Raw genomic sequence first — 56,253 nt, forward strand, 5'->3', positions numbered from 1 at the left:
CACGGCTTCGGTGCGCAGCGGATTGATCTCCGAGACGGCACCGACAAACGTGGTCTTACCCACGCCGAAGCCCCCTGCCACCACGATCTTCGCCGAGGTGGTGGAGCGGGCCGTACCGCCGCTAGAGCTTGCGAAGTCCACTGAGCACCCTTTCGAGCAGTGTCACATCCGGCGCGCCGCCGGCCTCTCCGTTGCCCGGCTGGTGGATGGCCACCATGCCGGCTTCCGCCAGGTCTGCCACGAGGATCCGTGCCACACCCAGGGGCATGGACAGCAGGGCCGAGACCTCCGCCACCGACTTGACCTCGCGGCACAGGTGGCAGATCCGCTGGTGCTCGGGGAGCAGCGTCCCGAGGTGGGCGGGGTCCGCTGTGGTGCTGACCAGCGCCTCTATCGCGAGCTGATAGCGCGGACGGGTCCGGCCGCCGGTCATGGCGTAGGGACGGACCAGCGGCTGGTCGCCTTCACCGTCGTACGACGCGTGGTGCAGGGCGCCGTACGGATCAGGTGAGGCGGGTGGCGGGGTCATAAATCCTCCGGGCGTGACAGCAGGGTGTCGGCTTGCCGTCTGAAGGTGGCCGGTGGGGGGCTGTGTCGGCCGGACGGGTGAGGGTTTTGAGTAGTACCTGGGGGGATCATGTCGGATCTCTGCCGCATGGCCGTCTAGTGGAGCAGACTGCCTTGTAGTTCGGCACGGAGGTCAGGGGTGAGGACGGTCCCCGCGCGGTCGACGAGGAGTGCCATCTCGTACCCGACCAGACCGATGTCGGCGTCCGGATGGGCGAGGACGGCGAGCGACGATCCGTCAGAGATGGACATGAGGAAGAGGAAGCCCCTCTCCATCTCCACGACCGTCTGGCTCACGGCGCCGCCTTCGAAGATCCGGGAGGCACCCGCGGTGAGCGACGTCAGGCCGGAGGCGACAGCCGCCAGCTGATCGGCGCGGTCGCGCGGGAAACCTTCGGACATCGCCAGCAGCAGGCCATCCGCGGAGACCACCACCGTGTGGGACACCCCTGGGGTGTTGTCCACGAAGTTGGTGATCAGCCAGTTCAGATTCTGCGCGGCCTGACTCATGGGGCTCAACTAACGCTCCTGCTGGTGAGTGGGGCCGAGTTGGAAACTGCCGGTAGACGGGCCGGTGTTGGCCTGTCGTCCCTGCTGGATGCCCCGGCGGAGATTGGTCAGACGGCCGCGTACGTCATCGGGCGCACGCGAGACCTGAGGTCCGGACTGATGATTCTGCTGCTGAGCAGTGCCCGGTACCAAATTGGCACGAGGGACACGGCGGGGCAGTCCGGAGGTGGTGATCCCGCCGGCGGCGGGCTTCTTGACCCGTTCGGCCTGTCGCACGAGCTCGTCGTTGGGCGACGCGCGCCAGGAACTCGTGGCGCCGGTGTCGGCCGCACCACGCCGTGGCATGGGCGGAGGCGGCGTGCCGGCGGGCTGAGAGGCGGCCGGTGCCTGCGGTTCCGCCTCGGGCGGCTGCTGGCCACCCTGCTGCGGTCCGTGGAACCAGTTCGTCTCCAGCGTGTCGTACAGCGGCGTGCGCCCGTCTCCGGGACCGGCCGGCGGCAGCACCTCGGGCTGCTGCGGCAGGGCCGGGCGGCGCGGCGGCTCACCCGCGGACGGGGCGGGCGGACGCGGTGCGCCGAAGTCGGCGTTGTCCTGCCGTCGCGGCGCGGGCGCCTGCGGACGCTGCGGTAGCTGGCCGCCGAAGCCCTGGTCCTGCGGGAACGGGGCGTTGAAGTCGGGGCGGGCGAACTGCGCGGTGCTCGCCGGGTCCGGAGCCTGCGGCGCCTGGTAACCCTGCGGTGCCGAGAAGTCCGGGCGGGCGAACTCCTCGGTGGCGCCCGGGCCCTGACGGTCGTTCATCGGCGGACGCTGGTTCGGCGGGCTGAACGGCTGGTTCGGGCCCGAGGTGCCGGGACGTGCGAACCGCCCGGTGTCGTGCTCCTCGTGACCACGCGGCGAGTCGGGCTGCGTACGCCGGGGAGCGCCCTGCTCCTCGACGCCCCAGCTCGTGCCCTGGGGACGCTGGGGCTGAGGGTTGCCCCCGGGCAGCTCGGCCCGCGGTCCACCGGAAGGCGGAAGCTGGAGGCCGGGTCCGCCGGGCTGCTGGGGACCGCCCCCGTCGCCCTGGCCGGCCGGGGCCTGCTGCTGCGGAGCCTGCCGCGCGGGCGGGCCGCTCTGCCGGCCGGAGTGGCCGAAGAGGTTGGGCCGGCCCGAGTCCGCTCCCGCCGAGGGGTCCTGCGGGGGACGGGCTCCCGGCCGGGCGCCGCCGGAGAAGGCACCGGCGAGGCCGCCGCCCTGACGCGGACCCTCCGGCCGGCCCTGGCCCGGCAGGCCCGGGCTCTGCTGGCCGTTGCCCTGCTGCGGCTGACGCGGTCCGCCGTCGCGTGACGGCAGTGCGGCCCGGGGGCCCGAGCCGGCACCGACCTGCCCGCGCGGGGCGGACGGTCCCAGTCCCTTGGCGGGAGCCGGCGCGGGGCCGGCGAGTCCGGGACGCTGGCCGTCGGCGGGAGCGCCACCGCCGGCGAGGAGCCCGCCGGGGGCGCCGCCCTGCGGGCCCTTGCCCTGCTGGCCAGGCTTCGGCGGCTGCTTGCCGCCGTGCGCGACCTCCATGGGCAGCATGACCAGCGCGGTCGTACCGCCGGAGTCGGAGGGCCGCAGCTGGATGCGGATGCCGTGACGCAGGGACAGCCGGCCGACCACGAACAGACCCATGCGGCGGGACACCGAGACGTCCACGGTGGGCGGCGAGGCGAGCCGCTCGTTGATCGCGGCCAGGTCCTCGGGGGAGAGGCCGATACCGGTGTCGTGGATCTCGACGAGCACACGGCCGTCGGGCAGCGCGTGACCGGTGACCCGGACCTTCGTCTGCGGCGACGAGAACGACGTGGCGTTCTCCAGCAGCTCGGCGAGGAGGTGCACGAGGTCGTTGACGACGCGGCCGGCGACCTCGGTGGCGGGCACCGCGGCCAGTTCGATGCGCTCGTACTGCTCCACCTCGGAGGCGGCGGCACGGAGCACGTCGACCAGCGGCACGGGCCGGGTCCACCGGCGGCCGGGCTCCTCACCCGCGAGGACGAGGAGGTTCTCGCCGTTACGGCGCATGCGGGTCGCGAGGTGGTCGAGCTTGAAGAGCGAGGACAGCTGGTCCGGGTCGGCCTCGCGGGACTCCAGTTCGGAGATGAGCGAGAGCTGGCGCTGGATGAGGCCCTGGCTGCGGCGCGAGAGGTTGGTGAACATCGCGTTGACGTTGCCTCGCAGCAGCGCCTGCTCGGCGGCCAGACGGACCGCCTCGCGGTGCACGTCGTCGAAGGCCGCGGCCACCTTGCCGATCTCGTCGCGGGAGTGGACACCGACCGACTCGACGGAGGTGTCGACGTCCTGCGGGTCCGTCTCGGAGAGCTGCTTGACGAGCTCGGGCAGCCGGTCCTGGGCGACCCGGGTCGCGGTGTCCTGCAGCCGCCGCAGCGAGCGGATCATGGACCGCGCCACGACGAAGGCGCCGACCAGGGAGACGCCGAGGACGAGGAGGATGATCGCACCGTTGAGGATCGCGTCGCGCTGCGACTCCTCACGCAGCTCGCGGGCCTTGCTCTCCATCTCACCGAGGAGCGACGCCTCGATGGTCTTCATGGCGTTGATCTTGGTGGAGCTCTGGTCGTACCAGTCCATGTACGTGCGGACCTTGTTGCCGCTGCCCTCCATGCCCAGGGGGCTGTCGAGCACCTTCTTCGCGTACATGTCGGCGGCGGTGATCTCGGGATTCCCGCTGTCCAGGGGCGCCAGCAGCTCGGCGGAGCTCTTCCCGGTGGACTCGTAGGTCGTCTCGAACGTCTTGAGGGTCGAGCTCGCCTTGCCGAGCGCGTTGCGCCCGTACGCCTGGTCGTTGTCGTTCAGGTGCGTCTTGGTGCTGTTGCCGTCCGGCAGCGCCGCGGCGATGATCGCACGCTCGACGGAGGCGTACTCCTTGGAGGACGAGAAGGCGGCCAGGGCACGCGTCCGCTTGATCATCTCCGGGTTGCTGGTGGCCTGCGCCATGTCCTGCGAAAGGCTCAGCAGTGACGTGATCAGCTGGCTGTACTGGTCGATCGTGTTGAGGCTCGGGCTGTCGGCGGCGTACGCGTCCTTGCGGATGCTGGTGATGTTGCCCAGCTGCGTGCCGATCTGGCTGACGCTCGCGTGGATGCTGTCCAGCGCCGCGTCACCCGGGGTGTTGCCGATCTCGTCCGTGGCCTCGAAGAAGGCGGCCTTGGCGCGGTCGGTGCGCTCACGGGGCTGCGTGACCTTGTAGTCGGTGGCCTTCAGGCCGTTCGACAGCGGGCCGGCCGACCTGTCGCGCTCCTCCTGGAGCGCGTTGGCGAGTGCGGTCGCCTTCCGGGTCATCTGGGTGAGCAGCTGCATGTGCTCCAGCTGGTCCATGTCGTTCATGGACTCGTTGATGCGCAGTCCGCCCAGGGTGGTCGCCGCCACCACGGGGAGCGCGAGCAGGGAGACCAGACGCGTGCTGATGCGCCAGTTGCGCAGGGCCAGGCGTGAGCCGGTGGAGGGGACACCGACCGGCTTCGAAGGCGCCGCCTCCGTGCTGCCGGTGCTCGTCGTGCCGGAGTGCTGCGCCCGGTCACCGCCGTCGCCGGCCGCACCGGGAATCTGGGCGTGCTGGGGCGAGGAACCGCGGTCGTTCCCGCCGCGCGGCTCCTGCTCCGCCGGGGTTTCCCCTCGGCCCTGGCGGGGCTGAGGCGACCCCATGCCATCCCTCTTGAAACGTCCCTGCACTAGCGTCGCAACCTCTGGACCAGGCGTCCCGTCCGCGCGTGGCGCGGCAGGACGGTGTCGGCGTCTTGGGGCGCTGGACGCGCCCCATGGTGGTCGTGAGTGACCGGCGTACTTCCCCCTCCCGCCGCCACTCGGCGCTGCGTTGCGCCCCTGCGCGCTGGGCCTGAAACCCGCGGCGGTGCGTGGAATTCCAGCACAGTGGAGGATCTCCAACAAGGCCCGCGTACCGGGCTGTGACCTGGATGACACCGTGTGATTGCCGAGTGACAAGGCGTGGAACGCGTTCAGGGGCAAAGCGGGCGATTAGGTGTGGACTCCCAGGGCGTGGCGGGTGTCCCAGACGCCATGATCGGGAGCGGAATGACAGATTCAGAGACGTATTGTCTGGTTTGCAACCCGCGATCAAGTGCCTCTAATGGGCGTTTTGTCGGCAACCTCGTGAGCAAACTCACATGAAGATCGCCGTCTCATCCCGGCCATGGCGGGGAATCGGATGTTTAGCCTGGCGCTTTACAGGGATAGCGAATCCGACAACCGGCGCGCCTCCGGGCGGCGCCCCAGCGACAAGGGTCCACACGGCAGATGAAGACGACGATGACGTTCCGCAACATTGCCAACCCGCGGCGCACGACGCTGGCGCACATCGAGGGCGCCGAGGCACCGCAGACGCCGGAACTGCGGGAGCACGCCGTCGACCTGCCCACCCAGACGGCCAACCCGCGCCGCACCATCCTCATGGTCGCCCCGGTCACGGCTGCGAAGTAGCGGCCCGTCCGGCCCCGGCCGTCACCCGCACGGCGCGGGCCCCTCACCCGCGCCAGCGCCTCTCCCGCCGAGGCCGACGCGCTAGCCTGGAGCGTCAGTCTTCAGCCAGCCAGCAAGTGAGGGGCGACAGCATCCCGTGCGCATCGCCAGGTTCTCCATCGACGGCAATGTCGCCTTCGGCGCGGTCGAGGGCGACAGCCCCGACAGCCTCGTCCTCGACATCATCAAGGGCATCCCGTACGCCGACTTCGAACTCTCCGGGACCAAGGTCCCGCTGAACAAGGTCCGGCTGCTGCCGCCCGTGCTCCCCAACAAGGTCGTGGCCATCGGCCGCAACTACGCGGAACACGCCGCCGAAATGGGCAACGAGGTCCCGGATGTGCCCGTCGCCTTCTTCAAGCCCACCACCTCGGTGATCGGCGCGGGCGACTCCATCGAATACCCCTCCTTCTCCGAGGAGCTGCACCACGAGGCCGAGCTGGCCGTGGTGATCGGCCGTATGTGCCGCGAGGTCCCGCGCGAGCGCGTCAAGGACGTGATCTTCGGCTACACCTGCGCCAACGACGTCACCGCCCGTGACGTCCAGCGCCGCGAGAGCCAGTGGGCGCGGGCGAAGGGCTTCGACACCTCCTGCCCGCTCGGCCCCTGGGTGGAGACCGGGATCGACCCGGGCAACCTGGCCATCCAGGCCACGGTCAACGGCGAGCAGCGTCAGCTCGGCCGTACGAGCGACATGATCCGCTCCGTCGAGGACCTGGTCGTCCACATCACGGAAGCCATGACGCTGCTCCCGGGCGACGTGATCCTCACCGGGACCCCCGCAGGGGTCGGGCCCCTGCACGTCGGCGACGAGGTCGCCGTCACCATCGAAGGCATCGGCACTCTCACCAACAAGGTGATCAAGCGTGGTTAACGCACCGTCCCCCAAGCTCTCGGCTCCGCTCGAGCAGGGGGTACCCCCTCGCGTCCGTTTCTGTCCCTCCCCGACCGGTAACCCCCACGTCGGCCTGGTCCGGACGGCTCTCTTCAACTGGGCCTTCGCCCGGCACCACCAGGGCACCCTGGTCTTCCGTATCGAGGACACCGACGCGGCCCGCGACTCCGAGGAGTCCTACGGCCAGCTGCTCGACTCGATGCGCTGGCTCGGCCTCGACTGGGACGAGGGCCCCGAGACCGGCGGCCCCCACGCCCCGTACCGCCAGTCGCAGCGGATGGACCTCTACAAGGACGTCGCGGAGAAGCTCCTGGCCGCCGGGTACGCGTACCCGTGCTACTGCACCACCGAGGAGCTCGACGCCCGCCGCGACGCCGCGCGCGCGGCCGGCAAGCCCTCGGGCTACGACGGCCACTGCCGCGACCTGGGCGACGAGCAGAAGGCCGCGTACGAGGCCGAGGGCCGCACCTCGATCGTGCGCTTCCGGATGCCCGACGAGGCGATCACCTTCACCGACCTGGTCCGCGGCGACATCACGGTCCAGCCGGAGAACGTCCCGGACTACGGCATCGTGCGCGCCAACGGTGCCCCGCTCTACACGCTCGTCAACCCCGTCGACGACGCGCTGATGGAGATCACCCACGTCCTGCGCGGCGAGGACCTGCTCTCCTCCACCCCGCGCCAGATCGCCCTCTACCGGGCGCTCATCGAGCTGGGGATCGCCAAGGACACCCCCGCCTTCGGCCACCTCCCGTACGTCATGGGGGAGGGCAACAAGAAGCTCTCCAAGCGCGACCCGCAGGCCTCGCTCAACCTCTACCGTGAGCGCGGCTTCCTGCCCGAGGGGCTGATCAACTATCTCTCGCTGCTCGGCTGGTCGATCGCCGAGGACCGTGACATCTTCGGCCGCGACGAGCTGGTCGCCGCGTTCGACATCGCCGACGTCAACGCCAACCCGGCGCGCTTCGACCTGAAGAAGGCCGAGCACATCAACGCCGAGCACCTGCGCATGCTCGACGTGAAGACCTTCACCGAGGCCTGTGGGCCCTGGCTGAAGGCCCCCTTCGCCCCGTGGGCGCCGGAGGCGTTCGACGCGGAGCAGTTCGCCGAGATCGCCCCGCACGCCCAGACCCGTGTGACGGTGCTCTCGGACATCACGGCCAACGTCGACTTCCTCTTCCTGGACGAGCCCGTCCACGACGAGGCGTCCTGGACGAAGGCCATGAAGGAGGGCTCCGACGCCCTGCTCGTCACGGCCCGCGCCGAGCTGACCGCGGCCGAGTGGAACGCCGAGGCGCTCAAGACGGCCGTCCTCACCGCCGGCGAGAAGCACGGTCTGAAGCTCGGCAAGGCGCAGGCCCCGGTGCGCGTGGCCGTCACCGGCCGTACGGTCGGGCTGCCGCTCTTCGAGTCCCTGGAGATCCTGGGCCGCGAGAAGACGATCGCGCGCATCGACGCCGCGCTGGCGAAGCTCGCCGCGTAGCTGTTCCCGTGCGGACCGGAGGCCGGGCTCCCCGAGGGGGGGCCCGGCCTCCGGCCGTTCGTGTGGGGGGCCTGCCCGTCGGCATCGGGCGGCGGTGGGACGGGTATGCAGACCGCATGACCATCCGAGCGGTCCTCTGGGACATCGACGACACGATCTTCGACTACTCCGGAGCCGACCGCATCGGCATGCGCAAGCACCTGGAGCACGAGGGCTACCCCGAGGGGTACGACGGCCTGGAGCGTGCTCTCGACGCCTGGAAGGCCATCACGGATGTGCAGTGGGCGCGCTTCGCCGCAGGGGAGCTCGACTTCCAGGGGCAACGCCGTGAGCGCGTGCGCGCGTTCCTCGGGCGGCGGCTGAGCGATACCGAGGCCGACGACTGGTTCGGCCGGCACGCCGCCCACTACGAGGCCGCGTGGGCGCTCTTTCCCGACACCCTGCCGGTCCTGGACCGGCTGGCGGGAAGCTTCCGCCACGCCGTCCTGTCCAACTCCAGCATCCACAACCAGGACCGCAAGCTGCGCGCCCTCGGCGTGCGCGACCGCTTCGAGGCGGTGGTGTGCGCCGTCGAGCTGGGCATTTCCAAGCCGGAGGCGGGGGCCTTCCACGCGGCCTGCGAGGTCATGGAGCTCGACCCGCACGAGGTGGCGTACGTGGGGAACGAACCCGACATCGACGCGGGCGGCGCGGTGGCCGCCGGACTGACGGGTATCTGGCTCGACCGTGACGGGCAGGGCGGGCGCCCCGAGCTCGTGCGGATCACGGGGCTGGACGAGCTTCCCGGTCTGCTGGCGGGCAATACCCGTTTTGGAGCGCCGGACACCTTCAGGTAATGTTCTTCCTGCGCCGCCCGAGCGGGCCGAAAGATCCGGCCGGGAAGCGCAGACAGAAACAGAACCCCCAGGGGTTGCGTTTCAGTGGGCTATGGTGTAATTGGCAACACTACGGTTTCTGGTACCGTCATTCTAGGTTCGAGTCCTGGTAGCCCAGCGCAAGACCGAAGTAACAAGCCCCCGTCCCCGTTGTGTAGCGGCCTAGCACGCTGCCCTCTCACGGCAGTAGCGCCGGTTCGAATCCGGTCGGGGGTACTTGTCACACCATGGGCTATGGTGTAATTGGCAACACTACGGTTTCTGGTACCGTCATTCTAGGTTCGAGTCCTGGTAGCCCAGCGCAAGACCGAAGTAACAAGCCCCCGTGGAAAGGCTCTTCACCCCGGTGAAGGGCCTTTTTCGTGTACGGGGCGGGCGTTGCCGGGCTTCGCGGACAGGGCGGGCCCTGTCGGGCGAGGTACGTCACACCGCGGAGACGGCCGGGGCGGCGGACGGGTTGAGCTGTGTACGGGGGGAGTTGGCCGGTCTGTGGAACCGTCGCCGGTCAAGTCCCGTGAGCGGCCGGACGACTTCGGCGCGTCCGGTGGCGTACCGGCCGGAAGCAGGAGCCGGGATCAAGGGGCCGCCACGGCGCTGGGGCGGCCTCGGGGGAGAAGCGGGAGGGGCGGACCGGCTGGGTACGGCGCGGAGCTCAGCCCGTGCGGCGCAGGGCCTCGCTCAGCCGCGCCGCCGAGTCGATGATGGCCTGCGCGTGCATACGGCCGGGGTGGCGGGTCAGCCGCTCGATCGGCCCGGAGACGGACACCGCGGCGACCACCCGGTTCGACGGCCCGCGGACCGGGGCCGAGACCGAGGCCACGCCCGGTTCGCGCTCGCCGATCGACTGGGCCCAGCCGCGCCGCCGTACGCCCGAAAGCGCCGTCGCCGTGAAGCGGGCCCCTTGCAGGCCCCGGTGCAGGCGCTCCGGCTCCTCCCAGGCCATCAGGATCTGGGCGGAGGAACCCGCCTTCATCGTGAGCGTGGAGCCGACCGGCACGGTGTCCCGCAGTCCGGACAGGCGCTCCGCCGCGGCCACGCAGATCCGCATGTCGCCCTGCCGGCGGTAGAGCTGTGCGCTCTCGCCGGTGATGTCGCGCAGGTGTGTGAGTACGGGTCCGGCCGTCGCCAGGAGGCGGTCCTCGCCGGCCGCGGCCGCGAGCTCCGCGAGCCGGGGGCCGAGAATGAAACGGCCCTGCATGTCCCTCGCCACCATGCGGTGGTGTTCGAGTGCCACGGCCAGTCGGTGTGCCGTGGGCCGTGCGAGCCCTGTCGCCGCGACCAGCCCGGCGAGGGTGGCCGGACCGGACTCCAGGGCGCTCAATACCAGAGCTGCCTTGTCGAGAACGCCGACGCCGCTAGAGTTGTCCATACGACGATACTCCCGTCTCACTCTGTGAAACGCAAGTTCAATTTTCTCCGGAAGTTGCGAACCTGTAGGAGCGGCCGTACAACGGCCCGCAGTCACCGCCCCGCTCGGGGGCCCGGGCGGTGGCAAACCCGAATCTCTAGTTGGGCCGGCGAAGACGCCGGCCGGAGGGAAAGCGATGGGTAGGACACTCGCGGAGAAGGTCTGGGACGACCACGTCGTCCGGCGCGCCGATGGCGAGCCCGACCTCCTCTTCATCGATCTGCACCTGCTGCACGAGGTGACCAGCCCGCAGGCGTTCGACGGTCTGCGTCAGGCCGGCCGGCCGGTGCGGCGCCTCGACCTCACCATCGCCACCGAGGACCACAACACCCCGACCCTCGACATCGACAAGCCGATCGCCGACCCGGTCTCCCGTGCCCAGCTGGAGACCCTGCGCAAGAACTGCGCGGACTTCGGCGTCCGGCTGCACCCGCTGGGTGACGTCGAGCAGGGCGTCGTGCACGTGGTCGGTCCGCAGCTCGGCCTGACCCAGCCCGGCACCACCGTCGTCTGCGGCGACTCGCACACCTCCACCCACGGTGCGTTCGGAGCGCTGGCCTTCGGTATCGGCACCAGCCAGGTCGAGCACGTCCTCGCCACCCAGACGCTGCCGCTGGCGCGCCCCCGGACCATGGCGATCACCGTCGAGGGCGAACTCCCCGACAGCGTCACCGCCAAGGACCTCATCCTGGCCATCATCGCCCGGATCGGCACCGGTGGCGGCCAGGGCTACATCCTCGAATACCGCGGCTCCGCCATCGAGAAGCTCTCGATGGAGGCACGGATGACCATCTGCAACATGTCGATCGAGGCCGGTGCCCGCGCGGGCATGATCGCCCCCGACGAGACCACCTTCGCCTACCTGCGGGGCCGCGACCACGCGCCCGAGGGCGAGGAGTGGGACGCCGCGGTGGAGTACTGGAAGACGCTGCGCACCGACGACGACGCCGTCTTCGACGCCGAGGTCGTCATCGACGGTGCCGCACTCGCGCCGTTCGTCACCTGGGGCACCAACCCGGGCCAGGGCGCGCCGCTGTCGGCCCACGTGCCCGACCCTGCTTCGTACGAGGACGCTTCGGAGCGTTACGCCGCCGAAAAGGCCCTGGAGTACATGGGGTTGACCGCCGGCCAGCCGCTGCGCGAGATCAATGTCGACACGGTGTTCGTAGGTTCCTGCACCAACGGACGCATCGAGGACCTGCGCAACGCCGCCTCGATCCTGGAGGGCCGCAAAGTCGCCGACGGCGTACGGATGCTGGTCGTCCCGGGCTCCGTCCGGGTCGCCCTCCAGGCCGTCGAGGAAGGCCTGGACAAGGTCTTCACCGCCGCCGGCGCCGAATGGCGGCACGCCGGCTGCTCGATGTGCCTCGGCATGAACCCCGACCAGCTGGCCCCCGGTGAGCGCTCCGCCTCCACCTCGAACCGGAACTTCGAGGGCCGGCAGGGCAAGGGCGGCCGCACCCACCTGGTCTCCCCGCAGGTCGCCGCCGCCACCGCCGTGCTGGGCCATCTGGCCTCGCCCGCCGATCTGTCCGACGTCCGTACGCCCGCCGGAGTCCGATAACCATGGAAGCATTCACCGCACACACCGGCCGGGCCGTCCCGCTGCGCCGCAGCAACGTCGACACCGACCAGATCATCCCCGCGCACTGGCTGAAGAAGGTCACCCGCGACGGTTTCGAGGACGGTCTCTTCGAGGCCTGGCGCAAGGACGAGAACTTCGTCCTCAACCGCCCCGAGCGCAAGGGCGCCTCCGTCCTGGTCGCCGGTCCCGACTTCGGCACGGGCTCCTCGCGTGAGCATGCTGTGTGGGCCCTGCAGAACTTCGGTTTCAAGGCCGTCATCTCCTCCCGCTTCGCCGACATCTTCCGTGGCAACTCCCTGAAGAACGGTCTGTTGACCGTCGTCCTGGACCAAGAGGTGGTCGACAGGCTCTGGGAGCTGACGGAGGGGGACCCGGAGGCCGAGGTCACCGTCGATCTGGAGAAGCGCCAGGTCCTCGCCGAGGGGATCACGGCCGACTTCGAGCTCGACGAGAACGCCCGCTGGCGACTGCTGAACGGGCTGGACGACATCAGCCTCACTCTTCAGAACGAAGCGGACATTGCGACTTATGAGGCGGCCCGGCCGTCCCACAAGCCGCGTACGATTGACGCCTGAGCAGCGCTTTTCCCGAACTGCGCCCCCTGCCGGAAGGCAGGGGGCGCAGTCGCTTGTTGAGACCCCCTCGGGCGACAACTCGCCCCAGATGGCACAATCGGTGCATGGAACGCGACAGCCAACTCGAGCTCTATGGCCAAGTCGCCGACCGATTGAAGGAAGCGCACGCAAAGGTGCGCGAACTGCAAGTCCCGGAGGGCGTACGGATGGCGCTGTCCCGGAAGCTGCTGGTCGTCACGGCCGCGGCTAAGCACGATCTCCCAGGCGCGGCAAGGCGTCTGGACCGGTTGATGAAGGACCTCGATGAGGGCCGATTCCCCGAAGGTGACTGACTCTGCGGACAGCGCAGCGGTCGACTTCGTTGCGGCACTAGGGTGATTAGCCCGTTTCGTGTTTGATTTGCGGTATATATCTGCCTAACGTGCGAAAAAGCCTGAACAGTTTCGTTCCGGCAATGTCTCCGAAGGGGAAGACGTGAACAAGGCGCAGCTCGTAGAAGCGATTGCCGACAAGGTCGGTGGCCGCCAGCAGGCCGCAGACGCTGTCGACGTGGTACTCGACGCCATCGTCCGTGCGGTCGTCGCGGGGGACCGGGTCTCGGTCACCGGCTTCGGCTCGTTCGAGAAGGTCGACCGTCCCGCCCGGTACGCCCGCAACCCGCAGACGGGAGAGCGCGTACGGGTCAAGAAGACCTCCGTCCCCCGTTTCCGTGCGGGACAGGGCTTCAAGGACCTGGTGAGCGGCTCCAAGAAGCTCCCCAAGAACGACGTGGCCGTGAAGAAGGCCCCCAAGGGCAGCCTCTCGGGCGGTTCTTCCACCCGCACGACGGCGAAGGCGGCCGCGAAGAAGGCCACCGCCAAGAAGGCCACGGCGCGCAAGTCCACGGCGGCCGCCAAGACGACGGCCCCGGCGAAGAAGACCACCGCCAAGAAGACCACCGCGACGGCCAAGAAGACCGCGCCGGCGGCGAAGAAGGCGACCCCGGCGAAGAAGACGACGGCCACGAAGAAGACCGCCGCCGCCACGACCGCGCCCGCCAAGAAGACCACGGCGAAGAAGGCGCCCGCGAAGAAGACCACGGCACGCAAGACCACAGCCAAGAAGGTCACCGCACGCAAGAAGTGAGACCGGGCACCGCTCGTTCCTCACACGCGCCGGGCCGGGCTCCCCTCGGGGAGCCCGGCCCGCGGGCTGTTCGGAGGCTCTTTCAGAGCGTCTGCAGCGTCACCAGGGTGATCCGCAGCGAGGCACCCTCACCCTCGGTCTCGATCCGCACCCGCTGGCCCGGACGCAGGAGCCGCAGACCTCCCGCGTCGAACGCCGCCGCGTCGAAGTCGACCGGGGTGCCGTCGTCGAGAAGCACGCTGCCGGTGCGGGTCTCGGAGTCGTACGTGAACGAGGTCGCCTGCATGAGCGGCAGCCTATCGGTCCGCGGCAGGCACCGCCGGGGACGCCAGCCCCGCGGTGAACCGCCCCACTCCCAGGGACAGCGCCGCCCCCAGGTCGTCGCCCGTGTCCACGTCCCTGCGGACCGAATCGAGACCCGGCAGTGCGACCTCCACCGCCCCCGACGCCAGATGCCGCGCGCGTGATTCCCCGCCGAAGGAAGGCCTCAATTCCACCCCGGATGTCGCGGAAAGAAATGTGGTGCCGATTCCCTGTGCATCCCCGACGAATGCGCGGGGAAATTCTTCGGAGAATTCGAGGACCCGAGCCAATTCCTCCGGACGCAGTGCGGGAAGATCCGCGTTGAGCACGGCCACCGCCGCACCCGCCCGCCGCGCGCGCACCCACCGCGCGCCGTGCTCCAGCGCCGCGTTGAGCCCGGCCGCCGGGGTGTCGGCCACCGTGCGCGCTCCGAGCGCGGCCAGCGCCTCCCCGGCCACCGGATCGTCCGTGACTACCACCACATCCCCCACCGCCCGGCACGACAGCGCGGCCGACACGGTGTCCTGTGCGAACGCCAGGGCCAGGCGCGGACGCAGATCCCCGCCCACCGCCCGGCCGAGCCTGCTCTTCGCCCGTGCGAGCGGTTTCAGCGGGACGACCAGGGACCAGGAGCCGGTCGGGTCGGTGTTCGTGGCGATCTCCCCCTCCGTAGCATCGGCCCACATTCTCGCCTGCCGGTACGACAACCCGGAGGTCCGCCCCCACGGGTGAGGCGTACGGTGTTGTCCACAGCAGGGGCCCGGGGCAGAACAGCAACGCCGCGAGCCGCGTAGCAGCCCAGTCCTAGAGGAAGGCGTCCGAGTGTCCCGCCGCAGAATCGGCTTCTGGTACCGCCTGGCGGCGGTCATCGCGAAACCGCCCCTGGTGGTTCTGTTCAAGCGGGACTGGCGGGGAATGGATCACATTCCGGCCGATGGCGGATTCATCACCGCGGTCAATCACAACTCCTATCTGGACCCGCTGTCGTACGGGCATTTCCAGTACAACACCGGGCGTGTGCCGCGGCTCCTCGCCAAGGCCGGACTGTTCAGGACGCCTTTCGTCGGAATGATCCTGCGCGGCACCGGGCAGATCCCCGTCTACCGCGAGACGACCAACGCGCTCGACGCGTTCCGCGCCGCCGTCGACGCCATCGAGCGCGGCGAGTGCGTCGCCTTCTATCCGGAGGGCACGCTCACCCGCGATCCCGACATGTGGCCGATGGCCGGCAAGACCGGTGCCGCCCGTGTGGCGCTGATGACCAAGGCCCCGGTCATCCCCGTCGCCCAGTGGGGCGCCAACCTCGCGATGCCGCCCTACGCCAAGGAGAACAAGCTCCAGCTGTTCCCCCGCAAGACACTCCGGGTGCAGGCCGGACCGCCGGTCGACCTCTCCCGCTACTACGGCCTCGAGCCGACCCCCGACGTCCTGCGCGAGGCGACCGAGGCCATCATGGCCGCGATCACCGCCCAGCTCGAGGACGTACGTGGCGAGAAGGCGCCCGCCGAGCTCTACGATCACCGCAAGGCCCGTGCTGAACAGCGGCGCAAGGCAGAGGGAAAGGGAACGACGTGACGCACCCCGCAAAGGCGGCCGTCTTCGGAACCGGCTCATGGGGTACGGCCTTCGCCATGGTCCTCGCCGACGCCGGCTGCGACGTCACCCTCTGGGGCCGTCGCTCCGAGGTCGCCGAAGCCGTCAACACGACCCGTACCAACCCCGGCTATCTGCCGGGCGTCGAACTGCCGGCCTCGGTCCGGGCGACGACCGACCCCGCCGAGGCACTGCGCGGCGCCGACTTCGCCGTCCTCGTCGTGCCTTCGCAGACGCTGCGCGCCAACCTCGCCGACTGGGCACGGCACCTGGAGCCCGGCACGGTGCTCGTCTCCCTGATGAAGGGCGTCGAACTCGGCACCGCCAAGCGCATGAGCGAGGTCATCGAGGACGTCACCGAGGTCACTCCGGACCGGATCGCCGTCATCACCGGCCCCAACCTCGCCAAGGAGATCGCCGAACGCCGCCCCGCCGCGGCCGTCGTCGCCTGCTCCGACGAGGAGGTCGCCCGGCGCCTCCAGGCCGCCTGCCACACCCCGTACTTCCGGCCTTACACCAACACCGACGTGGTCGGCTGCGAGCTCGGCGGCGCCGTGAAGAACGTCATCGGCCTCGCGGTGGGCATCGCCGACGGTATGGGCCTCGGTGACAACGCCAAGGGCTCGCTCATCACCCGCGGCCTCGCCGAGACCACCCGGCTGGGGCTCGCCATGGGCGCCGACCCGCTCACCTTCTCAGGGCTCGCCGGACTCGGCGACCTGGTGGCGACGTGCTCCTCGCCGCTCTCGCGGAACCACACCTTCGGTACCAACCTCGGGCGCGGCATGACGCTCCAGGAGACCGTCGCCGTCACGAGCCAGACCGCCGAAGGCGTCAAGTCCTGCGAATCGGTGCTCGATCTGGCGCGCCGGCACGACGTCGACATGCCGATCACCGAGACGGTTGTCGGCATCGTCCACGAGGGCAAGCCGCCGGTGGTCGCGCTCAAGGAGCTGATGTCTCGCAGCGCCAAGCCCGAGCGACGCTGACTCGAGCCCTACCAGCAGGTACGCTCGTCGCGATATGAGCAGCCAGAACCTCCCCCAGAGCACCGAGAGCCCCCTGAGCTCCGAGCAGAGCTCCGAGCCGTGCCGCAAGCCGCGCGTGGCCGTCGTGTTCGGCGGCCGGAGCTCCGAACACGGCATCTCGGTCGTCACGGCCGGTGCCATCATGAGCGCCGTCGACCGGACGAAGTACGACGTCCTGCCGATCGGTATCACCAGGGACGGACGTTGGGCCCTCACGTCCGACGACCCGGCCCGCATGGCCATCACGGACCGGCAGGTGCCGGACGTGGACCAGCTGACCGACTCGGCGCAGGGCGCCGTGACGCTCTCCGTCGACCCCGGCAACCGTGACGTCGTCGTCAGCGAACCGGGGTCGGTGCCCACGGTCCTGGGTGAGGTCGACGTCGTCTTCCCCATGCTGCACGGCCCCTACGGCGAGGACGGCACGCTCCAGGGGCTCCTGGAGCTGTCCGGCGTGCCCTACGTCGGCGCCGGTGTCCTGTCCTCGGCCGTCGGCCAGGACAAGGAGTACATGAAGCGGGTGTTCACCTCCTTCGGGCTGCCCGTCGGCCCGTACGAGGTCGTCCGCCCCCGGGAGTGGGAGTCGGACCGTCCCGCCGCACGCAAGCGCATCATGGAGTTCGCCGCCGAGCACGGCTGGCCGCTCTTCATCAAGCCCGCCCGCGGTGGCTCCTCCATGGGCATCACCAAGGTCGACGACGCCGCCGGACTCGACGACGCGATCGACGAGGCCCGCCGGCACGACCCCAAGTTCATCGTGGAGTCCCTGCTGCGCGGCCGGGAGATCGAGTGCGGCGTGCTGGAGTTCGAGGACGGACCGCGGGCCAGCGTGCCGGCGGAGATCCCGCCCGTCACCGCGCACGACTTCTACGACTTCGAGGCCAAGTACATCGACTCGGCGGCCGGCCTGGTCCCCGCACCCCTCACCGACGAGCAGACCGCCGAGGTGCAGCGGCTCGCCGTCGAGGCCTTCGAGGCGGCCTCCTGCGAAGGTCTGGTGCGCGCCGACTTCTTCCTCACCGAGGACGGCTCGTTCGTCATCAACGAGATCAACACCATGCCGGGCTTCACCCCGATCTCCATGTTCCCGCGCATGTGGCAGGCGAGCGGCGTGGAGTACCCGGAGCTGGTGGACCGGCTGATCACGTCCGCGCTGAACCGCTCCACCGGCCTGCGCTGACCTCCGGGGGCCGTCCCGCGCGGACAGCCCTTCAGAGGCTGTCGGGGACCGTCTTCCTCACGGGCACGGCGAACGCGGACAACGGGGTGATGTCATGGGCGTACTCCGTCCCGAGCGTCACCTCCACATACGCCTTGCGGTAGGTGGTCGTGAACCGCGGGCCGGCGTCATCGCGCTGCTCCAGCAGCCAGTTGACGCCGTCCGCGTCGACGGCGTCGGACTGGGGATCGTCCATCCTCGCGGGTCGCGGGACCCCGCAGCGCAGTACGATCGCCCCGTCCCCCCAGCCGGCGGTCAGGTCCGAATCCGGCGAGGGATCGCTCCGTTCCAGACCGGCGACGGTCTCCGGCAGTGCCTTGTGCAGCTTCCCGCAGTACACGGCGGCCTCCGGCGACGGCGCGGGAACCGTCACCGAGGGCTGGGCACCGCCGCCGGAACAGCCCGCCGCGGCGAGCACGAACAGGGCGGCGGACGGAGCGAGAACACGGGATCGGGGGGACCGGCGGCGGATGTGAGTCACCGGACCAGCGTAGACAGGGGTCAGAGGTGGACGACCGGGCAGGTCAGGGTACGTGTGATGCCGTCCACCTGCTGGACCTTGGCGACCACCATGCGGCCGAGCGCGTCGACCGTGTCGGCCTGCGCGCGCACGATCACGTCGTAGGGGCCTGTGACGTCCTCTGCCTGAATCACTCCCGGAAGCTTTGCGATGGTCTCGGCGACGGTCGACGCCTTGCCCACCTCGGTCTGGATGAGGATGTACGCCTGTACCACGAAACCTCCAGGGCGGCCACGAGGATCATGTGGGGGAAAGGGACGCCACGTTATCGCGTTGCCCCGGGCCGCGGGGAGACCTACGGGCCGGTTGACGTCCACAGCGTGGCGTACGCACCACAGAAGTTGACGTGTCTCTTGACGGTACCGACAGCAGTTGGGGCTCGCGACCGCAAGCCCACCGGTGCGGGAGGGGGACAGTGACGCCCGCACGTCCCGGGGCCACCGGCTCCCGTGGGCCGTCCGCCCATGGTCCGGGCCTCCGGCCGCTGAAGCAGCCCGGACAGGCGTCCGGTGCGATAGATGAGAGGTGAGACTCGGTGAAGGGAACCGTGGGCGAGTTGGGGGAGTTCGGGCTCATCAGAGAGCTCACTTCCCGGCTCACCACCACTCCGGCGGTACGGCTGGGACCCGGCGACGACGCCGCGGTCGTGGCCGCTCCCGACCGCAGGGTCGTGGCCAGTACGGACATCCTGCTGGAAGGGCGGCACTTCCGCCGTGACTGGTCGACGGCGTACGACGTCGGCCGCAAGGCCGCCGCCCAGAACCTCGCCGACATCGCGGCCATGGGCGCCGTGCCCACCGCGCTGCTGCTCGGCCTCGTCGTACCGGCCGACCTGCCGGTCACCTGGGCCGCCGAGCTGATGGACGGGCTGCGCGACGAGTGCCAGGTCGCCGGTGCGGCCGTGGTCGGCGGTGACACCGTCGGCGGCGACACCATCACCGTCGCGATCACCGCACTCGGAGACCTGCGTAACCACGAACCCGTCACCCGGGCCGGCGCCCGGCCCGGCGACGTCGTGGCCGTCACCGGATGGCTCGGCTGGTCGGCGGCCGGATTCGCCGTGCTCTCCCGGGGGTTCCGTTCGCCGCGCGCGTTCGTGGAAGCCCACCGGCGCCCCGAACCGCCGTACCACGCGGGCCCCGCGGCAGCCGGGCTGGGTGCCACGGCCATGACCGACGTCAGCGACGGACTCGTCGCCGACCTCGGGCACATCGCCGAGGCCAGCAAGGTCCGCATCGACCTGCGTTCCGGACTCATCGACATCCCCTCGCAGATGTCCGACATCGGACAGGCCGTCGGGGTCGACCCGCTGCAGTGGGTGCTCACCGGGGGAGAGGACCACGCGATCGTGGCGACGTTCCCGTCCGACGTGAAGCTCCCCGCGCGCTGGAAGGTCATCGGAGAGGTCCTCAACCCCTCGGCGCTGCCCCAGGTCACCGTCGACGGGGCCCCGTGGACGAGCAAGGGCGGCTGGGACCACTTCGGATCCATCGAGGACGCTTAGGGCGTGCTGGGGAAGTCCCGCCCGCCCTCCGGACGGACGGTGCTACTTCCCCAGCACGCCCTAGTAGATTCCGGGGCATGAGCGCACCCGCCCCGATACCGCCCCGTGTCCTCACCGTCGCCGGATCAGACTCCGGCGGCGGTGCGGGCATCCAGGCAGACCTGAAGACGATGCTGGCCCTCGGCACCCACGGCATGAGCGTGCTGACCGCGGTGACCGCCCAGAACTCCCTGGGCGTGCAGGGCGCCTGGGAGCTGCCGGCGGACGCCGTACGCGCCCAGTACCGCAGCGTCGTCGACGACATAGGCGTCCAGGCGGTGAAGACCGGGATGCTGTCCTCGGCCGGGCTCGTCGACACCGTCGCGGAACTCCTCGCGGCGACCGGCGCACCCGTCGTCGTCGATCCCGTAGGGGTCTCCAAACACGGGGACGCGCTGCTGGCCGCCGAAGCCCTCGACTCCGTACGCACGAAGCTGCTGCCCGTCGCCACGGTGGCCACCCCGAATCTCGACGAGGTGGCCCAGCTCACCGGTGTCACCGTCACCGACGAAACCGGGATGCGCCGGGCCGCCGCCAAGATCCTCGCGTTCGGGCCGCGCTGGGTGGTGATCAAGGGCGGACATCTGCCGGGCGAAGCCGTGGACCTGCTGACGGACGGCGACGAGGAGCACTGGCTGCGCGCACCCAGGCTCGACAACCGGCACACGCACGGCACGGGCTGCACCCTCGCGTCCGCCATCGCGTGCGGACTCGCCCGCGGCCACGACGTCCCGACGGCCGTGCGGAACGCGAAGGAGTACGTCACCGGCGCGATCCGGGCCGGCTTCGCGCTGGGTGGCGGCATCGGCCCCGTCGATCACGGCTGGCGCGCACGCACCGCCCGCTGAAGCACAGCAAAAAGCCGGTCCACCGAGGTGGACCGGCTTTTTGGGCAACCGGAAGGCTGCGCTACGACGGGGACGTCAGCGCGCGACCTTGCCGGCCTTGATGCACGAGGTGCAGACGTTGAGCCGCTTCGGCGTCCGACCGACCACTGCACGCACGCGCTGGATGTTGGGATTCCAGCGACGGGACGTACGGCGGTGCGAGTGCGAAATGCTGTTGCCGAAGCTCGGCCCCTTGCCGCAAACGTCGCAGTTGGCAGCCACGGGTCACTCCAAAGACTTCAGATGCACTTACAGTGAATTCCGGCGCGCCGGAATCATTTTACTGAAGTGGCGGTACCGGAGGGATTGGCCCGACTCTCGTCGGGCAACCGAAGCAGCATACAACGCCTGCTTCGGAGATACGAAACTACCACGGCTCCCCGAGCACTCCGTCCCGCACCTGTCCCCGACCGGCACGCGCACGAGGGCTACCCTGCGGTGCAGCCACCCCCCCACGGCCGTCCCAAGGAGGACCAACGGTGCCGCAGTCCCCCGACGATCTTGACGCCGTCGCGGTGCGCACCTGGTGCTCACTGGCCCTGGAGGCCCTCGGCCGGGAGCGGACGGCCATCGACGCCATCAACGTGTATCCCGTCGCCGACGGGGACACCGGCACCAACCTCTATCTGACCGTGGAGTCGGCGGCAGCGGCCGTCGAAGCGGTCTTCGCGGCCCACGAGACCGGTTCCACCGTGCCCGCGCCCGCCGACGCCGTACGGGCCATGGCGCACGGCGCGCTGATCGGCGCCCGGGGGAACTCCGGGACCATCCTGGCCCAGCTGCTGCGCGGCATGGCCTCGGTGCTGTCCGAGTCGGGTGACGCGCATCACCTGCGGACCGCGCTCACGGAGGCCGCCGCGGCGGCGCGGCTGGCCGTCGCCCACCCCGTCGAGGGCACGGTGCTCACCGTCGCCACGGCCGCCGCCGAGGCGGCAGCGGCCACGGAGGGGAGCACAGGCATCGAGGCCGTGGTCGAGGCGGCGTACGAAGGGGCGCGCACCGCCCTGGCCGCGACCCCGGGCCAGCTCGCCGTCCTCGGGCGGGCGGGCGTCGTGGACGCGGGCGGGCAGGGCCTGGTGACCGTGCTCGGCGCACTGCTGGAAGCGGTCGGCGGACGGGCGCGTGAGCGCGCCGTCCTGCCCGCCCCCGAGTACCTGCCCCTGACGGGCGACTGTGCGGACACGGACCCGGACGACGACGGCCCGGCCTTCGAGATCATCTATCTGCTGGAGGCACCCGACGACGCGGTCGCCAGGCTGCGGAGCCGGCTCGACGCCCTGGGGGACTCCCTCGTCGTGGTCGGCGGCGACGGGCTGTGGAACGTCCACGTCCATGCCGACGACGCCGGGGCGGCCGTCGAGGCCGGGGTCGAGGCCGGCCGGCCCTACCGGATCCGGATCACGCACTTCGCCGCAGACCGGGTCCGCGCAGACCGGGACCCCGTCCAGCGCGCGGTCGTCGTGGTCGTCCCCGGCGACGGGCTCGCGGGTCTGTGCACCGAGGCCGGGGCGACCACCGTGCTCGCGCGCCCCGGCGAGCCGCCCGCCAGCGGCGAGCTGGTCGACGCCATCCGCCGGGCCCACGCCCGCGAGGTCGTCCTGCTGCCCAACGACGCACTGCTGCGCCACACCGCCGCCGCCGCCGCCGAACAGGCCAGGGCGGAAGGAGTCCGGGTCGCCCTGGTCCCCACCCGCGCCGCGGTCCAGGGCATCGCCGCGCTCGCCGTCCACGAACCCGGCCGCAGCTTCGACGAGGACGTCGTCGCCATGACGTCGGCGGCCGGTGCCACCCGGTACGCCGAAGTGGCTGTCGCCGAACACCAGTCGTGGACCATGGCGGGCATCTGCCAGGCCGGCGACATCCTCGGGATGATCGACGGGGACGTGGCCGTCATCGGTGAGGACGTCCCCGGCACGGCCCGCACGGTCCTGGACCGGATGCTGTCGGCCGGTGGTGAACTCGTCACCCTGATCCTGGGTGAGGACGTGCCCGACGCCCTGGCCGACGAACTGGGCGCACACATCCGTGAGGGCCACCTCGCCGTCGACACGGTCGTCTACCGGGGCGGCCGTCAGGCGGCACCCCTGCTGATCGGCGTCGAGTGACACGTCGCCCGGCGCCGCGCCCGGAGACATTTGTCAGTGGCGTGGTGTGCAATGGACCGCGTGTCCGCTTTCGATGAACCCCTCAAGAAGCTGCTCGGCGGAGCCACCGCGAAGGTGATGGCCGAACACCTCGACCTGCACACGGTCGGTGATCTGCTGCACCACTACCCGCGGCGCTACGAGGAGCGGGGCCGTCTCACGGCGCTCACCGAGCTCCCGCTGGACGAGCACGTGACGGTCGTCGCACAGGTCGCGGACGCGCGGATCATGATGTTCAACAACGGCCGCGGGAAGCGGCTCGAGGTCACCCTCACCGACGGGAGCGGCAGGCTCCAGCTGGTCTTCTTCGGACACGGTGTCCACAAGCCCCACAAGGAACTCCTCCCCGGCAGGCGGGCGATGTTCGCGGGCAAGGTCTCCGTCTTCAACAGGAAGATGCAGCTCGCCCACCCCACGTACCAGCTCCTCGACGCCCGGGACGGCGACGACGCGGCCGACCCGGCCGATGTGACCGAGGCCGTCGACGCCTTCGCCGGACAGCTGCTGCCGATCTATCCCGCCTGCAAGCAGCTCGACTCCTGGCGGATCGCCAAGGCCGTGGACACCGTCCTGCCCAGTGCTCAGGAGGCGGTGGACCCGCTCCCCCCGGCGCTGCGCGACGGGCGTGGATTCGTACCCCTTCCCGAGGCGCTGCTCAGGATCCACCGCCCGCACACCAAGGCGGACATCGCGGCCGCGCGGGACCGGCTGCGCTGGGACGAGGCCTTCGTCCTCCAGGTCGCGCTCGCCCGCCGCCGTTACGCCGACACCCAACTCCCGGCGGTGGCCCGCAGACCCGTCGCCGACGGTCTGCTCGACGCCTTCGACGCCACGCTCCCCTTCACCCTCACCGAGGGCCAGCAGAAGGTCACCGAGGAGATCTTCGGCGCGCTGGCGACGGAACACCCCATGCACAGGCTGCTCCAGGGGGAGGTCGGATCCGGCAAGACACTGGTCGCGCTGCGGGCCATGCTCCGGGTCGTCGACGCGGGCGGCCAGGCGGCGATGCTCGCACCCACCGAGGTGCTGGCCCAGCAGCACCACCGGTCCGTCACCGAGATGATGGGCGAGCTCGCGGAAGGCGGGATGCTGGGCGGCTCCGACCGGGGCACCAAAGTGATGCTGCTCACCGGCTCCATGGGTGTGCCGGCCCGCCGGCAGGCCCTGCTCGACCTGGTCACGGGCGAGGCCGGGATCGTCATCGGCACCCATGCGCTGATCGAGGACAAGGTGCAGTTCCACGACCTCGGTCTGGTCGTCGTCGACGAACAGCACCGCTTCGGCGTGGAACAGCGCGACGCGCTGCGCTCCAAGGGGAAACAGCCTCCCCACCTGCTGGTCATGACGGCCACACCCATTCCCCGTACGGTCGCCATGACCGTCTTCGGCGACCTGGAGACCTCCGTACTCGACCAGCTCCCCGCGGGCCGTTCCCCGATCGCCAGCCATGTCGTCCCCGCCAAGGACAAACCCCATTTCCTCAGCCGCGCCTGGGAACGCGTCCGTGAGGAGGTGGAGAACGGCCACCAGGCCTATGTCGTCTGCCCCCGCATCGGTGACGACGCCGAGGAGGCCGCGGAGAAGAAGGGGAAGGCGGGGAAGAAGCAGCCGGCTCCCGAGGACGACGCCGAGAAGCGGCCGCCGCTGGCCGTGCTGGACATCGCCGAGCAGCTCGCCAAGGGCCCGCTCGCCGGTCTGCGTGTCGAGGTACTCCACGGCAGGATGCCGCCCGACGACAAGGACGACGTGATGCGCCGGTTCGCCGCCGGTGAGGCCGACGTCCTGGTCGCCACCACCGTCATCGAGGTCGGGGTGAACGTCCCCAACGCCACCGCGATGGTGATCATGGACGCGGACCGCTTCGGAGTCTCGCAGCTGCACCAGCTCAGAGGCCGCGTGGGGCGTGGCAGTGCCCCCGGGCTCTGCCTGCTGGTCAGCGAGGCCCACGAGGCGAGCCCCGCCCGGGCCAGGCTCTCCGCGGTCGCCGCCACCCTCGACGGCTTCGAGCTCTCCCGTATCGACCTCGAGCAGCGGCGCGAGGGCGACGTCCTCGGCCAGGCGCAGTCCGGAGTCCGCTCCTCCCTGCGGGTGCTCAGTGTCATCGACGACGAGGAGGTCATCGCGGCGGCCCGCGAGGAGGCCGTCCGCGTCGTCGCGGAGGACCCGGGGCTCGAGCTGCTGCCGGAACTGCGCCTCGCACTGGACGCCCTGCTCGACAAGGACCGGGAGGAGTACCTCGACAAGGGGTGACCAGGCGGATCCCCGGCGACGCCATATCGTGGGGAGCACGGCGCACGTTCCGTCCGGTGCGCCGCCCGCGACCCGAGGAACAGACCCATGACCCGCGTGATCGCCGGCTCGGCCGGCGGACGCCGCCTGGCCGTCCCGCCCGGCACCGGCACCCGCCCCACCTCCGACCGTGCGCGCGAAGGCATGTTCTCCACCTGGGAAGCGCTCCTCGGCACGCTCGACGGCATCCGTGTCGCCGATCTGTACGCGGGTTCCGGCGCCGTGGGTCTGGAGGCACTCTCGCGTGGAGCGGCCCACGCGCTGCTCGTGGAGGCCGACGCCAGGGCCGCGCGCACCGTGCGCGACAACATCCGCACGCTCGGTCTGCCCGGCGCGGAGTTCCGTGCGGGCAAAGCAGAACAGATCGTGACGGGACCGGCGCCCTCCGGCCCGTACGACGTGGTTTTCCTCGATCCGCCCTACGCCGTCACCGACGACGATCTTCGGGAGATCCTGCTCACACTCCGTGCTCAGGGGTGGCTCACGGGCGACGCTCTCGTCACGGTGGAACGGAGCACCAGAGGCGGGGAATTCAGCTGGCCCGACGGATTCGAGCCGCAGCGGTCCCGCCGCTACGGCGAGGCCACGTTTTGGTACGGTCGCGCCGCCTCTACGTGCGAAGACGCACGATGACCGCACCGGAGAGCGAGGGAACCACGTTGCGCCGCGCCGTCTGTCCGGGGTCGTTCGACCCCATCACCAACGGACATCTCGACATCATCGGACGAGCGTCGAAGCTGTACGACGTCGTCCACGTCGCAGTGATGATCAACCAGTCCAAAAAGGGCCTGTTCACCATCGACGAGCGGATCCAGATGATCCGCGAGGTCACCGCGGACTTCGGCAATGTGGAGGTCGAGTCCTTCCACGGCCTGCTGGTCGACTTCTGCAAGCAGCGCGACATCCCGGCGATCGTGAAGGGCCTGCGGGCCGTCAGCGACTTCGACTACGAGCTGCAGATGGCCCAGATGAACAACGGCCTCTCGGGGGTCGAGACACTCTTCGTGCCGACGAACCCGACCTACAGCTTCCTGTCGTCCTCCCTGGTCAAGGAGGTCGCCACCTGGGGTGGCGACGTGGCGCACCTGCTGCCGCCGACGGTCCACGAGGCCCTCGTGGAACGTCTCGCCCAGAAGTGATGTGCTGACCGCCCGTCACCAGGTGTCGGACGGGAGGCGACTGGCCTTACAGTCGTCCCGTCCGTCTCCAACAGCAGCAGAGAGTGGCGAGCACACGGTGGACGTGCAGAAGAAGCTCGACGAGATCGTCGAAACGGTCGGGAACGCCCGCTCCATGCCCATGTCGGCGTCCTGTGTGGTCAACCGGGCCGAACTGCTCGCGATGCTCGAGGAGGTGCGCGAGGCACTGCCCGGCTCGCTCGCCCATGCCGAGGAGCTCATCGGCGGGCGTGAGCAGCTCGTCGAACAGGCCCGGCAGGAGGCCGAGCGGATCATCGAGTCCGCCCGCGCGGAGCGCGGATCGCTCATCTCCGGCACCGAGATCGCCCAGCAGTCCCAGGCCGAGGCGGACCGGATCCTGTCCGAGGCGCGCAGGGAGGCCGACGAGGTCCGCGGCGAGGCCGACGAGTACGTCGACAGCAAGCTCGCCAACTTCGAGGTCGTCCTCACCAAGACCATCGGTTCCGTCGACCGGGGCCGCGAGAAGCTGCTGGGCCGCGGCGAAGGCGTCGACGAGCGGGGTTACGAGGACCCCGACTTCGCCGAGGCGCCGGAACGCAGCGCCGACCCCGAGACACTCCGCCGTCGCGCCGACGACTACGTGGACACCAAGCTCGGCGCCTTCGAGGCCGTACTGGCCAAGACCCTGGAGGCGGTCGGCCGGGGCCGTCAGAAGCTGCACGGCCGGGTCGCCACCGACGAGCTCGGCGCGCACATGGCCGCCCAGGACGCCGCGGGCGGTCACCTGCACACCAGTGACGAGGACCACTGGGCGGGCCTGGCCGAGCTCTCCACCCCCGAGCCGCGGCAGAGCTCCAGGCAGCAGCCCTACGCCGAGCCCGCACAGCCGGGCCACGCACCGGTGGCCGGCTACCAGGACCCCGCGCAGACGGGCTTCCCGGTCCAGGGCGAGGCCGAGCCGCAGTACGCGCAGACGTACGGCTACCAGGACCAGCAGCAGGTCCAGGACGGTTACGGCTATCAGCAGCCCGACCCGTACGCCGCCTACCAGCAGCAGGCGTACGACCCGAATCAGCAGCAGGACTACGGCTGGCCGCAGCAGGCCCAGGCCCCTGTGCAGCAGGGCGAGAGCGCGCTCGACGAGACCAGCCTGTTCGACACGAGCATGATCGACCTGGAACAGCTGCGCCGGTACGAACAGGGCCGCTGACCGGAGCGGTCCGTACCGGATTGGGAGCTGGGCGGTACGTCCAGTATCCTGGCTCTTCGGTCGCGTGTATGTCCGCGATCCCGGCTGCCCTCTTTCCGTCAGGACAGGGGTGGCCCTCCCGAAGCCGCACCACGCACATGATTTCGAAAGCAGGAAAAGCCCTGAACGGCCACCTCGACCACCGCAGCCCTCTCGTGTTCGATACGCGCGAGCTGGGCCGGCGTCCGGGTACCCAGAAGCGGCTGACCCGCACGGCGGAAGCACCGAAGGACCTCGGCATCGACGGGGTCATCGGTGTGCCGGAGAACGCGCCCGTGGCGCTGGACCTCCGCCTTGAATCGGTCATGGAAGGGGTGCTCGTCACAGGCACCGCCCGTGCGACGGCCGAGGGGGAGTGCGTAAGGTGTCTGGAGCCGCTGACCCTCGAGGTCGAAGCGGACTTCCAGGAGATGTTCTCGTACCCTGACGCCGATGACCGGAACCGCAGCAGGACCGCGGACCCGGTCGACGACGCCGAGGACGACGAGGACAGGTTCTTTCTCGAGGACGACTCGTTCGACCTCGAGCCTGTGCTGCGTGACGCGGTGGTGCTCGCACTGCCGCTGCAGCCGGTGTGCAAGGAGACCTGTGCCGGCCTGTGTTCCGAGTGCGGAATCAGGCTGGACGAGAATCCGGACCACCACCACGACGTCGCCGACATACGTTGGGCGGCACTGCAAGGACTCGCCGAGACCGTTCAGGACGGCGAGAAGGACAACATGGGCGGCGCCGAACCGGGCGTCGACGAGAAGCAGGAGAAGTAGCCGTGGCTGTTCCGAAGCGGAAGATGTCGCGCAGCAACACGCGCCACCGCCGGTCGCAGTGGAAGGCTGCGGTCCCCACCCTGGTTTCGTGCGAGCGTTGCCAGGAGCCGAAGCTCCAGCACATTGCGTGCCCGAGCTGCGGCACCTACAACAAGCGCCAGGTCCTCGAGGTCTGAGCGGCTGGTGAGAGGCCCGATGTCTGAGTTGTCCAGCGCCAAGAAGCAGGCAGACAACGTCAACACAGCCTCGTCCCACACGCTTCTGGAAGGGCGGCTCGGGTATCACCTCGAGTCCGCCCTTCTGGTGCGTGCGCTGACCCATCGCTCGTACGCATACGAGAACGGCGGTCTGCCCACCAACGAGCGGCTCGAATTCCTCGGGGATTCGGTGCTCGGTCTGGTGGTCACGGACACGCTGTACCGCACCCACCCCGACCTGCCCGAAGGCCAGCTGGCCAAGTTGCGGGCCGCGGTGGTCAACTCGCGTGCACTTGCGGAAGTGGGCCGCGGCCTCGAACTCGGCTCCTTCATCCGGCTCGGCCGTGGTGAAGAGGGCACGGGTGGCCGGGACAAGGCTTCCATCCTCGCCGACACCCTTGAAGCGGTGATCGGCGCCGTCTATCTCGACCAGGGCCTCAGCGCGGCCTCGGAGCTGGTGCACCGGCTCTTCGACCCGCTGATCGACAGGTCCTCCAACCTCGGAGCCGGCCTGGACTGGAAGACCAGTCTCCAGGAGCTCACCGCGAGCGAGAGCCTCGGAGTCCCCGAGTACCTCGTCACGGAGACCGGCCCGGACCACGAGAAGACCTTTACTGCTGCTGCTCGCGTCGGTGGTGTCTCGTACGGCACCGGCACCGGCCGTAGCAAGAAGGAAGCGGAGCAGCAGGCGGCGGAGTCCGCCTGGCGCGAGATCAGCGCCGCCGCGGAAGCACGGGAGGCCGCGGCCAAGGCCGCAGCCGACGGAGGGGTCGCCGACATCCCTGCCGACCCGTCGCCGCACTCGGACGCGGCTCCGGCCTGAGCAATCCGGAAACCCCTCGGTGCCTCCGCGGCACCGGGGGGTTTCCGCTGTCCCGTCACGTCCCCGAAGGAGTGCCCGCCGTGCCCGAACTGCCCGAGGTCGAAGTCGTACGGCGGGGTCTGGAGCGCTGGACCGCAGGGCGCACCGTCGACGAGGTCCAGGTCCTCCATCCGCGTGCGGTCCGCCGGCATCTCGCGGGCGGCGCCGACTTCGCGGCCAGGCTGCGAGGACTGCGCTTCGGCACGGCGATGCGCCGCGGCAAGTACCTCTGGGTCCCCCTCGACGAGGTGGAGTCCTCGCTCCTGGGACACCTCGGGATGAGCGGTCAGCTGCTGGTGCAGCCCCAGGAGGCCCCCGACGAGAAGCACCTGCGGATCAGGATCCGCTTCGACGACACACTCGGAACCGAGCTGCGCTTCGTCGACCAGCGCACCTTCGGGGGGCTGTCGCTCCACGAGAACACCCCCGACGGACTGCCCGACGTCATCGCGCACATCGCACGCGACCCTCTCGACCCGGCCTTCGACGACACCGCCTTCCACCTGGCACTGCGCATGCGCCGTACGACGGTCAAGCGCGCCCTGCTCGACCAGTCCCTGATCAGCGGTGTCGGCAACATCTACGCCGACGAGGCGCTCTGGCGCAGCCGGCTGCACTACGAGCGGCCCACCGCGGCCCTGACGCGCCCGAGGACGGCGGAACTGCTCGGCCATGTCCGGGACGTGATGCGGGAAGCCCTCGACCAGGGCGGCACCAGCTTCGACAGCCTGTACGTCAACGTGAACGGGGAGTCCGGATACTTCGACCGGTCGCTGGACGCGTACGGACGAGAGGACGAACCCTGCCGCCGCTGCGGTACGCCGATGCGCAGGCGGCCCTGGATGAACCGCTCCAGCTACTTCTGCCCCCGCTGCCAGCGTCCGCCGCGGATCGCCTGAGGTCCCGGATCAGGTCCGGTGTGCCGCGTCGTACCGGTCCCGGGCCTCGACGACCTCGGGCATCCGGCCCTCGACGAGCTGGATGAGGCCCATCAGCCGGCTCGCGACCTCACGGCCGAGCGGCGTCAGTGCGTAGTCGACGCGCGGAGGATTGGTGAGGCGGGCGTCCCGGTGCACCAGCCCGTCGCGCTCCAGCGCGTGCAGGGTCTGGGACAGCATCTTCTCGCTGACACCGTCCACCCGGCGGCGCAGCTCGTTGAAACGGGCGCCGCTCTCGTACAGCGCGCCCAGGGTCAGACTGCCCCAGCGGCCGGTGACGTGTTCCAGGGTTACCCGGGAGGGGCACTGCCGTGAGAAGACGTCGAAGGGTGAGCCGCTCTCGCGCACCGGGGCCGTTCCTGTCTCACCCATGACCTGTCCCCTTCTCACTCATGTCCGCAGCTTACGCCGGTGCAGCGCTCACTTCCGGTGAGCGCTGCACCGGCGCTGTGCGTCCGGCGGACACCGGACCGGGGCCCTCACCCCTTCAGGACCCCGCACCGGTTCGAGCACCGCTCACCTGGGACGGCGGGCGGATCAGCGTCGGAAGCTGCTGGGCGACCCGCGTGCCGGTTCCGGACGTGACCCTGTACGCCACGAGCAAGTCGGCACTGCTCGGCTTCACCGACGGCGCCGGCCTCAGAAGCCGAAGTCCTGCGTCCACCAGGGGCCGCCGGAGCCGAGGTGCACGCCCACCCCGAGGGTCTTGTAATCGCAGTTGAGAATGTTTGCACGGTGGCCGTCGCTGTTCATCCAGGCGTCCATCACGGCCTGCGCGTCCGCCTGGCCCCGGGCGATGTTCTCGCCGCCGAGACCCTGCACGCCGGCGGCGGCGGCACGGTCCCAGGGGGTCGCGCCGTCGGGGTCGGTGTGACCGAAGAAGTCGCGGGCCGCCATGTCCTCACTGAAGTCCTGGGCGAGCGCGGTCAGCGAGGCGTTGGTGGTGACCGGACTGCAGCCGACCTTCGCGCGCTCCTGGTTGACCAGGGTGAGCACGGCTGCCTGGGCGGAGGTGGGGGACGGGGACGCCGGGGCCGCGGGCTTGCTGCTCGGGGCGGGGGGCTTGCTGCTCGGAGCTGCGGACGAGGGCTTCGGAGCGGCCGGAGTCCTGGCCGCAGGGCTGGACGCCGTGCTCTTCTCCGGCCGTGCGGCGGGAGCCTTCGTCCGTTCCGGCGTCTTCGCCGCCTGCTTAGAGGCGGTGGCGGACGGCTTCTCGCTCGGCTTCCCGCTCGGGGTGGCCGAGGGGGACTTCGAGGGGGCGGCGGTGCGGCCGGCACCCCGGTCGGCCTGGGCCGACGCGGACGCCGACGTGCGGCCGGTCGGCTCGGCGGACGACCCGCCCTGGGTCAGCAGGTCGGGAGCCCCACCCGCGTGCACCTGGTCGGCGGCTCCGCCCCCGCTGACGCTGAAGCTGTCGCCGCCGGGCAGCAGACCGGAAGCGACAGCGACCGCTCCGACGGCCACGGCCGCGGACACGCCGAGAAGCCCGGCGCGCACGGGTATGCCGGCTCGCTTCCTCCGGTGTGCGCTCCGGTGTCCGTCCTCCGCGCCCGCCGCGTGCTGCTCAGCGGCGGGGGCCGCGCCTGCGCGTCGATGCCGTCCCATGCGCTGTGCCTTCCTCGTGCTCCGGACGCCGTCGCGACGTCACCGCATAAAAGATCAAACTCACCCGTTCGGGTGAGGCTATTGCGAGGGGACCTTACGCCATGGCGGATTGGGGCGAGATGCTCGTCGAGCAATTGGCCGGTTAGCGTTCGGGCATGAACGAAGATGCACGACTCGTCGTATGGGTACGCGGCCGAGTACAGCAAGTAGGGTTCCGCTGGTTCACCAGGGCAAATGCTCTGGAGATCGGAAACCTCACGGGCTTCGCCCTCAATCTCGACGACGGCCGGGTGCAGGTCGTGGCTGAAGGGCCGCGTGAGAATTGCCACCGCCTGCTCGACTGGCTCGGCTCCGACGACACACCCGGCAACGTGGACGGCGTCACTGAGATCTGGGACACGCCTCGCGGGGGCTACGAGGGATTCGCGATCCGCTGATCGCGGGCGCGGAAAGGGGGCCGGATCCGAAGAGTGCGCGAGGGGCGGCGATCGGTGAACGGTAAGGGCCGCGAGGGCCACGCACCCGAAATGACCTGCGAAAGAAGCCGGCGCCAGGACATGGTTGCCAAGAAGCGCACGCCATGCCAGGCTGCGGCATTGACGAAGATCTCCAGGCCCCTCGGGATCCCGTAGGAGAGTCGCGCCGCGTGATCGTCCGGCTGCGCACCCCCGGGACACCCGGCCCCGTGGCGTGTGATCGTGTTGACCGTCAAACTTTTTGGTGAGACGCTGAAAACCCCGCGCACCTTAGCTGTTCGGCAGAGCTGGAGACAGCAGAACAGCAGTGAATACAGAGCACTGTCGAGCACCGCGGGTGCGATTCCCTCACGACCCACACCGCATCGGTCGGTCACTCAGTGTGGAGGACCTTTCATCATGGCAAAGGCGCTTCTCGGTTACGTCGGCGGTTCCGATCCGCGACTCCTCGCCGAGATGCGACGGCTTCAGAAGCGCGTCCAGGACCTGGAATCCGAGCTCGTACGGATCCAGGACGAGAACGACGCGCTCAACGCCGCCGCTCAGCACCAGGAGTCGTTGCTCGACAGCATCGACATCGACGTACCCCAGGCGGAGCCCGCGCTGACCTGACCCCAAGGCCCTGCCGGGGCCGGTCGGGCCGTACGCCAGCCGCTCGGGATCAACCATCGAAGTCTTCGTCACGGATCGTCGTCCTCGAACACCGGGGATCGCATGTGATCCGGTCGGTTCGCGATCCGTTACGCAAGACCGCGCTCGCATGACTGCACAGCGGCACCGTGCAGGATTCACAAGGGACGCTCCGGCGTCCCTTCTTTCTTTCCCCCTGGGCCGTATTAGGCCCCTCGCTCTTCGCTTAACGTCTGATGTGCCCTGCACCTTCATCAGCGAAACCGAGAGTGAAAGGTAGAGTCCGGCGGCGTGCACCTCAAGGCCCTGACCCTCCGCGGTTTCAAATCGTTCGCCTCCGCCACGACCCTGCGCTTCGAACCGGGGATCACCTGTGTCGTCGGTCCCAATGGATCGGGTAAATCGAACGTGGTGGACGCGCTCTCCTGGGTCATGGGTGAGCAGGGGGCCAAATCCCTGCGCGGCGGCAAGATGGAAGACGTGATCTTCGCCGGCACCACGGGAAGGCCGCCTCTGGGCCGCGCGGAAGTGTCACTGACCATCGACAATTCCGACGGCGCTCTGCCCATCGAGTACGCCGAGGTGACGATCACCCGGATCATGTTCCGCAACGGCGGCAGCGAATACCAGATCAACGGGGACACCTGCCGGCTGCTCGACATCCAGGAACTCCTCTCGGACTCCGGTATCGGCCGCGAGATGCACGTCATCGTCGGACAGGGCCGGCTGGACTCGGTCCTGCACGCCGACCCGACGGGGCGCCGCGCCTTCATCGAAGAGGCCGCGGGTGTGCTCAAGCACCGTAAGCGCAAGGAGAAGGCGCTGCGGAAGCTGGAGGCGATGGGCGCCAACCTCGCCCGCGTCCAGGACCTCACCGACGAACTGCGACGTCAGCTCAAGCCGCTGGGCCGGCAGGCCGCCGTCGCCCGCCGGGCCGCTGTCATCCAGGCCGACCTGCGCGACGCCCGGCTGCGGCTCCTCGCCGACGACCTGGTGCGGCTGCGGGAGGCGCTCCGGGGCGAGATCGCCGACGAGGCCGCCCTCAAACGGCGCAGGGAAGCGGCGGAGGCCGAGCTCAAGGCGGCGCTCGCGCGCGAGGCGGATCTGGAGGACGAGGTACGCCGGCTGGCGCCGAGGCTGCAGCGAGCTCAGCAGACCTGGTACGAACTCTCGCAGCTGGCCGAACGCGTGCGGGGCACGATCTCGCTCGCCGACGCCCGAGTGAAGAGCGCCGGCGCAGCTCCGGAGGAGGAGCGGCGTGGGCGTGACCCCGAGGACATGGAGCGTGAGGCCGCCCGGGTCCGCGAGCAGGAGGCGGAGCTGGAGGCGGCACTCGAAGCGGCGGAGCACGCCCTGGAGGACACCACCGCCCACCGTGCCGAACTCGAGAGGGAGTTGGCCTCCGAGGAGCGCCGGCTCCGGGACTCGGCCAGAGCCATCGCCGACCGGCGCGAAGGGCTCGCCCGGCTCAACGGGCAGGTCAACGCCGCCCGCAGCCGGGCTGCTTCGGCGCAGGCCGAGATCGACCGGCTGGCCGCGTCGCGGGACGAGGCACGGGAGCGGGCAGTCGCGGCCCAGGAGGAGTACGAGCAGCTGAAGGCCGAGGTCGACGGCCTGGACGCGGGTGACGCGGAGCTGGCGGAGCGGCACGAGGCCGCCAGACGGGAGCTCGCCGGAGCGGAGGCCGCCCTGGGCGCTGCGCGCGAGGCGCTCACCGCGGCGGAACGCAGCCGTGCGGCGGTCTCCGCCCGGCACGAAGCACTGTCGCTGGGGCTGCGGCGCAAGGACGGCACCGGGGTGCTGCTCGGAGCGGGGGACCGGCTCTCAGGACTGCTCGGACCGGTCGCGGAGCTGCTGACGGTGGCGCCGGGGTACGAGGTCGCCGTGGCCGCCGCCCTGGGCGTGGCCGCAGACGCCGTCGCGGTGACGGACCCGGCCACGGCGGCTGAGGCGATCCGCCTGCTGCGCAAGCAGGACGCGGGGCGCGCGGCCCTGGTACCCGGCGGGGCGGGGCCCGGGCAGGTACCCGCGCAGGGCACGGAACAGCTGGTTGCGCCCGTCGCCGCCGGCCACGTGCCCGGACAGGTGTCCGGCGCGGAGCACGGCGCCTCGGCCGCCGGTGCCGGCCACGGTTCTTCGGCCCCCGGTACCGGGCACGGCTCTGCGGGCGTCGAGCACGGCCCCGCGGTCTCCGGCACGGGGCAGGGTCCCGCTCCTTCAGGAGCGGAGCAGGGGGTGGCGGAACCGGCGGCAGGCCGGGCCGTCGCGACCGGCGAATGCGCCGCGCCCGCCGTCGCCGGTCTGCTGCAGGGGCCCGCCGGCCTGATGACGGCCGTACGGCGGCTGGTGCGGGACATGGTCGTCGTCGGAACGCTGGAGGACGCCGAGGAGGTGGTCGCCGCCCACCCCGGGTTGACCGCCGTCACCGCCGAGGGCGATGTACTGGGTGCTCATTTCGCCCACGGCGGATCCGCCGGGGCGCCCAGTCTGCTGGAGGTCCAGGCATCCGTCGACGAGGCCGCCGCCGAACTGGCCGAGCTGGCCGTGCGCTGCGAGGAACTCGCCTCGGCCCAGCGTGCCACGGCTGCCCGGCGCGCCGGCAGCGCGGCCAGGGTGGAGGAGCTGGGAGAGCGGCGCCGGGCCGCCGACCGGGAGAAGTCCGGAGTGGCGCAGCAACTCGGGCGGCTGGCGGGACAGGCCCGTGGTGCCGCAGGGGAAGCGGAGCGGATGACCTCCGCCGCCGCCCGCGCCCAGGAGGCGCTGGAGCGTGCCGTGGAGGAGGCCGAGGAGCTGGCGGAGCGGCTGCTGGTCGCCGAGGAGACCCCGATGGAGGAGGAGCCGGACACCTCCGTCCGGGACCGGCTCGCGGCCGACGGCGCCAACGCACGCCAGACCGAGATGGAAGCCCGGCTCCAGGCCCGTACCCACGAGGAACGGGTCAAGGCCCTCGCCGGGCGGGCCGATGCCCTCGACCGCGGGGCCCGGGCCGAGCGCGAGGCCCGCGCCCGCGCCGAGCGGCGCCGCGCCCGGCTGCGCCACGAGGCCGCCGTGGCCACCGCCGTGGCCTCGGGCGCCAGACAGTTGCTCGCCCATGTCGAGGTCTCGGTCGTACGGGCGGACGAGGAACGGACCAGGGCAGAGGCGGCCAAGGGCGAGCGAGAGCGGGACCTGGCGGCCGAACGCGGCCGCGGCCGTGACCTCAAGAGCGAGCTCGACCGGCTCACCGACTCGGTGCACCGGGGCGAGGTGCTCGGGGCCGAGAAGCGGCTGCGCATAGAGCAGGTGGAGGCCAAGGCGCTGGAGGAGTTCGGTGTCGAGGCGGCGGGCCTGGCCGCCGAATACGGTCCGCAGCAGATGGTGCCGCCATCCCCCGCAGCGGAGGGTGAGGAGCTTCCGGCGGATCCGGAGGATCCGCGCAACCAGCCGGTGCCGTTCGTCAGGGCCGAGCAGGAGAAGCGGCTGAAGGCGGCCGAACGGGCGTATCAGCAACTCGGGAAGGTGAATCCGCTCGCCCTCGAGGAGTTCTCGGCACTGGAGGAACGGCACCAGTTCCTCTCCGAGCAGCTCGAAGACCTGAAGAAGACCCGGGCCGATCTGATGCAGGTGATCAAGGAGGTCGACGAGCGGGTCGAGCAGGTGTTCACGGAGGCGTTCCGGGACACCGCGCGGGAGTTCGAGGGCGTCTTCTCCCGGCTCTTCCCGGGCGGCGAGGGCCGCCTCGTCCTCACCGACCCGGACAACATGCTGACGACCGGTCTCGACGTGGAGGCGAGGCCGCCGGGAAAGAAGGTCAAGCGGCTCTCGCTGCTGTCCGGCGGCGAGCGGTCACTGACGGCCGTGGCCCTGCTGGTCTCCATCTTCAAGGCCCGGCCGAGTCCGTTCTACGTCATGGACGAGGTCGAGGCGGCGCTCGACGACACCAACCTGCAGCGCCTCATCCGGATCATGGAGGAGCTCCAGGAGAGCTCCCAGCTCATCGTCATCACGCACCAGAAGCGGACGATGGAGGTCGCCGACGCGCTGTACGGCGTCTCCATGCAGGGCGACGGCGTCTCCAAGGTGATCAGCCAGCGGCTCCGCTGAGCCCTCTGTGCACTTGCTGACGGGTGATCACACCTTCTTCACGCAATCTTCAACCCTTCAACACACCTTTTGGGCACTCCTGGGTACTTGTGAGGAACATCTTCACTCGAACCCACGTCTTGACTTCGAAACTTGAACGCATAACCTCAGCAATGTTGTTTTTACCTTCAAGTGGTGGTCGGCTCAAAGTTGTGCGCCACTAGGAGGGCTCACCCCCCACACCTGACGTTGCGGCCAGGTACCAGGAGTTCATGTGACCAGCACAGAGCGCGGACCGGAGTCCGGAGCCCGGGAGGCCCACCCGGACCATCTCGGCCATGTCATCTTCATCACGGCAGCCGCAGCGATGGGCGGCTTCCTCTTCGGCTACGACAGTTCCGTGATCAACGGCGCCGTCGAGGCCATCCGCGACCGCTACGACATCGGATCAGGGACGCTGGCGCAGGTCATCGCCATCGCTCTGATCGGCTGTGCCATCGGCGCGGCCACGGCGGGCCGCATCGCCGACCGGATCGGCCGCATCCGCTGCATGCAGATCGCGGCGGTGCTCTTCACCATCAGCGCCGTCGGCTCCGCGCTGCCGTTCGCCCTCTGGGACCTGGCCATGTGGCGGGTCATCGGCGGCTTCGCGATCGGCATGGCCTCGGTCATCGGCCCGGCCTACATCGCCGAGGTCTCGCCGCCCGCCTACCGCGGCCGCCTCGGCTCCTTCCAGCAGGCGGCCATCGTCATCGGCATCGCCATCTCGCAGCTGGTCAACTACGGCATCCTGCAGCTCGCCGACGGTGACCAGCGCGGCAAGATCGGTGGCTTCGAGGCCTGGCAGTGGATGCTCGGGGTGATGGTCGTACCGGCCATCCTGTACGGCCTGCTGTCCTTCGCGATCCCGGAGTCCCCGCGCTTCCTGATCTCCGTGGGCAAGAAGGACCGCGCCCGGAAGATCCTCGAAGAGGTCGAGGGCAAGAACGTCGACCTCGACGCCCGCGTGAACGAGATCGAGACGGCGATGCGCCGTGAGCACAAGTCCACGTTCAGCGACCTGCTCGGGAGCCGCTTCGGCTTCCTGCCGATCGTCTGGGTCGGTATCGGTCTGTCGGTCTTCCAGCAGCTCGTCGGCATCAACGTGGCGTTCTACTACTCGGCGACGCTGTGGCAGTCCGTCGGCATCGACCCGTCCGGCTCGTTCTTCTACTCGTTCACCACGTCGATCATCAACATCATCGGTACCGTGATCGCCATGGTCCTGGTGGACCGCGTGGGCCGCAGGCCGCTCGCGCTCGTCGGGTCCATCGGTATGGCCATCGCCCTGGCGTTCGAGGCCTGGGCCTTCTCCGCCGACCTGGTCGACGGCAAGCTGCCGAACACCGAGGGCGTCGTGGCGCTGGTGGCGGCCCACGTCTTCGTGCTCTTCTTCGCCCTCTCGTGGGGTGTCGTGGTCTGGGTCTTCCTCGGCGAGATGTTCCCGAACAGGATCCGTGCCGCCGCGCTCGGTGTCGCCGCTTCCGCGCAGTGGATCGCCAACTGGGCGATCACCGCGAGCTTCCCGAGCCTGGCCGACTGGAACCTCTCGGGCACCTACGTCATCTACACCTGCTTCGCCGTGCTCTCGATCCCCTTCGTGCTCAAGTTCGTGAAGGAGACCAAGGGCAAGGCGCTGGAGGAGATGGGCTAATCCCCGCTGCCCCTCTCCTCGACCCCGCTGCCCCGGTCCGGCCCATGCCGGCCCGGGGCAGCGTTCTGCGTGCGGGGCCGGGGGCGTCCCCGCCGCACCGCTCGTCCACCCCGTGTCAGAACCGGGCCGGCGTGCCACCGGTGCCGTCCTCCGGGCGCGGCAGCGCCCCGTACACCCCCGCCGCGACCAGGATGGTGGCCGCCCAGCCCAGCCCGTGACGCCCCACCCAGGTGGCGGCGAGCGGGCCGGTGAACCACTCCACGTCGGTCAGCAGCAGCCCGGTCACGAGTGCCGCGCCCCAGGCGCCCATGGCCTGGCGGCTGAACCCGGCCGTGTACCAGTAGCCGCTGCCGGGGGTGGTGTCCATGAGGGCCGCGGAGTCGTACGTACGGCCTCGCAGCAGATCCACACCGAAGACCCCGATCCAGGCGGAGAACGTCACACCGAGCAGGGTCAGGAACGACAGGAAGGTGCCGACGAAACTCGTCGCCACCAGCATCAGCGCCCCTCCGAGCAACAGGCTGATCATCGCGTTCACACCCACGGCCCAGGCGCGGGGTACCGCGAACCCGAGCGTCTGGGCGGTGAAGCCGGCGGAGTACATCGACATCGCGTTGATCAGCATCATGCCGACGACGGCGATCAGGAGGTACGGCACCGAGATCCACCTCGGCAGCAGCTCGCCGATGAATGCCACCGGGTCCTTGGTGACGGCCAGGTCGGGTGAGCCCACCGCCAGCACGGCGCCCATCATCACCATCGGCCCCACCGTGACCAGGGCCCCGCCCACCGCGGCTGCGACCATCGCCCGGCCGGACGCGGAGCGGGGCAGGTAGCGGGCGAAGTCCGGCGCCGACGGGACCCAGCTGATGCCCCCGGCGGCCAGCGTCCCGATCCCGGCGATCGTCATCGCTCCCGGGCCCGGCGGCCGGTCCAGGACGGTCCGCCAGTGGGTCGAGCCGATCAGGTGCACCAGGACGAGGAGGCTCACGCTCCCGAAGAGCCAGGCGGAGGCCCGTGAACACAGTCGCAGCGCCCTGATGCCGAGCCCGGACACGAGGAAGCTCGCGGCGACGAAGGACGTCAGAGTCACCAGGACCAGCGGGTGGCCGCTCCGGATGCCGAAGGCCAGGTCGAGCACCGCCAGCAGGGCGTAGGAGCCGGTCACCGCGTTCAGGGTCTCCCAGCCCCAGCGCGCCACCCACAGCAGGGCGCCGGGAAAGAGGTTGCCGCGCTGCCCGAAGACCGCCCTGGACAGTGCCATGCCGGGCGCCCCGCCGCGCTTGCCCGCGATCGACACGAGGCCGACCAGTCCGAACGAGAGCACGGGGGCCGTGACCGCCACGGCGAGCACCTGCCAGAAGTTCAGCCCGTTGAAGACGGTGAGCCCCGCTCCCACCGTCAGCAGCAGCACCGTCATGTTGGCCGCCACCCAGGTGGGAAGGAGGGCGCGGACCCGGCCGGTGCGCTCGTCGTCGGGGACGGGGTCCAGGCCGCGGTTCTCCACGGGCAGCAGCGTACCTTTACCCCCAAACGTGGCATACCGCCCCAGTGGTCGGCACCAGCCGACGTCCGCAACCGCGCCGGACCACCGCTGTGGCCGATACTGGACACGTTATGGAAATCGTCATCCTTGCTGTAGTCATCGCCCTGGTCGCGGTCGGCCTGATCAGCGGGCTCGTGGTCAGCAGCCGCAAGAAGAAGCAGCTGCCGCCCTCGGCGCCGTCGAGCACGCCGACCATCACTCCTCCCGCCGAGCCCCGTGTCGGCGAGGAAGCCGAGACGCCGCGCGACGAAGCGCGGCGCCCCATCGAGGAAGTCGGTGTTCCCGGCGCCGGGACTCCCGTGGAGGAAACCCCGGTCGTCGTCGAGCCGGAGATCCCCGAGCTCGAAGTCCCCGAGCCCACCGCCGGCCGTCTCGTGCGGCTCCGCGCCCGGCTCGCCCGTTCGCAGAACAGCCTGGGCAAGGGGCTGCTCACGCTCCTGTCCCGCGACAACCTCGACGAGGACACCTGGGAGGAGATCGAGGACACCCTCCTCACCGCCGATGTCGGCGTCGCCCCCACCCAGGAGCTGGTGGAGCGGCTCCGTGAGCGGGTCCGTGTCCTCGGAACACGTACGCCCGACGAACTGCGCACCCTGCTGCGCGAGGAGCTCGTCACCCTCCTCGGTCCGGACTTCGACCGGGCCGTGAAGACGGAGGGCGGCGACGGGACGCCCGGCGTCGTGATGGTCGTCGGGGTCAACGGCACCGGGAAGACGACCACCACGGGCAAGCTCGCCCGGGTGCTCGTCGCGGACGGCCGCAGCGTCGTCCTCGGCGCCGCGGACACCTTCCGCGCCGCCGCCGCCGACCAGCTCCAGACCTGGGGCGAGCGCGTCGGCGCACGCACGGTGCGCGGCCCGGAGGGCGGCGACCCGGCTTCGATCGCCTTCGACGCGGTGAAGGAAGGTATCGCCGAGGGCGCCGACGTGGTGCTCATCGACACCGCGGGCCGGCTGCACACCAAGACCGGCCTGATGGACGAGCTCGGCAAGGTCAAGCGGGTCGTCGAGAAGCACGGGCCGCTCGACGAGATCCTGCTCGTCCTCGACGCCACGACCGGTCAGAACGGCCTCGTCCAGGCGCGGGTCTTCGCCGAGGTGGTCGACATCACCGGCATCGTCCTCACCAAGCTGGACGGCACCGCCAAGGGCGGCATCGTCATCGCCGTCCAGCGTGAGCTGGGCGTCCCCGTGAAGCTCATCGGCCTCGGTGAGGGGCCGGACGACCTGGCCCCGTTCGAGCCGGGCGCCTTCGTCGACGCGCTGATCGGCGACTGACCGGCGCATCCCGCGCAGTCACGGAAGGGCGGTGGACCCGAGAGGGGTTCACCGCCCTTCGGCGTTCACCAGCGGTGGCATATGTAGGCGAGGGTGCCCAGCAGCAGCCGGGCCTGCGGGGGAGCGGCGGCCGTGTCCGGCACCGGCGGGCGCAGCCAGCGGACGGGGCCGAGGCCTCCGAGGTCCGACGGGGGAGCGGTCACGTACGCACCGGGTCCCAGCGCCCGCAGATCGAGATCCGCGTCGTCCCAGCCCATCCGGTAGAGCAGCCCGGGCAGCCCCGCCGCGGCGCCTGGGGCGACGAAGAACTGCGTACGACCGGCCGGTGTCACCGCCACCGGCCCCAATGGCAGGCCCAGCCGCTCCATGCGCACCAGTGCGCGCCGGCCCGCTGCCTCGGCGACGTCGAGCACGTCGAAGGTCCTGCCCACCGGCAGCAGCATCGAGGCGCCCGGCACCTCGGCCCAGGCGTCCGCGGCCATCGCGTGCGTGGCGCCCGGCGGCACCTCGCGGGCGAAGTCCAGCGGATGCGCGCCGGGGGCGGCACACGCGGTGTCACCGCAGGAACACGCGCCGGCCGAGGCGCGAGTGCCCGGAGCCACCGCCCAGCCCCAGAGTCCCGTGTACTCGGCCACCTCGGTCGCCCCGGCCGCGCGGCCGCGGCGCCGTGTGCCGGACCGCATCTCCCGGATGCCGCCGATCGTGAAGCCCATGCCCCCTCCAACGGGTCCGACTCACCGGTGGTTACGACCCGATGTCCTCAGTCCTCGACGTATCCGGGTATCCGTGCGCCGTCGACCGCCGGCGCGTGCAGGGTCGGCACAGGGGTGCGCGCTGTGCGCCGCGCGCCCCTGAATGCTTCACTCCGCTCGCTGCTGATCGCGGCCTGTCAAGTGAATCGCGACCTGCGCCGAACGGGTTCACCCGAAGGGGTGGCGAATGGTGGCGTTTCCGCAACGCCCCTCGCCGGAGCGGTGATCGTAGGATTACCGTGGGTGCTCGAACCTGCAATTGCATGTGCAGTTGAGTATGCCTCGGGCAATCCGTCTGTCTGTTCGATGGCTCGCAACGTCCGTACGGACGGCACCAGGGCACGGCAGTCTGATAGAGGTTCGCGCGACAGGTTTCGGCGGGATGGGGGCGTTCCAGTGAGTGGCAGTGGCGCAGGCGAGACGAATCCCGGGAAGCGCCCCAACGGGCAACTGGGTTCGTGGTTCGTGCGGAGCGGCTGGTCGAAGGGCGAGCTCGCCCGCCAGGTGAACCGGCGGGCCCGTCAGCTGGGTGCCCACCACATCAGCACCGACACCTCCCGGGTGCGCCGCTGGCTCGACGGTGAACAGCCCCGCGAACCGATCCCGCGCATCCTCTCCGAGCTGTTCTCCGAGCGCTTCGGCACCGTCGTCTCCGTCGAGGACCTCGGGCTGCGCGCCCCCCACCAGGCACCCTCGGTGGCGGGGGTCGACCTGCCCTGGGCGGGACCGCAGACCGTCGCGCTGCTCAGCGAGTTCTCCCGCAGCGACCTCATGCTCGCCAGGCGGGGCTTCCTCGGCAGTTCCCTCGCCCTGGCCGCCGGGCCCACCCTCATCGAACCCATGCAGCGCTGGCTCGTGCCCGTCACCCGCCCGGGGCAGTCGGAACCGGAGCTGCCGACCACGGAGAGCCGCCCCTCGCGGCTCTCGGGCCCCGAGCTGGACCTGCTGGAATCCACCACGGCGATGTTCCGCCAGTGGGACGCCCAGTGCGGCGGCGGGCTGCGCCGCAAGGCCGTCGTCGGCCAGCTGCACGAGGTCACCGACCTTCTGCAGGAGCCGCAGCCTCAGGCCACCGCCAGGCGCCTCTTCCGCTGCGCCGCCGAACTGGCCGAGCTCGCGGGCTGGATGAGTTACGACGTGGGCCTCCAGCCCACCGCCCAGAAGTACTTCGTGCTGGCCCTGCACGCCTCCAAGGAGGCCGGCGACAAGCCGCTGGGGTCGTACATCCTGTCCAGCATGAGCCGCCAGATGATCCACCTGGGCCGGCCCGACGACGCACTCGAACTCATCCACCTCGCCCAGTACGGCAGCCGGGACTGCGCCACCGCCCGGACCCAGGCCATGCTGTATGCGATGGAGGCGCGCGCCTACGCCAACATGGGCCAGCCGAGCAGGTGCAAGCGAGCGGTCCGGATGGCGGAGGACACTTTCGCCGACGCCGTCCTCGACGACGAGCCCGAGCCCGACTGGATCCGCTTCTTCTCCGACGCCGAACTGCACGGAGAGAACGCCCACTCCTACCGTGACCTCGCCTATGTCGCAGGCCGCAGCCCCACGTACGCCTCGCTCGCCGAGCCCGTCATGGCCCGTGCCGTCGAGCTCTTCGGCGAGGACGACGAGCACCAGAGGTCCTACGCGCTCAATCTGATCGGCATGGCCACCGTGCACCTGCTCAAGCGCGAGCCGGAGGAGTCGACCGTCCTCGCCACCCAGGCGCTGAAGATCGCCAAGAAGGTCAGGTCGGAGCGCGTCAACACCAGGCTCCGCAAGACCGTCGACACCGCTGCCAGGGACTTCGGCGACATCGCCGAGGTCGCCCGGCTCACCGACCTGCTCGGTGAACAGCTCCCGGAGACCGCCGAAGCGGTCTGACCGGAACCCACCGCCACCGGCCACGACGGCCGCCCCGTACCACCCGACTCGGCTCCCCCATCGCCAGGTCAGAGGGTCGCCGTCGTGGCCGGTTCACGTCTCCGGCCGTCTCAACCGCACCGTATGCGGCGCGGGCAGCATGGTAGGCAGCACAGCGGGCCCGACACCCACGGTTCATCGGTACGTAACACGCGGAGCTCCTTCGTCACTGCGGTGAAACATCGTGCGGCATTCGTGGAAACCGCGCTGCGCGAATGTCATGGCGCATAACCGGCCCGCACCTTTTCACCGTGGTCCCGCACCCCCGCACGTGGCCGCACCGACGACGAGGAGACGCCGATGCCCCCAGGCATCACGACGCTTGCCGCAGACGCCCCCGAGCTGTCTGCCGCCAACACAGGGTTCATGCTCATCTGCTCCGCGCTGGTGATGCTCATGACCCCGGCCCTGGCCTTCTTCTACGGAGGCATGGTCCGCGTCAAGAGCACCCTGAACATGCTGATGATGAGCTTCATCAGCCTCGGGATCGTCACGGTCCTGTGGGTGCTCTACGGATTCAGCCTCGCCTTCGGCACCGACGTCGGCTCCGTCATCGGGTGGAGTTCCGATTTCGTGGGCCTGAGCGGGATCGGCGTCACCGAGCTCTGGGACGGCTACACCATCCCGGTGTACGTCTTCGCGGTCTTCCAGATGATGTTCGCGATCCTCACCCCGGCGCTGATCAGCGGCGCCCTCGCCGACCGCGTCAAGTTCACCTCCTGGGCCCTGTTCATCGCCCTGTGGGTCACCGTCGTCTACTTCCCGGTCGCGCACTGGGTCTGGGGCGCCGGAGGCTGGCTCTTCGAGATGGGTGTCATCGACTTCGCCGGTGGCACGGCCGTCCACATCAACGCCGGTGCCGCGGCCCTCGGCGTGATCCTCGTCATCGGCAAGCGGGTCGGCTTCAAGAAGGACCCGATGCGGCCGCACAGCCTGCCGCTCGTCATGCTCGGTGCCGCCCTCCTGTGGTTCGGCTGGTTCGGCTTCAACGCCGGCTCGTGGCTCGGCAACGACGACGGTGTCGGTGCCGTCATGTTCGTCAACACGCAGGTCGCCACCGGTGCGGCGGTCCTCGGCTGGCTCGCCTACGAGAAGATCCGCCACGGCTCCTTCACGACTCTGGGTGCCGCGTCCGGCGCCGTCGCGGGCCTCGTCGCCATCACCCCCGCGGGCGGTGCGGTCAGCCCGCTCGGCGCCATCGCGATCGGCGTCATCGCCGGTGTCCTGTGCGCCATGGCCGTCGGCCTCAAGTACAAGTTCGGCTACGACGACTCCCTGGACGTCGTCGGCGTCCACCTCGTCGGCGGTGTCCTCGGCTCCCTCCTCGTCGGCTTCTTCGCCACCGGCGGTGTGCAGTCCGACGCCAAGGGCCTCTTCTACGGTGGCGGACTCGAACAGCTCGGCAAGCAGGCCGTCGGTGTCTTCGCGGTCCTCGCGTACTCCCTGGTGGTCTCCGCGGCCCTGGCGTTCGTCCTCGACAGGACGATCGGGATGCGGGTCAGCGAGGACGACGAGGTCTCCGGCATCGACCAGGTCGAACACGCCGAGACGGCGTACGACTTCAGCGGCGCCGGTGGCGGCTCCGCCTCCCGCACCACCACGGCGCCCGGCGCCACGGCAGCCCCGACGAACAAGAAGGTGGACGCATGAAGCTCATCACCGCAGTCGTGAAGCCGCACAGGCTGGACGAGATCAAGGAGGCCCTCCAGGCCTTCGGCGTCCAGGGCCTCACGGTCACGGAGGCCAGCGGCTACGGGCGTCAGCGCGGACACACCGAGGTCTACCGTGGTGCCGAGTACACCGTGGACCTCGTCCCGAAGATCCGTATCGAGGTACTCGTCGAGGACGAGGACGCCGAACAGCTTATCGACGTGGTCGTCAAGGCAGCACGGACGGGCAAGATCGGTGACGGCAAGGTCTGGAGCGTCCCGGTCGACACCGCGATCCGCGTACGGACCGGTGAACGCGGCCCGGACGCACTCTGACCGACGGTCCCTGTGAACGGAAAGGCAGCTGGGTGACGAGCACCGAAGTGACCACAGGATCCGAGGACTCGGGACCCAGCGGCTATGCGGCGGCCCGGCTGCGCCTCCTCCAGGAGGAGACGCGGTCCGGGCCGCCGCGCCGTGCCGCCCTGGCCCGGCTCACCGACGAATGGCTCAACGGGCTGTTCACCGCGGCCGCCGAGGAAGCGGGCGTCCGTGGCGCCGCCCTCGTCGCCGTCGGCGGCTACGGCCGGGGCGAGCTCTCCCCGCGCAGCGACCTCGACCTCCTGCTCCTCCACGACGGCACCGCCGACGCCGGAGCCGTGGCCACCCTCGCCGACCGGATCTGGTACCCCGTCTGGGACCTCGGTCTCGCCCTCGACCACTCGGTACGCACCCCCGGCGAAGCACGCAGGACGGCGGGGGAGGACCTCAAGGTCCAGCTCGGACTGCTCGACGCGCGGCCCGTCGCCGGGGACCTCGGCCTCGTCGCCGGACTGCGGACCGCGATCCTGGCCGACTGGCGCAACCAGGCCCCCAAACGCCTTCCTGCCCTTGACGACCTCTGCCGCGAACGGGCCGAACGCATGGGCGAGCTCCAGTTCCTCCTGGAACCCGATCTGAAGGAGGCCCGGGGCGGCCTCCGGGACGCCACCGCCCTGCGCGCGGTCGCCGCCTCCTGGGTCGCGGACGCGCCCCGCGAAGGGCTCGCGGAGGCCCGGCGCACACTCCTCGACGCCCGTGACGCACTCCACCTCACCACCGGCCGGGCCACCGACCGCCTCGCCCTGCAGGAACAGGACCAGGTCGCCGGAGCCCTCGGCCTCCTCGACTCGGACGCCCTGCTCCGCCAGGTGTACGAGGCCGCCCGGACCATCTCGTACGCCACCGACGTCACCTGGCGCGAGGTGAACCGCGTCCTGCGCTCCCGCTCCGCGAGACCCCGTCTGCGGGCGATTCTCGGCGGTGGGTCCAAGACCGCACCGGAACGCACCCCGCTCGCCGAAGGCGTCGTCGAGGCCGACGGCGAAGTGGTCCTCGCCCGCACCGCGCGTCCCGAACGCGATCCCGTACTCACCCTCCGGGCCGCCGCCGCTGCCGCCGAGGCCGGCCTGCCGCTCTCGCGCCACCTCGTACGTCACCTGAGCACCGCCGCCCAGCCGCTGCCCGTGCCGTGGCCGGCGCAGGCCCGCGAGGAGCTCGTCACACTGCTCGGCGCCGGCGAATCCACCGTCGGGGTCTGGGAGGCCCTCGAAGCGGAAGGCATCATCGCCCGGCTGCTGCCCGACTGGGAGCGGGTCCACTGCCGGCCGCAGCGCAACCCCGTCCACACCTGGACCGTCGACCGCCACCTCGTCGAGACAGCCGTCCGCGCCTCCCACCTCACCCGCCGTGTCGGCCGCCCCGACCTCCTCCTGATCGCCGCCCTGCTGCACGACATCGGCAAGGGCTGGCCCGGGGACCACTCCGTGGCGGGCGAGGTCATCGCCCGGGACATGGCCGCCCGCATCGGCTTCGACAAGCAGGACGTGGGCGTCGTCGCCACGCTCGTACGTCATCATCTGCTGCTCATCGAGACCGCCACCCGGCGTGACCTCGACGACCCGGCGACCGTGCGTTCCGTCGCCACCGCCGTGGGCAGCGCGTCCACCCTGGAACTCCTGCACGCGCTCACCGAGGCCGACGCACTGGCCACGGGCCCGGCCGCCTGGAGCTCCTGGCGCGCGTCCCTCGTCACCGACCTCGTCAAGCGTGTCGCCGCGCTCCTGGCCGGCGAAGAACCTCCCGCACCGGAGCCGCTCGCGCCCAGCGCCGAGCAGGAACGCCTCGCGGTCGAGGCCCTGCGCACCGGCGAGCCCGTCCTGTCCCTGCACACCCGGGCCGAACCGGCCTCCGAGGCCGGCGAACCGGAACCCGTCGGCGTAGAGCTCCTCATCGCGCTGCCCGACCGCCCGGGCGTCCTGCCCGCGGCGGCCGGGGTGCTCGCCCTGCACCGCCTCACCGTGCGCGCCGCCGACCTGCGCGCCGTCGAGCTCCCCACCGAGCTGGGCGAGTCGGCAGGCCTGCTGGTGCTCAGCTGGCGGGTCGCGGCCGAGTACGGCTCGCTCCCGCAGGCCGCCCGGCTGCGCGCCGACCTCGTACGAGCCCTGGACGGCTCCCTGGACATCCGGTCCAGGCTCGCCGAGCGTGAGGCCGCCTATCCACGGCGGCGCGGAGTGAAGGCCCCGCCCCCCCGGGTGACCGTCGCGGCGGCCGGCTCCCGCCTGGCCACGGTGATCGAGGTCCGGGCCCAGGACGCACCCGGGCTGCTGCACCGGATCGGCCGGGCGCTGGAGCGGAGCGCGGTGAGAGTGCGCAGCGCTCACGTCTCCACCCTCGGAGCGAACGCCGTGGACGCCTTCTACGTCACGGACCGTGACGGTGAGCCCCTGTCCCCGGGGCGTGCCGCGGAGGTGGCCGCGGAGGTCGAGAAGGAGCTGGGCTGACCCCCGTACCGGGCCCGTTCGTCACGAGAAACGGGCGACGGCTTTGCGTTCTCCGGGGTCCGGATACCCTGGAGGACGACTGACCTGCCACGCCCCCGACCCTGAGGACCGACGAGCGCCGTGTTCGATACTCTCTCCGACCGCCTTAGCGCGACTTTCAAAAACCTCAGGGGCAAGGGCCGCTTGTCCGAGGCGGACATCGACGCCACGGCTCGCGAGATCCGTATCGCCCTGCTCGAGGCCGATGTCGCCCTCCCCGTCGTCCGCGCTTTCATCGCCAACGTCAAGGAGCGGGCGCGCGGCGTCGAGGTCTCCCAGGCGCTGAACCCCGCCCAGCAGGTCGTCAAGATCGTCAACGAGGAGCTCGTAGGCATCCTCGGCGGTGAGACCAGGCGGCTCAGGTTCGCCAAGACCGCGCCCACCGTGATCATGCTCGCGGGTCTTCAGGGTGCCGGTAAGACCACCCTCGCCGGAAAGCTCGGTCTCTGGCTCAAGGGCCAGGGCCACTCCCCGCTGCTCGTCGCCTGTGACCTCCAGCGTCCCAACGCCGTCAACCAGCTGAGCGTCGTCGCCGACCGTGCGGGCGTCGCGGTCTACGCGCCGGAGCCGGGCAACGGTGTCGGCGACCCGGTCAAGGTCGCCAAGGACTCCATCGAGTTCGCCAAGTCCAAGGTCCACGACATCGTCATCGTCGACACCGCCGGCCGCCTCGGCATCGACGAGGAGCTGATGCGGCAGGCCGCGGACATCCGCGACGCCGTCAGCCCCGACGAGATCCTCTTCGTCGTCGACGCGATGATCGGCCAGGACGCGGTCAACACCGCCGAGGCCTTCCGCGACGGTGTCGGCTTCGACGGCGTGGTGCTCTCCAAGCTCGACGGTGACGCCCGCGGTGGTGCCGCCCTGTCGATCGCCCACGTCACGGGCAAGCAGATCATGTTCGCGTCGAACGGTGAGAAGCTCGAGGACTTCGACGCCTTCCACCCCGACCGCATGGCGTCCCGCATCCTCGACATGGGTGACCTGCTCACCCTGATCGAGCAGGCGGAGAAGACCTTCAGCCAGGAAGAGGCCGCCAAAATGGCCTCCAAGCTGGCGTCGAGCAAGGGCAAGGACTTCACGCTCGACGACTTCCTGGCACAGATGGAGCAGGTCAGGAAGATGGGCTCCATCTCCAAGCTGCTCGGGATGCTGCCCGGCATGGGGCAGATCAAGGACCAGATCAACAACATCGACGAGCGCGACGTGGACCGTACGGCCGCGATCATCAAGTCGATGACCCCGAAGGAACGCGCCGAGCCGACGATCATCAACGGCTCGCGCCGGGCACGTATCGCCAAGGGTTCCGGCGTCGAGGTCTCCGCCGTGAAGAACCTCGTGGAGCGGTTCTTCGAGGCGCGCAAGATGATGTCGAAGATGGCCCAGGGCGGCGGCATGCCGGGCATGCCGGGGATGCCCGGCATGGGTGGCGGCGCCGGCCGTCAGAAGAAGCAGGTCAAGCAGGCCAAGGGCAAGCGCAAGAGCGGCAACCCGATGAAGCGCAAGGCCGAGGAGCAGGCCGCGGCCGCCCGTCGCGAGCAGGCGGCGCAGGGCGGCGCACTGGGCCTGCCCGCCCAGGAGGACAAGAACTTCGAACTGCCGGACGAGTTCAAGAAGTTCATGGGCTGACCGGCCCGGGACACGGACGAAGGGGCGCCCCGCACAGCGGGGCGCCCCTTCGCCTTTGCGTCACGTCACGCACACCAGGTAGCGGAAGACGTTCGGCATCCACACCGTGCCGTCGGGCCGCAGATGCGGATGCAGGGCCTCCGCGACCTCCTTCTCCACCTGCGTGCGGTCCGTCGCCCGCATCGCCGTGTCGAACAGCCCGGTCGACAGCAGGCCGCGCACCGCGCTGTCCACGTCCGCGTAGCCGAACGGGCAGGACACCCGGCCCGAGCCGTCCGGCTTGAGCCCGGCTCGCGCGGCGACCTCCTCCAGGTCGTCGCGGAGCGCCGGCCGCCAGCCCTTCCCGGAGCGCGGCGCGCGCGCCGACTCGGTGAGCCGGGCCGCCACCCGCAGCACCGGAGCCGTGGCACACCGTTCAGGGGGACCCCAGCCGGCCAGCACCACGGTCGCTCCCCGCACGGCCAGCGGTACGGCGGAGGCCAGCGCGGGTGCGAGCCCCTCGGAGTCTCCGTCCGCGCAGCCGATCGGCTGGAAGGCCGTCAGCAGGTTGTACGGCGCCTCGCCGTCCGGGGCGGCCGCCGTGATGCCGCCGACGAGCCTCGCCCGCGGATCCGTACGGCCGGGGCCCGCTTCCCGCCCCGGATCGGAAGCGAGGCGCTCGCGGGCCAGGGCCAGCCGTTCGCGGTCGTCTTCGACGCCGGTGACACGCGCCCCGCGCGAGGCCGCGATCAGCAGCGCGAGCCCGGTACCGCAGCCGAGGGAGAGCATCCGCGTACCGGCCCCGACCTCGAGGCGCTCGTACACCGCCTCGTAGAGGGGTGCCAGCATGCGCTCCTGGATCTCGGCCCAGTCGCGGGCACGGGTACCGGCGTCCACCGGAGCGGACGAGTCCGCGTACCTGTGGTGCCGGACGAGCGTAGGTGTCATGGAATGCGCCCCAATCCGCCGTGAGGTCGGTCGTGCCCGAGTGAGGTCCCCCATGTCTATGTGCTGTGTCTGTGTGCCCACAGCCCCCGTATGTCAGAGAACTCCGCATCGGCGGTCCCGTCCAGAGGTCGGACGGGGTGGGATGGCATTGCTTGCGTGCTCCGGTCGTGCGCCCCCGGGCGCAGCGTGACCGATGCGGGCGCCGGGAACAGCACCGCTGCTGCTCGCTTCCTCACAGTCTTACCCGACACGCGGGGCGCAGCACGTCGAGCGCCCCCGCGCCGGGCCGCGACCGGTGTACGGCCGTCGCTCCGTGCCCGGTAGTGTCGCCCGAGGGGTGCCCGTCCGCGCCGGTGCGTACGCGTTGCTACGTACCACCTTGGTGCGAGCTGTGAGACTTCTCCGCTGATCTGCGCACCCGCCCTCGTCCGGACGCATCAAGGGCAACTGACTGGTACGTGCAAATTATTTGAGATGCCCCGGAATAGGAACACCGGAGCACTCAGGCTCGTTGTCACGACGTGAGCACGACACCACCTGTACTTGCCGCAGAGCTGGCACAGGCGTGGGCCGACATTCAGCGGTACCACCCCGAGCTGCCCGATCTTGCCGCGCCAGAGTCCCTGATCGGAGAGTCCTCGTCCGCCTGTGGCGCCGAGCTCTCCTTCGAACGGCTGCTCCATGAGGCAGTCCACGGCATCGCCGCCGCGAGAGGTGTCCGGGACACCTCCCGCGCAGGCCGCTACCACAACCGACGCTTCCTCGCGATCGCCGAGGAGCTGGGCCTCGATCATGCCGAGGAACCCCACCCCAGCAGCGGATTCTCGCTGGTGACGCTCAATCCCGAGGCCAAACGCAGATACCGCCCGACGACGGAAAGGCTGCAGCGCGCGCTCAAGGCGCACACGGTCGCCACCGCCGCGGACACCAAGCGCTCGTTCCGCGGCCCAGCCGCGCGGCACGGCTCCTCCGGAGGAGGGGTGCGGGTCAAGGCCGTCTGTGACTGCGGGCGCAACGTCCGCGTCGTTCCCTCGGTCCTCGCCCAGGCCCCGATCGTCTGCGGCGGCTGCGGCAAGCCCTTCCGTATCCCCGAAGCGGCGGTCGCGGTGGGGTGACCCGATGCGGTGTGGCACAATGGTCAGCTGTACTCGACAGTCGCATAGGACCCCTCTCTCCTCCGGCTGACGCGTCCATCGGGCACCCGAGTACCGCAACCCCACGTGGCATCTTTTGTGCCCAACCACGTCAGAGACCAGGAGACACCACTTCCGTGGCAGTCAAGATCAAGCTGAAGCGTCTGGGCAAGATCCGTTCGCCTCACTACCGCATCGTCGTCGCCGACTCCCGTACCCGCCGTGACGGCAGGGCCATCGAGGAGATCGGCCTGTACCACCCGGTGCAGAACCCGTCCCGCATCGAGGTCAACGCAGAGCGCGCGCAGTACTGGCTGTCCGTCGGCGCCCAGCCGACCGAGCCGGTCCTCGCGATCCTGAAGCTCACCGGTGACTGGCAGGCCCACAAGGGTCTTCCGGCCCCCGCGCCGCTGCTCCAGCCGGAGCCCAAGGCCGACAAGCGCGCCCTGTTCGAGGCCCTGGCCACGGACGGCGACGAGGCCAAGGGTGAGGCCATCACCCAGAAGGCCAAGAAGTCGGACAAGAAGGCGGACGAGGCGGCTGACGCTGCTGCGTCCACCGAGTCGACCGAGGCCTGAGCATGCTCGAGGAGGCTCTTGAGCACCTCGTGAAGGGCATCGTCGACAACCCCGACGATGTGCAGGTCGCCTCGCGTGACCTGCGCCGTGGACGCGTGCTCGAGGTCCGGGTTCACCCCGACGACCTCGGCAAGGTGATCGGCCGTAACGGTCGCACCGCGCGCGCCCTGCGTACCGTCGTGGGTGCCATCGGCGGCCGTGGTATCCGTGTCGACCTCGTCGATGTGGATCAGGTTCGCTGAAAGAGTTGAACACCGGCCGGGGCCGGGGAGGGCTTTCGAGCCGTCCCCGGCCTTTGTCGTCCGTACATGACCACCTCCTCAGCAAGAGATCACGGGAGAAGTAGCGTGCAGTTGGTAGTTGCGCGGATCGGTCGCGCCCATGGCATCAAGGGCGAGGTCACCGTCGAGGTGCGCACCGACGAGCCAGAGCTCCGGCTCGGTCCCGGGGCCGTGCTGGCGACGGAGCCCGCCCACACGGGGCCGCTGACCATCGAGACCGGCCGTGTGCACAGCGGCAGGCTGCTGCTGCGGTTCGAGGGAGTGCGCGACCGTACGGGCGCGGAGGCGCTGCGCAACACGCTTCTGATCGCCGAGGTGGACCCGTCGGAACTGCCCGAGGACCCCGAGGAGTTCTACGACCACCAGTTGATGGACCTCGACGTCGTCCTCGCCGACGGTACGGAGATCGGGCGGATCACCGAGATCACGCACCTGCCGTCCCAGGACCTGTTCATCGTGGAACGGCCGGACGGCAGCGAGGTGATGATCCCGTTCGTCGAGGAGATCGTCTCCGAGATCGATCTGGAGGAGCAGCGGGCCGTGATCACTCCGCCGCCGGGACTGATCGACGAGAGCGAAGCCGTGATCGCCTCCACGCGTGACGAGACCGAGGGTGAGGCCGAGGGTGAGGCGGCCGAAGGCGACGCCGCAGGTGACGGGAAGAGGGACGGTGCGTGATGCGGCTCGACGTCGTCACGATCTTCCCCGAGTACCTGGAACCCCTGAACGTCTCGCTCGTCGGCAAGGCGCGCGCCCGGGGGCGTCTCGACGTACATATCCATGACCTGAGGGACTGGACCTACGACCGGCACAACACGGTGGACGACACCCCCTACGGCGGTGGCCCCGGCATGGTCATGAAGACCGAACCCTGGGGCGAGGCGCTGGACGACGCGCTGGCCGGCGGATACGAGGCCGGGGCGCACTCCCCGGTCCTCGTGGTGCCCACACCCAGTGGCAGGCCCTTCACCCAGGAGCTCGCCGTCGAGCTCTCGGAACGGCCGTGGCTGATCTTCACCCCCGCCCGTTACGAGGGCATCGACCGCCGGGTGATGGACGAGTACGCGACCCGGATGCCGGTCATCGAGGTGTCCATCGGGGACTACGTCCTGGCGGGCGGGGAAGCCGCCGTCCTGGTCATCACCGAGGCCGTCGCCAGGCTCCTGCCCGGAGTGCTCGGCAACGCCGAGTCGCACCGCGACGACTCCTTCGCGCCCGGGGCCATGGCCGACCTGCTCGAGGGACCGGTCTACACGAAGCCCCCCGAGTGGCGTGGGCGCGGTATTCCGGAGGTGCTGCTCAGCGGCCATCACGGCCGGATCGCGCGCTGGCGACGGGACGAGGCCTTCCGCCGTACCGCTCGCAACAGGCCTGACCTCATCGAGCGTTGCGAGGCGTCCGGCTTCGACAAGAAGGACCGGGAGATGCTCTCCATCCTCGGATGGTCCCCGGAGCCCGGAGGACGATTTTGGCGCAGGCCTGACGCCGTGGAAGAATAGGCCCGCTGTACGTCCGGCGTGCGCCCCTGCCACAGGGGGACAGACGCCCGCCCGACGGCAACAGCATCCGAACTTCACTCTCTCCCGTCGATGACCTGTGGCATCGGCGAAGAAAGCAGACAACATGACTTCCCTGCTCGATGGCGTCAACGCCGCCTCGCTCCGTACCGACCTCCCGGCGTTCCGCCCCGGTGACACCGTCAACGTCCACGTGCGCGTGATCGAGGGCAACCGCTCCCGTATCCAGCAGTTCAAGGGCATCGTCATCCGTCGCCAGGGCTCGGGCATCAGCGAGACCTTCACGGTCCGCAAGGTCTCCTTCAGCGTCGGCGTCGAGCGCACCTTCCCGGTGCACAGCCCGATCTTCGAGAAGATCGAGCTCGTCACCCGCGGTGACGTCCGTCGCGCCAAGCTGTACTTCCTCCGTGAGCTCCGCGGCAAGGCCGCGAAGATCAAGGAGAAGCGCGACCGCTGATTCACCTCCGGCGTCCACAGCGTGGCCCGATAGGATTCGGCCCCGATGGACACGGAAGCACAGCACATGGAGCGCGATCTTTCCTCCGGCCCCGAAGAGGGGGCGGAGGAGGGGTCGCGCTCCACGCATGTCCCGGACCGGTCGCCCGCATCGATGTCCTGGGGGCGGACCGTCTTCCTGGGCATGCTCTGCACCCTCGCTCTGCTGCTCTTCAGCACTTTCGTGCTGCAGCCCTTCCTCATCCCGAGCGGCTCGATGCAGCCCACGCTGCGGGTCGGGGACCGGGTCCTGGTCAACAAACTGGCGTACCGTTTCGGCTCGGAGCCCCGGCGCGGCGACGTGGTGGTCTTCGACGGCACCGGATCCTTCGTGCAGGAGACGGCGCCCGGGGGGAACGCCGTCGGCGCGCTGCTTCAAGGGGCGGCGGCCTCCCTGGGACTTGCCGAGCCGGCCGGGTCCGACTTCGTCAAGCGGGTGGTGGGCGTGGGGGGCGACCGTGTGGTGTGCTGCGACGAGCGGGGGAGGCTCGAGGTGAACGGCGCTCCGGTCGACGAGGAGTTCCTGTACCCGGGCGACCGCCCGTCCCAGGTCGCCTTCGACATCGTGGTGCCCGACGGCAGACTGTGGGTGATGGGCGACCACCGCAGCAACTCGCGGGACTCCCGAGACCATCTGGGTCAGCCCGGGGGCGGCATGGTGCCCGTCGAGCGCGTGATCGGAAGGGTCGACTGGCTCGGCTGGCCGCTCGGCAGGCTCGGCTCCCTGGAGGGCACCGACGCCTTCACCGGTATACGGCCGGCGGACGGGGACCATGGGTAACCGGGGGCGCAAGCGGGGAGCACCGGACACGGGCCCGCCGCTGCCCACCGGGTCGAGGCCGACCACCGGCCGCTCACTGCCCACGCGGGCGGAACGCCGCAGGCTCGCCCGCAAGGTGAAGCGCCGCAGACGCCGGTCCGCGATCAAGGAGATACCGCTCCTCGTCCTCGTCGCGCTGCTGATCGCGCTGGTGCTCAAGACCTTCCTCGTCCAGGCTTTCGTGATCCCCTCCGGCTCGAT

The 56,253-nt window shown here is 70.3% G+C and carries 54 protein-coding genes, 3 tRNA genes and 2 pseudogenes (1 of these 59 only partly in view); 44 read left to right on the forward strand and 15 right to left on the reverse strand.

Annotation, left to right across the window (positions count from 1 at the left end; translation table 11 throughout):
- The 4 genes and pseudogenes from OO67_RS37185 to OO67_RS26225 form a co-directional block, all read right to left on the reverse strand.
- Positions 1-141, reverse strand: a pseudogene (locus OO67_RS37185) (ATP/GTP-binding protein); the annotation flags it as partial.
- A complete protein-coding gene (locus tag OO67_RS26215; protein WP_003966010.1) occupies positions 122-529 on the reverse strand; it encodes a DUF742 domain-containing protein in 408 nt (135 codons plus the stop codon). The gene OO67_RS26215 and the pseudogene OO67_RS37185, both read right to left, overlap by 20 nt.
- 134 nt (positions 530-663) lie before the next feature.
- Positions 664-1,077 (reverse strand): roadblock/LC7 domain-containing protein, encoded by a 414-nt coding sequence (locus OO67_RS26220; RefSeq protein ID WP_006127850.1) that lies wholly within the window; start codon positions 1,075-1,077, stop codon positions 664-666.
- A 9-nt stretch (positions 1,078-1,086) separates the two neighbouring features.
- Positions 1,087-4,758, reverse strand: coding sequence for a sensor histidine kinase (locus tag OO67_RS26225; RefSeq protein WP_033303987.1), 3,672 nt, complete (start codon positions 4,756-4,758; stop codon positions 1,087-1,089).
- A gap of 609 nt (positions 4,759-5,367) precedes the next feature.
- Between OO67_RS26225 and OO67_RS26230 the strand changes: the two genes are divergently transcribed.
- From OO67_RS26230 to OO67_RS26260, 7 genes are all read left to right on the forward strand, one after another.
- Positions 5,368-5,550: a hypothetical protein gene (locus tag OO67_RS26230; protein WP_033303989.1), complete on the forward strand. Its 183-nt coding sequence runs from the start codon at positions 5,368-5,370 to the stop codon at positions 5,548-5,550.
- A gap of 136 nt (positions 5,551-5,686) precedes the next feature.
- Positions 5,687-6,463, forward strand: coding sequence for a fumarylacetoacetate hydrolase family protein (locus OO67_RS26235; RefSeq protein WP_033303990.1), 777 nt, complete (start codon positions 5,687-5,689; stop codon positions 6,461-6,463).
- Entirely contained in the window at positions 6,456-7,967 is a 1,512-nt protein-coding gene (gene gltX, locus OO67_RS26240; RefSeq protein WP_033303991.1) for a glutamate--tRNA ligase, read from the forward strand. The genes OO67_RS26235 and gltX overlap by 8 nt, the downstream gene beginning before the upstream one ends.
- Before the next feature lie 116 nt (positions 7,968-8,083).
- On the forward strand, positions 8,084-8,803 hold the full coding sequence (locus OO67_RS26245) for an HAD family hydrolase (protein ID WP_033303992.1): 720 nt from the start codon (positions 8,084-8,086) through the stop codon (positions 8,801-8,803).
- Positions 8,804-8,888: 85 nt separating this feature from the next.
- Positions 8,889-8,960: transfer RNA gene (locus tag OO67_RS26250), tRNA-Gln, on the forward strand.
- A 25-nt stretch (positions 8,961-8,985) separates the two neighbouring features.
- Positions 8,986-9,058, forward strand: a tRNA-Glu gene (locus OO67_RS26255).
- Positions 9,059-9,070: 12 nt separating this feature from the next.
- Positions 9,071-9,142: transfer RNA gene (locus tag OO67_RS26260), tRNA-Gln, on the forward strand.
- Positions 9,143-9,494: 352 nt separating this feature from the next.
- On the opposite strand, the gene ndgR is transcribed toward OO67_RS26260, so the two are convergent.
- A complete protein-coding gene (gene ndgR / locus OO67_RS26265) occupies positions 9,495-10,211 on the reverse strand; it encodes an IclR family transcriptional regulator NdgR (protein WP_033303994.1) in 717 nt (238 codons plus the stop codon).
- 175 nt (positions 10,212-10,386) lie between these two features.
- Between ndgR and leuC the strand changes: the two genes are divergently transcribed.
- The 4 genes from leuC to OO67_RS26285 all read left to right on the forward strand — a co-directional run bounded on the left by leuC (position 10,387) and on the right by OO67_RS26285 (position 13,535).
- Positions 10,387-11,814, forward strand: a complete 1,428-nt coding sequence (gene leuC / locus OO67_RS26270; RefSeq protein WP_033303995.1) for a 3-isopropylmalate dehydratase large subunit — start codon at positions 10,387-10,389, stop codon at positions 11,812-11,814.
- Positions 11,815-11,816: 2 nt separating this feature from the next.
- On the forward strand, positions 11,817-12,410 hold the full coding sequence (gene leuD, locus OO67_RS26275) for a 3-isopropylmalate dehydratase small subunit (protein ID WP_033303997.1): 594 nt from the start codon (positions 11,817-11,819) through the stop codon (positions 12,408-12,410).
- Positions 12,411-12,514: 104 nt separating this feature from the next.
- A complete protein-coding gene (locus OO67_RS26280) occupies positions 12,515-12,742 on the forward strand; it encodes an SCO5555 family protein (RefSeq protein ID WP_033303999.1) in 228 nt (75 codons plus the stop codon).
- Between the two features lie 142 nt (positions 12,743-12,884).
- Positions 12,885-13,535 carry an HU family DNA-binding protein gene (locus tag OO67_RS26285; protein ID WP_033304002.1) on the forward strand — a complete coding sequence of 217 codons (651 nt, stop codon included), beginning with the start codon at positions 12,885-12,887 and terminating at the stop codon, positions 13,533-13,535.
- An 82-nt stretch (positions 13,536-13,617) separates the two neighbouring features.
- On the opposite strand, the gene OO67_RS26290 is transcribed toward OO67_RS26285, so the two are convergent.
- Both OO67_RS26290 and cofC read right to left on the reverse strand, forming a co-directional pair.
- On the reverse strand, positions 13,618-13,821 hold the full coding sequence (locus OO67_RS26290) for a hypothetical protein (RefSeq protein WP_031100632.1): 204 nt from the start codon (positions 13,819-13,821) through the stop codon (positions 13,618-13,620).
- 10 nt (positions 13,822-13,831) lie between these two features.
- Positions 13,832-14,524 (reverse strand): 2-phospho-L-lactate guanylyltransferase, encoded by a 693-nt coding sequence (cofC, locus tag OO67_RS26295; protein ID WP_033304005.1) that lies wholly within the window; start codon positions 14,522-14,524, stop codon positions 13,832-13,834.
- A gap of 136 nt (positions 14,525-14,660) precedes the next feature.
- Between cofC and OO67_RS26300 the strand changes: the two genes are divergently transcribed.
- From OO67_RS26300 to OO67_RS26310, 3 genes are read left to right on the forward strand one after another with little or no spacing between them, the layout of a single operon-like run.
- A complete protein-coding gene (locus OO67_RS26300; RefSeq protein ID WP_033304007.1) occupies positions 14,661-15,413 on the forward strand; it encodes a lysophospholipid acyltransferase family protein in 753 nt (250 codons plus the stop codon).
- Entirely contained in the window at positions 15,410-16,420 is a 1,011-nt protein-coding gene (locus OO67_RS26305) for an NAD(P)H-dependent glycerol-3-phosphate dehydrogenase (RefSeq protein WP_033304009.1), read from the forward strand. The genes OO67_RS26300 and OO67_RS26305 overlap by 4 nt, the downstream gene beginning before the upstream one ends.
- A gap of 34 nt (positions 16,421-16,454) precedes the next feature.
- Complete coding sequence (locus tag OO67_RS26310) at positions 16,455-17,639, forward strand: D-alanine--D-alanine ligase family protein (protein ID WP_033304011.1); 1,185 nt, start codon at positions 16,455-16,457, stop codon at positions 17,637-17,639.
- A gap of 31 nt (positions 17,640-17,670) precedes the next feature.
- Here OO67_RS26310 and OO67_RS26315 read toward each other — a convergent pair whose 3' ends face one another.
- Positions 17,671-18,159, reverse strand: coding sequence for a DUF3515 domain-containing protein (locus OO67_RS26315; RefSeq protein WP_033304013.1), 489 nt, complete (start codon positions 18,157-18,159; stop codon positions 17,671-17,673).
- A gap of 20 nt (positions 18,160-18,179) precedes the next feature.
- The gene (locus tag OO67_RS26320; RefSeq protein ID WP_033304016.1) at positions 18,180-18,413 is read right to left on the reverse strand and encodes an Lrp/AsnC family transcriptional regulator; all 234 of its coding nucleotides are present in this window, start codon (positions 18,411-18,413) and stop codon (positions 18,180-18,182) included.
- Positions 18,414-18,733: 320 nt separating this feature from the next.
- On the opposite strand from OO67_RS26320, the gene OO67_RS26325 reads away from it, so the two are divergent.
- Positions 18,734-19,702, forward strand: a complete 969-nt coding sequence (locus tag OO67_RS26325) for a thiamine-phosphate kinase (protein WP_033304018.1) — start codon at positions 18,734-18,736, stop codon at positions 19,700-19,702.
- Between the two features lie 77 nt (positions 19,703-19,779).
- Positions 19,780-20,589, forward strand: coding sequence for a bifunctional hydroxymethylpyrimidine kinase/phosphomethylpyrimidine kinase (gene thiD, locus OO67_RS26330; protein WP_033304019.1), 810 nt, complete (start codon positions 19,780-19,782; stop codon positions 20,587-20,589).
- 75 nt (positions 20,590-20,664) lie between these two features.
- Here the strand turns inward: thiD and rpmB are convergent, their stop codons facing one another.
- Positions 20,665-20,850, reverse strand: coding sequence for a 50S ribosomal protein L28 (gene rpmB, locus OO67_RS37190; RefSeq protein ID WP_003965989.1), 186 nt, complete (start codon positions 20,848-20,850; stop codon positions 20,665-20,667).
- A 257-nt stretch (positions 20,851-21,107) separates the two neighbouring features.
- Here rpmB and OO67_RS26335 point away from each other — a divergent pair, with 257 nt between their 5' ends.
- The 9 genes from OO67_RS26335 (at position 21,108) to mutM (ending at position 30,171) form a co-directional block, all read left to right on the forward strand.
- Positions 21,108-22,733, forward strand: coding sequence for a DAK2 domain-containing protein (locus OO67_RS26335; protein WP_033304020.1), 1,626 nt, complete (start codon positions 21,108-21,110; stop codon positions 22,731-22,733).
- A gap of 51 nt (positions 22,734-22,784) precedes the next feature.
- The gene (gene recG, locus OO67_RS26340; RefSeq protein ID WP_033304021.1) at positions 22,785-25,022 is read left to right on the forward strand and encodes an ATP-dependent DNA helicase RecG; all 2,238 of its coding nucleotides are present in this window, start codon (positions 22,785-22,787) and stop codon (positions 25,020-25,022) included.
- An 87-nt stretch (positions 25,023-25,109) separates the two neighbouring features.
- Positions 25,110-25,694 (forward strand): 16S rRNA (guanine(966)-N(2))-methyltransferase RsmD, encoded by a 585-nt coding sequence (rsmD, locus tag OO67_RS26345; RefSeq protein WP_033304023.1) that lies wholly within the window; start codon positions 25,110-25,112, stop codon positions 25,692-25,694.
- Positions 25,695-25,720: 26 nt separating this feature from the next.
- Positions 25,721-26,200, forward strand: coding sequence for a pantetheine-phosphate adenylyltransferase (coaD, locus tag OO67_RS26350; RefSeq protein WP_208861090.1), 480 nt, complete (start codon positions 25,721-25,723; stop codon positions 26,198-26,200).
- Between the two features lie 97 nt (positions 26,201-26,297).
- On the forward strand, positions 26,298-27,410 hold the full coding sequence (locus tag OO67_RS26355; protein WP_033304026.1) for a cell division initiation protein: 1,113 nt from the start codon (positions 26,298-26,300) through the stop codon (positions 27,408-27,410).
- Between the two features lie 137 nt (positions 27,411-27,547).
- Positions 27,548-28,213 carry a YceD family protein gene (locus OO67_RS26360; RefSeq protein WP_033304028.1) on the forward strand — a complete coding sequence of 222 codons (666 nt, stop codon included), beginning with the start codon at positions 27,548-27,550 and terminating at the stop codon, positions 28,211-28,213.
- Positions 28,214-28,215: 2 nt separating this feature from the next.
- Complete coding sequence (rpmF, locus tag OO67_RS26365) at positions 28,216-28,389, forward strand: 50S ribosomal protein L32 (protein ID WP_003965982.1); 174 nt, start codon at positions 28,216-28,218, stop codon at positions 28,387-28,389.
- A 19-nt stretch (positions 28,390-28,408) separates the two neighbouring features.
- Positions 28,409-29,233, forward strand: a complete 825-nt coding sequence (gene rnc / locus OO67_RS26370; protein ID WP_033304029.1) for a ribonuclease III — start codon at positions 28,409-28,411, stop codon at positions 29,231-29,233.
- An 80-nt stretch (positions 29,234-29,313) separates the two neighbouring features.
- Positions 29,314-30,171 carry a bifunctional DNA-formamidopyrimidine glycosylase/DNA-(apurinic or apyrimidinic site) lyase gene (gene mutM / locus OO67_RS26375; RefSeq protein ID WP_033304031.1) on the forward strand — a complete coding sequence of 286 codons (858 nt, stop codon included), beginning with the start codon at positions 29,314-29,316 and terminating at the stop codon, positions 30,169-30,171.
- Between the two features lie 9 nt (positions 30,172-30,180).
- Here mutM and OO67_RS26380 read toward each other — a convergent pair whose 3' ends face one another.
- The gene (locus OO67_RS26380; protein ID WP_033304032.1) at positions 30,181-30,582 is read right to left on the reverse strand and encodes a winged helix-turn-helix transcriptional regulator; all 402 of its coding nucleotides are present in this window, start codon (positions 30,580-30,582) and stop codon (positions 30,181-30,183) included.
- Positions 30,583-30,737: 155 nt separating this feature from the next.
- On the opposite strand from OO67_RS26380, the pseudogene OO67_RS40155 reads away from it, so the two are divergent.
- A pseudogene (locus OO67_RS40155) lies at positions 30,738-30,842 on the forward strand (oxidoreductase); the annotation flags it as partial.
- Positions 30,843-30,849: 7 nt separating this feature from the next.
- On the opposite strand, the gene OO67_RS26385 reads toward OO67_RS40155, so the two are convergent.
- A complete protein-coding gene (locus OO67_RS26385; protein WP_033304034.1) occupies positions 30,850-31,815 on the reverse strand; it encodes a CAP domain-containing protein in 966 nt (321 codons plus the stop codon).
- Positions 31,816-31,970: 155 nt separating this feature from the next.
- Here OO67_RS26385 and OO67_RS26390 point away from each other — a divergent pair, with 155 nt between their 5' ends.
- From OO67_RS26390 to OO67_RS26405, 4 genes are all read left to right on the forward strand, one after another.
- Positions 31,971-32,252, forward strand: coding sequence for an acylphosphatase (locus OO67_RS26390; protein WP_033304036.1), 282 nt, complete (start codon positions 31,971-31,973; stop codon positions 32,250-32,252).
- A 438-nt stretch (positions 32,253-32,690) separates the two neighbouring features.
- Complete coding sequence (locus OO67_RS26395) at positions 32,691-32,903, forward strand: hypothetical protein (protein WP_033304037.1); 213 nt, start codon at positions 32,691-32,693, stop codon at positions 32,901-32,903.
- A gap of 309 nt (positions 32,904-33,212) precedes the next feature.
- Positions 33,213-37,004: an AAA family ATPase gene (locus OO67_RS26400; RefSeq protein ID WP_033304038.1), complete on the forward strand. Its 3,792-nt coding sequence runs from the start codon at positions 33,213-33,215 to the stop codon at positions 37,002-37,004.
- 253 nt (positions 37,005-37,257) lie between these two features.
- Positions 37,258-38,676 carry a sugar porter family MFS transporter gene (locus OO67_RS26405; RefSeq protein ID WP_033304039.1) on the forward strand — a complete coding sequence of 473 codons (1,419 nt, stop codon included), beginning with the start codon at positions 37,258-37,260 and terminating at the stop codon, positions 38,674-38,676.
- Positions 38,677-38,791: 115 nt separating this feature from the next.
- Here OO67_RS26405 and OO67_RS26410 read toward each other — a convergent pair whose 3' ends face one another.
- Positions 38,792-40,183 carry a purine-cytosine permease family protein gene (locus tag OO67_RS26410; protein ID WP_033304040.1) on the reverse strand — a complete coding sequence of 464 codons (1,392 nt, stop codon included), beginning with the start codon at positions 40,181-40,183 and terminating at the stop codon, positions 38,792-38,794.
- Positions 40,184-40,293: 110 nt separating this feature from the next.
- Between OO67_RS26410 and ftsY the strand changes: the two genes are divergently transcribed.
- Positions 40,294-41,499: a signal recognition particle-docking protein FtsY gene (gene ftsY, locus OO67_RS26415; protein WP_033304042.1), complete on the forward strand. Its 1,206-nt coding sequence runs from the start codon at positions 40,294-40,296 to the stop codon at positions 41,497-41,499.
- 65 nt (positions 41,500-41,564) lie between these two features.
- On the opposite strand, the gene OO67_RS26420 is transcribed toward ftsY, so the two are convergent.
- Entirely contained in the window at positions 41,565-42,212 is a 648-nt protein-coding gene (locus tag OO67_RS26420; RefSeq protein ID WP_033304044.1) for a bifunctional DNA primase/polymerase, read from the reverse strand.
- Between the two features lie 435 nt (positions 42,213-42,647).
- Here OO67_RS26420 and nsdA point away from each other — a divergent pair, with 435 nt between their 5' ends.
- The 5 genes from nsdA to ffh all read left to right on the forward strand — a co-directional run bounded on the left by nsdA (position 42,648) and on the right by ffh (position 50,301).
- Positions 42,648-44,123, forward strand: coding sequence for a transcriptional repressor NsdA (gene nsdA / locus OO67_RS26425; RefSeq protein ID WP_033304045.1), 1,476 nt, complete (start codon positions 42,648-42,650; stop codon positions 44,121-44,123).
- 339 nt (positions 44,124-44,462) lie between these two features.
- A complete protein-coding gene (locus OO67_RS26430; protein ID WP_033304046.1) occupies positions 44,463-45,812 on the forward strand; it encodes an ammonium transporter in 1,350 nt (449 codons plus the stop codon).
- Entirely contained in the window at positions 45,809-46,147 is a 339-nt protein-coding gene (locus OO67_RS26435; protein WP_033304048.1) for a P-II family nitrogen regulator, read from the forward strand. The genes OO67_RS26430 and OO67_RS26435 overlap by 4 nt, the downstream gene beginning before the upstream one ends.
- Positions 46,148-46,179: 32 nt before the next feature.
- Positions 46,180-48,633 (forward strand): [protein-PII] uridylyltransferase, encoded by a 2,454-nt coding sequence (locus OO67_RS26440; protein ID WP_033304049.1) that lies wholly within the window; start codon positions 46,180-46,182, stop codon positions 48,631-48,633.
- Positions 48,634-48,753: 120 nt separating this feature from the next.
- On the forward strand, positions 48,754-50,301 hold the full coding sequence (ffh, locus tag OO67_RS26445) for a signal recognition particle protein (protein ID WP_033304050.1): 1,548 nt from the start codon (positions 48,754-48,756) through the stop codon (positions 50,299-50,301).
- A 60-nt stretch (positions 50,302-50,361) separates the two neighbouring features.
- Here ffh and OO67_RS26450 read toward each other — a convergent pair whose 3' ends face one another.
- On the reverse strand, positions 50,362-51,228 hold the full coding sequence (locus OO67_RS26450) for a methyltransferase domain-containing protein (RefSeq protein ID WP_033304052.1): 867 nt from the start codon (positions 51,226-51,228) through the stop codon (positions 50,362-50,364).
- Positions 51,229-51,749: 521 nt separating this feature from the next.
- Here OO67_RS26450 and OO67_RS26455 point away from each other — a divergent pair.
- The 8 genes from OO67_RS26455 to lepB (OO67_RS26490) all read left to right on the forward strand — a co-directional run.
- A complete protein-coding gene (locus OO67_RS26455) occupies positions 51,750-52,343 on the forward strand; it encodes a hypothetical protein (RefSeq protein ID WP_003965961.1) in 594 nt (197 codons plus the stop codon).
- A gap of 155 nt (positions 52,344-52,498) precedes the next feature.
- Positions 52,499-52,939, forward strand: a complete 441-nt coding sequence (rpsP, locus tag OO67_RS26460; RefSeq protein ID WP_015578912.1) for a 30S ribosomal protein S16 — start codon at positions 52,499-52,501, stop codon at positions 52,937-52,939.
- Positions 52,940-52,941: 2 nt separating this feature from the next.
- A complete protein-coding gene (locus OO67_RS26465; RefSeq protein WP_014153811.1) occupies positions 52,942-53,181 on the forward strand; it encodes an RNA-binding protein in 240 nt (79 codons plus the stop codon).
- Positions 53,182-53,286: 105 nt separating this feature from the next.
- Positions 53,287-53,898: a ribosome maturation factor RimM gene (gene rimM, locus OO67_RS26470; protein ID WP_033304053.1), complete on the forward strand. Its 612-nt coding sequence runs from the start codon at positions 53,287-53,289 to the stop codon at positions 53,896-53,898.
- Entirely contained in the window at positions 53,898-54,719 is an 822-nt protein-coding gene (trmD, locus tag OO67_RS26475; RefSeq protein ID WP_033304054.1) for a tRNA (guanosine(37)-N1)-methyltransferase TrmD, read from the forward strand. The genes rimM and trmD overlap by 1 nt, the downstream gene beginning before the upstream one ends.
- Before the next feature lie 124 nt (positions 54,720-54,843).
- Positions 54,844-55,194: a 50S ribosomal protein L19 gene (gene rplS, locus OO67_RS26480; protein WP_033304056.1), complete on the forward strand. Its 351-nt coding sequence runs from the start codon at positions 54,844-54,846 to the stop codon at positions 55,192-55,194.
- A gap of 45 nt (positions 55,195-55,239) precedes the next feature.
- Positions 55,240-56,013: a signal peptidase I gene (gene lepB / locus OO67_RS26485; RefSeq protein WP_033304057.1), complete on the forward strand. Its 774-nt coding sequence runs from the start codon at positions 55,240-55,242 to the stop codon at positions 56,011-56,013.
- A protein-coding gene (lepB, locus tag OO67_RS26490; RefSeq protein WP_033304059.1) for a signal peptidase I crosses the window boundary here: on the forward strand, positions 56,006-56,253 show its 5' end (the start). The gene runs 811 nt beyond the window's last position; 248 of the gene's 1,059 nt are visible here — the first part of the coding sequence; it begins with the start codon at positions 56,006-56,008; the stop codon falls past the right edge of the window. The genes lepB (OO67_RS26485) and lepB (OO67_RS26490) overlap by 8 nt, the downstream gene beginning before the upstream one ends.

Source organism: Streptomyces atroolivaceus, from assembly GCF_000717025.1.
Lineage (GTDB): Bacteria > Actinomycetota > Actinomycetes > Streptomycetales > Streptomycetaceae > Streptomyces > Streptomyces atroolivaceus.

What these genes read in the sequence shown, in the direction of transcription:
- ndgR (WP_033303994.1), bottom strand. Translation starts at nt 10,211, where the DNA reads ATGGACAACTCTAGCGGCGTCGGCGTTCTCGACAAGGCAGCTCTGGTA.
- trmD (WP_033304054.1), top strand. Translation starts at nt 53,898, where the DNA reads ATGCGGCTCGACGTCGTCACGATCTTCCCCGAGTACCTGGAACCCCTG.
- OO67_RS26465 (WP_014153811.1), top strand. Translation starts at nt 52,942, where the DNA reads ATGCTCGAGGAGGCTCTTGAGCACCTCGTGAAGGGCATCGTCGACAAC.
- OO67_RS26390 (WP_033304036.1), top strand. Translation starts at nt 31,971, where the DNA reads ATGAACGAAGATGCACGACTCGTCGTATGGGTACGCGGCCGAGTACAG.
- OO67_RS26450 (WP_033304052.1), bottom strand. Translation starts at nt 51,228, where the DNA reads ATGACACCTACGCTCGTCCGGCACCACAGGTACGCGGACTCGTCCGCT.
- recG (WP_033304021.1), top strand. Translation starts at nt 22,785, where the DNA reads ATGGACCGCGTGTCCGCTTTCGATGAACCCCTCAAGAAGCTGCTCGGC.
- OO67_RS26215 (WP_003966010.1), bottom strand. Translation starts at nt 529, where the DNA reads ATGACCCCGCCACCCGCCTCACCTGATCCGTACGGCGCCCTGCACCAC.
- cofC (WP_033304005.1), bottom strand. Translation starts at nt 14,524, where the DNA reads ATGTGGGCCGATGCTACGGAGGGGGAGATCGCCACGAACACCGACCCG.
- OO67_RS26280 (WP_033303999.1), top strand. Translation starts at nt 12,515, where the DNA reads ATGGAACGCGACAGCCAACTCGAGCTCTATGGCCAAGTCGCCGACCGA.
- OO67_RS26310 (WP_033304011.1), top strand. Translation starts at nt 16,455, where the DNA reads ATGAGCAGCCAGAACCTCCCCCAGAGCACCGAGAGCCCCCTGAGCTCC.
- OO67_RS26430 (WP_033304046.1), top strand. Translation starts at nt 44,463, where the DNA reads ATGCCCCCAGGCATCACGACGCTTGCCGCAGACGCCCCCGAGCTGTCT.
- leuD (WP_033303997.1), top strand. Translation starts at nt 11,817, where the DNA reads ATGGAAGCATTCACCGCACACACCGGCCGGGCCGTCCCGCTGCGCCGC.
- OO67_RS26380 (WP_033304032.1), bottom strand. Translation starts at nt 30,582, where the DNA reads ATGGGTGAGACAGGAACGGCCCCGGTGCGCGAGAGCGGCTCACCCTTC.
- thiD (WP_033304019.1), top strand. Translation starts at nt 19,780, where the DNA reads ATGAGCGCACCCGCCCCGATACCGCCCCGTGTCCTCACCGTCGCCGGA.
- OO67_RS26290 (WP_031100632.1), bottom strand. Translation starts at nt 13,821, where the DNA reads ATGCAGGCGACCTCGTTCACGTACGACTCCGAGACCCGCACCGGCAGC.
- rnc (WP_033304029.1), top strand. Translation starts at nt 28,409, where the DNA reads ATGTCTGAGTTGTCCAGCGCCAAGAAGCAGGCAGACAACGTCAACACA.
- rsmD (WP_033304023.1), top strand. Translation starts at nt 25,110, where the DNA reads ATGACCCGCGTGATCGCCGGCTCGGCCGGCGGACGCCGCCTGGCCGTC.
- rplS (WP_033304056.1), top strand. Translation starts at nt 54,844, where the DNA reads ATGACTTCCCTGCTCGATGGCGTCAACGCCGCCTCGCTCCGTACCGAC.
- lepB (WP_033304057.1), top strand. Translation starts at nt 55,240, where the DNA reads ATGGACACGGAAGCACAGCACATGGAGCGCGATCTTTCCTCCGGCCCC.
- leuC (WP_033303995.1), top strand. Translation starts at nt 10,387, where the DNA reads ATGGGTAGGACACTCGCGGAGAAGGTCTGGGACGACCACGTCGTCCGG.
- OO67_RS26360 (WP_033304028.1), top strand. Translation starts at nt 27,548, where the DNA reads ATGATTTCGAAAGCAGGAAAAGCCCTGAACGGCCACCTCGACCACCGC.
- OO67_RS26395 (WP_033304037.1), top strand. Translation starts at nt 32,691, where the DNA reads ATGGCAAAGGCGCTTCTCGGTTACGTCGGCGGTTCCGATCCGCGACTC.
- OO67_RS26420 (WP_033304044.1), bottom strand. Translation starts at nt 42,212, where the DNA reads ATGGGCTTCACGATCGGCGGCATCCGGGAGATGCGGTCCGGCACACGG.
- OO67_RS26230 (WP_033303989.1), top strand. Translation starts at nt 5,368, where the DNA reads ATGAAGACGACGATGACGTTCCGCAACATTGCCAACCCGCGGCGCACG.
- OO67_RS26385 (WP_033304034.1), bottom strand. Translation starts at nt 31,815, where the DNA reads ATGGGACGGCATCGACGCGCAGGCGCGGCCCCCGCCGCTGAGCAGCAC.
- OO67_RS26245 (WP_033303992.1), top strand. Translation starts at nt 8,084, where the DNA reads ATGACCATCCGAGCGGTCCTCTGGGACATCGACGACACGATCTTCGAC.
- OO67_RS26220 (WP_006127850.1), bottom strand. Translation starts at nt 1,077, where the DNA reads ATGAGTCAGGCCGCGCAGAATCTGAACTGGCTGATCACCAACTTCGTG.
- OO67_RS26225 (WP_033303987.1), bottom strand. Translation starts at nt 4,758, where the DNA reads ATGGGGTCGCCTCAGCCCCGCCAGGGCCGAGGGGAAACCCCGGCGGAG.
- OO67_RS26435 (WP_033304048.1), top strand. Translation starts at nt 45,809, where the DNA reads ATGAAGCTCATCACCGCAGTCGTGAAGCCGCACAGGCTGGACGAGATC.
- ftsY (WP_033304042.1), top strand. Translation starts at nt 40,294, where the DNA reads ATGGAAATCGTCATCCTTGCTGTAGTCATCGCCCTGGTCGCGGTCGGC.